Source organism: Alteriqipengyuania triglochinis (genome assembly GCF_054655655.1).
Genome location: NZ_BAAHNC010000006.1, coordinates 54,521 through 104,994, shown reverse-complemented (window position 1 = coordinate 104,994; position 50,474 = coordinate 54,521). Strand labels below are relative to the sequence as shown.

The following is a 50,474-nucleotide window of genomic DNA, read 5'->3' as shown; positions in this document are numbered from 1 at the left end:
TTTATGTCTAATAAAAACAGGCCGGGGGGGGGCGCGCCCCCCCCCGAGGCGGAGGGGGAGCTGGCCCTGCCGCGCGGGCGCATCAGCGCCGAAGGCCCCGCCGCCATTACCGAACGCGAACACGCGCACGAAGTCGAGATGGCCGAAACCTTCGAGGAGGGCGAGCGGCCTGCGAACGTGATCGAGGCCGCGGCGCAGGGCGCGCAGACGGGCGTCAAGCTGGCGGTCGCGGTCGGCGCGATGGTGCTGGCATTCGTGGCGCTGGTCGCGCTCGCCAACGGCCTGCTCGGCTGGGCGGGAAGCTGGTTCGGCTATGGCGACCTCTCGTTCCAGCAGCTGCTCGGCTTCGTCTTCGCACCGATCATGTTCCTCATCGGCGTGCCATGGGAAGATGCGGGCGTCGCGGGCGGACTGTTCGGGACCAAGATCGTGCTCAACGAATTCGTCGCCTTCATCGACCTCGGCCAGATCGGCGCCGCCGATATTTCGGAGCGGACCCGCGCGATCATCACCTTCGCGCTGTGCGGCTTCGCCAATTTCAGCTCGATCGCGATCCAGATGGCGGTGACCGGCGGACTGGCTCCCAACCAGCGCCCGGTGATCGCCAAGCTCGGCATCCGTGCGCTGCTGGCCGGATCGCTCGCCAACCTCATGAGCGCGGCGCTCGCCGGGCTCTTCCTTCCCGCCTGATTCTTTCCGCCTGACCCCAACCGCCTCACCAGAGTACCTGCCCATGTCCGATATCGCATCCGTCTCGCTCGACCGTCCGCTCGAAGACATTGCCCGCGATCTGGGGGAGAGCTTTGCCGAGTTCGGCTTCGGCATCGTGCGCGACCACGGCATTCCCGATGCGCTGGTCGCCCGCGCGCAGGCCGCGAGCGAGGCGTTCTTCGCACTGCCCGACGATGTGAAGCGGGCCTACAAGATCGAAGGGAACGCGGGTGCGCGCGGCTACACGCCGTTTGGCCAGGAACAGGCGAAGGACGCGGCCGTCTTCGACCTCAAGGAATTCTGGCACGTCGGACGCGATCTGGAGCAGGGCCATCCGCTGGCCGAGTTCATGGAGCCCAATATCTGGCCCGCCGAGGTGCCCGAATTCGAATCGAGCATGCGCGAGCTGTTCCTGGCTTTCGAGGCGAGCGGGCGGCGGATCCTGTCCGCCATCGCGATCCACCTGGGCGAGGACGCGCAGTTCTTCGATCCGACGATCGAGGATGGCAATTCGGTCCTGCGGCTGCTGCGCTATCCGCCGCTGCCCGAAGATGCACCCGATGGCGCGATCCGCGCTGCGCCCCACGGCGACATCAACGCCATCACCCTGCTGCTGGGCGCCGAAGAGGCGGGGCTGGAACTGCTGACGAAGAAGGGTGAGTGGCTTGCGGTCAGCCCGCCGCCGGGCGCGCTGGCGGTCAATATCGGCGACATGCTCGAACGACTGACCAATGGCCGGCTGCGGTCCACCACCCACCGCGTGGTCAATCCGCGCGGCGAAGCGGTGCGCCGCACCCGCTATTCGATGCCGTTCTTCCTCCACTTCCGGCCCGATTTCAAAATCGCCCCGCTGCCTTCGTGCATCGGCGAGGGAGAAGAGGCGAGCGCACCCGAGCCCATTCTGGCCCACGATTTCCTGATGCAGCGCCTGCGTGAGATCAAACTCGTCTAGGTTCCCGGATTTTTCGGAATGGATGCCGCGAAAGTGCGGTTTGCTCACCTATGTTGCACTGCGGCAACACCCTTTAGGCGCTGAATTCCGCCGATTTCGGATATCGTTGCAGTTTCTGCATCGCTGTATCGCATTTGCGTAATTTGCTTGTCACAAAACTGGCCTTAGTCGCGCTCGACCGGCCACGGAGTCGGCCCACTCGCATCACCATTTTCTCGCTAGAGCGTCTTCAAAGGGGTTTTCCATGAAGCTCAAGTATTTGCTGGCAGCCAGTGTCGCCAGCCTTCCCGCCGCCGTGATCCTGCCAGCCCCGCTGGCCGCTCAGCAGATTACCTCGTCCATCCAGGGCTCGGTCCAGGATGAAGCCGGGGTCCCTGTCGCGGGTGCGAACGTGGTCGTCACCGACACGCGTACCGGTGCGACCCGGTCCGTAACGACCGACAATTCCGGTACCTTCACGGCCACGAACCTCGTCGTCGGCGGACCTTACACCGTTTCGGCCGAAGCCGGCGGCTACGAAGGCCAGACCCTCAACGGCGTGAATATCTCGCTCCAGGGCGCGACCAACCTCACCTTCTCGCTCTCGTCGGGCGCGGGTGTGATCGTGGTCACCGGCTCGCGCGTCAAGCAGACGCAGCTTTCGGTCGGCCCGGGCACCAGCTTCGGCACCGAGGTGCTAGAAAGCGCCCCGACCTTCGACCGCGACATCCGCGACATCATCCGTATCGACCCGCGCGTCAGCCTCGACCGCGACGATTCCGGCTCGGGCGTCGATCGCATCTCGTGCCTCGGCGGCAACGACCGTTCGAACGCCTTCACCATCGACGGCATCAACCAAGGGGACGTTTACGGCCTGAACGACACCGGCTTCGCGTCGCGTAGCTCGGCGCCGATCCCGTACGACGCCATCCGCGAAACGCAGGTCGCCTTCGCGCCCTTCGACGTCGACTACGGCAACTTCACCGGCTGCGCGATCAACGCGGTGACCAAGTCGGGTACGAATGACTATCACTTCGGTGGCTTTTTCGAATATTCGGACCAGGACCTGCGCGGTGACGAGGTCGATGGCGTGGTTGCCGGCGATATCGAGCCGCTCAAGCGCTGGGGCGGGTACCTCAGCGGCCCTGTCATCAAGGACCGCCTGTTCATCTTCGGCGCCTACGAGCATCAGGAAGCCGGTTTCCCGCAGGAATACGGCCCCGCAGGTGGCGGTTTCGGTGACGAGATCGGCGCCGTTTCGGTCGAGCAGTTCAACGAAATCTCGGATGTCCTGAGCTCGGTCTACGGGATCGAAACCGGTCCGATCGTGCGCGTCCGTCCGTACGAAAACGATCGTTATTTCGTTCGCGGCGACCTCATCATCAGCGACAAGCATCGTCTCGAAGCCACTTACCAGCGGCTTGAGGAATCGACGCTCCAGGCGGACGATTTCAGCCAGTTCGGCAGCTTCCGCGGCGCAGTCGTCGGTGCCAACACCTTCAACGAGAGCGGCACGATCTCGGATTATTACTCGGGCCGCCTCTACTCGCAGTGGAGCGACAATTTCTCGACCGAACTGCGGTATTCGCGGTCGGAAATCCAGGATCTTCAGGGCCCCCTCGGCGGCGGTGAAGCGCAGGATGCAAATCCGATCCCGCGTATCGTGGTCGGGATCGACAACGGCGCCGCGGCCGGTGAAGACCGCTACGGCGCGGTGCAGGCCGGCCCGGGCTTCTCGCGTTCGGCCAACGACCTGCAGACCGACATCGACCAGTGGCGTGCAGCTGCGGTGATCGAAGCCGGCGCACACCGCTTCAAGCTGGGTGCCGAACTGAACCACGCCAACCTGTTCAACCTGTTCGTCCAGAACGCCACCGGACAGCTGGTCTTCACCGATATCGACGCCCTGCGTGAAGGTATCCTCTCGAACGGTTCGAGCAACTTCACCAGCCCCAGCAACGTCGCTCAGGGCAATGCTTACGGTGCCTACGGCAACTTCTCGTCCACTGGTGATGTGCGAGACGCCGCAGCAGCCTTCTCGCGCGATATCTACTCGGTCTTCGTGCAGGACGAGTGGATGGCGACCGATCGTCTCGACCTGACCCTGGGGGTCCGCGTCGACTGGTACGATGGTGACCGTCCGAAGCTGAACCCGAACTTCGTCGATCGCTACGGCTTCGGCAACAACACCGGGTTCTCCGCGCTCGATCCGATCGTGATGCCGCGTGCGTCGTTCTCCTACGACCTCGGCGATCTCGCCGTGTTCTCCCGTTCGGAACTGCGTGGCGGCGTGGGCGTCTTCTCCGGCGGTGACCCGCTGGTGTGGTTCGGCAATGCCTTCCAGAACGACGGCCGCGGCTATGCCGAAGGCAACACGGGTAGCTCGCTTTGCCCGACTGGCCCGATCGATGTGGTGGTTGACGGCACCTTCACCGGCGTCCCGACCTGCTTCCGTCAGGATGGCATCGATCGTGCGGCTGCCGGTCTTGGCGACACCGAGTCGATCGATCCCAACATCAAGGTCCCGAGCGTGCTCCGCGCGAACCTCGGCTTCTCGAGCGGGCTCGACTTCGCTCCCAGCGGCTTCTTCAGCAACTGGACGATCAATCTGGACTACATCTATTCGAAGTTCAGCAATCCCTACACCATCGTCGACCTTTCGCAGGTTCCCGACATCCGCGAAGGGCTTGACGGTTTTGCGATCGATGGCCGGCCGATCTATGCGGCAATCGATCCGACCAGGACCGGCTGCGATGCGACGCTGACCGATACCTATCCGCCGACCTACACCGGTGTTTCGGCCGCGTGCTTCGGCACGTCCCGCGACAACGAGCTGATGCTCACCAACTCGGACGGCTACGACAGCCACATCGCCTCGGCGATCCTGGCGAAGCGTTTCAACGGCGGTATCTTCACCGAAGGCGGTTCGGTCGACTTCAGCCTGGGTTACGCCTTCACCGGCGCCAGCGATCGTCGCAACATGTACAACTCGACTGCGGGTTCGAACTACGACCGTACGGCGGCCTTCGATCGCCAGGCCCCGGCCGAATCGCGCAGCTTCTTCGCCAGCCGTCACAACATCACCGTGCGCACCTCGTTCCGCGAGGAGTTCTTCGATGATCTGTCGACCCGCCTGAGCGCAACCTTCGTGGCGCGTTCGGGTCGGCCGTACTCGATCACCTTCACGGACGGTGGCGTGTTCAACGATTCGACGTCGGGTGAAGACAATGTGCTCGCTTACATCCCCAGCGGTATCGACGATCCGAACATTTCGCCGCTGTCGGACGGCGATGCGGTTGCGGCGTTCGCGAATTGGGCGGCCACGCAGGATTGCGTCGCGGATTATATCGGCCGGTCGATCGAGCGTAATACGTGCGATGTCGAATGGTATTACGACATGGATCTGTCGTTCAGCCAGGAAATCCCCGGACCGGGTCGGTTCTTCGGTCGCGACGATCGGATCAAGCTGTTCGCTTCGATGGACAACTTCCTGAACTTCCTCGACAGTAGCTGGAATGTGCAGCGTCGCCGCGACTACTCGGGTCTGCAGAACGTTGCCTACAGCGATGGCGTCGATGATCAGGGTCGTTACATCATCGAAAGCTTCCGAGGCGGGGACGCAATCGAGGGTGACTCCTTCGTCAACGTCAGCTCGTCGCTCTGGCGTCTGAAGGTTGGCATCAGCTACGATTTCTGATCCGACACACTGACCAAGGAAAAGCGGCGGTGCCCCATTGGGGTGCCGCCGTTTTCCGTTTTAGCCCGCCCGGAACCGAGGCTGTGCGCACCGGGTTTCCTACCCATGAGCGACGCGCGGGGATTTTCCGACGATACCACACGCCCCAGCATCCCGGTGCTGGCGGCCATCGCGGTGCTGCATGTTGCGCTGCTCTACGGCCTGATCCGCGCGCTCGCGCCCGATCTCACGATCATCGAGAGCGGCCCGTCCTTCGCCGCCTTCGAGGTCGGCAAGCCGAGCCCATCACCCACGCCGACCCCCGCCCCGACGCAGGCTCCGGCCCCCGGCCCGCCGGATAAGGAGGCAGGGGACGAAGGCGACCCCGGCAAGCGCGCCGTCGCCAGCGCGGTGACCGCGCCGCAGCCGCCGATCCCGCTCCCGAGCCGCGCGCCCGCACCGCGCGCCGCCTCGACCGGGACGGCCGACAGCTCGGGTGCGGCGGATGCGGGCGATGGGACCGGCGCCAGCGGGCAGGGCGACGGGACCGGTGCGGGCGGCGAGGGGCGCGGAATTGGCGGGGGCGGCGGAATCGCCGAGGGGCCCAGCCTCGCGCGCTCGATCACCAACGTCTCCGCCTTTCCCGTTCCGCCCGGTGGGCGGCAGGCGCGGGTCGGCAAGCGGACGCTGGTGATGCTCGACGTGTCCGCGCAAGGCCGCGTCACCGGCTGCCGGGTGACGCAGTCGAGCGGCTTCCCCGATACCGACGCAAAGGTGTGCGAGCTGGCCTACGACCAGATCCGGTTCGAACCGGCGCGCGATGATGCGGGCAACCCGGTGCCCTCGCGCTTCCACTACCAGCAGCGCTTCTTCGAATAGGGCGAAGCGCCGCCGGGGCCGGACGCCGTCAGCCGGGCTCGCCGGCTGTCAGCGCCTTGGCCAGATCGCTCTGGTCGTAAGGCTTCTTGAGGATCGCCCGCGCACCCAGCTCGTCGAACTTGACCTCCTTGGCGCTGTAGCCGGTCGCCAGCACGAAGGGCACGCCCATCCGCTTCAGCTCGCGCGCCACCGGCTCGCTCGATTCTTCGCCGAGATTGAAGTCGAGCACCGCGAAATCGGGCCGATCCTTCTCGATCGCGCGCAGCGCCTGGGTGACGCTGCCACTGACGAGGACTTCGTCGACGCCCAGTTCCTTGAGCATTTCCTCGGTATCGAGCGCGATGATCATGTTGTCTTCGATGAGCAGCACACGAGCCGGCAGCTGGTGGCCGTCGGCGTTTTCGGAGCCGGCATCGGCATCCTTGTGATCGACGTGGCTTGTCATCTCGTGATCATTCTCCGCTTCTTTGAGGAACCGGGCCGGCACGACGAAGCGTGCCTCCAGCCCGCCCAAGGCAAATTGGACATCCGCTTCGCCCTGCAATTCGTGCGGGATCGACTTCTCGATAATGGTCGTGCCGAAGCCCTGTCGCTTGGGCGCCTGCACCGGCGGGCCGCCCCGTTCCTTCCACCGCAGTTCCAGATCGCCGTTCTCGTGCCTGTCCAGCACGATCAGCAGATCGCCCGACTGGTCCGACAGGCTGCCGTACTTGGCCGAATTGGTGATCATTTCATGAAGGACCAGCGCCAGCACGGTGTAGGCCTGCGGAACGACGAGGACATCGTGCCCCTCGACCGAGAGGCGTGCCGTCTTGGAGCCGAGATAGGCTTCCGCCTCCTCGGCGATCAGCTTCTTGAGCGAGGTCGGCCCCCAGTTGTCGCGGGTGAGATTGTCGTGCGCTGCCGCCAGCGCGCCGATCCGTCCCCCGATCAGCTTGGTCAGCGTTGCCGTGTCGCCCGCCTCGTGGCGCGACTGGTTCACCAGTCCGCGGATCAGGTTGAGGATATTGCGCACCCGGTGGTTGAGCTCGGCGATCAGCAGGTCCTGCTGCTCGCTCGCGCGCTTGCGATCCTGCGCCGCGGCATCGGTCAGCCGCAGGATCACCTCCAGCAGCGTGATGCGCAGCGTTTCGGCCAGGTCGCGCTCGGCATGCGACCACTCCGCGCTGCGCCCCTCGACCGTCTGCTGCCAGGCGGCAAAGCTCTTGCGCGGGGTGATGCGCCCCTCATTCGCGTGGTCGACGGGCTTGTCGGGATTGCCGGCCCAGGTGATGACCTGCTTGAGCTCACGCCGCCAGAGGATGAAATAGTCGCGCGGCGAACGCGATACGGGGATGATCAGCGCCCCAGCAGCACGTGCGGTGAAGGCTGCCGCTGCGGGGACCTCGCGCGCCAGTTCTGCCGTCGCGAGAATCTTGCTCGCCGGCCCCGCCTGAAGGCCGGGCAGGATGGCGCGGAATTCGTCTTCGGAAGGTGCGTAGCCGGTGGCGACATAGTCGCCGTCGATGAAGATGCTTGCGCCGTCGTGCGGGATCGTATCGCCGATCAGGGCGCCGGTCTGGGTCAGCGTCTCGCGGACCGAGGCCCCCTCGGCGAGACGCGTCATCAGCCGTTCGTGCAGGTTCTGGCCGAGCACGCGGCGCGCGGTGTTCTGATCGTTCAGCGCGCGGTCGAGCGTGAGCGAGAACATCTGTGAGAAGACCTCGGCCGCGGTGCGGTTCGAAAAGGCCAGCGCGCGCGGGCGGTAGTGATGGCAGGCGAACAGCCCCCACAGCTTGCCGCGCACGATGATCGAGATCGAGAGCGAGGCGCGCACGCCCATGTTGCGCAGGTATTCGATATGGATCGGCGAGACCGAGCGCAGGGTCGAGAGGCTGAGATCGATCGGCTCGCCGCCGAACTGGTGCCCGGGCACCACCGGGACCGGCGTATCGCCGACATCGGCGATGATCCGCAGGCGGTTGCGCAGGTACAGCTCGCGCGCCTGGCTGGGAATGTCGCTCTTGGGGTAGCGCAGGCCCGAGAAGCTATCGACCTCGCGCTCGCGCGCCTCGGCGATGACCTCGCCCGAACCGTCCGGATGGAAGCGGTAGACCATCACCCGGTCGAACTCGAGCAGCGCCTTGAGCCGCTTGGCCGCCGCGCTGCACAGGTCCTCGACATTCTCGATCGTGTCGAGCCCTGCCATCATGGGGCGGATCGAGGCGACATGATTGCCGAAGCCTGCCGGATCGTGCTTTTCGAACTCCAGCACCAGCTGCCCGCCGCTGCGATGGATCGAGCAGTCGAAACGGGTCGCATCGCCGCGCGCAAGGTCGAGCCCGAAAAGCCGCTCCGTATCGTCGTCATCCGCCAGGCGGCTGGCGGCGAGCTGGACGGCACGCAAGGTTTCTTCCGGCAGGAAGTCGTTCAGACGGACGCCCTGCCCGATGCCTTCGATGCCGAGGAATTGGGAGGCATTCTCCGAGTAATGCGCGATGAAATTGTCCGTGGAGACGACCAGCATTGCACCGAAGGACTGGACATGGCCCAGCTGGTGGATCGGCTCGCGGTCGCAGCTCGACAGATCGACTTGGGTGGCGGGTTCGGTCATGCGGGTTGGGCTGCCAGCTGGCGGTCGGCTTCGCGCTGGAAATGCGCGAAGACCGCCGCTGCGATGCGTTCGGCGCCCGGATTGGGATCGGCTTGCGCAAGCAGCGGCCGGAGTGTCTTGAAGTAGGCGGGCATGGCATCGTCGCGCAGGAAGGCCATGGGCCAGCCGGCGGGTGCGCGGGCCGACAGCTCGCGCTCCATCATGCGGTTGCCGAGGGAGGAACCGGCCAGCACCCATGCTGCGCCGAGCCAGGCGACCGGGCCCTGATCCGCAAGATCGAAACCGGGCGCGTCCTCCAGCCCCGCTTTATCGCCCAGAGCGGACAGGTCGGCGGCCAGCAAGGCGGCCTGCGACGGCGGAAGCCATTTCGCCGGGCAGTAGCGGCCCAGCCAGGCCTCGACCCCGTGCCGGGCATTCGCCTGCACCTTCAGGAAGCGCGCGTAATCGCCCCGGTCGGCGAGATCGAGCCGTCCGAGCGTCGTATCGAGCCGCTGGTGTTGTTCGTGAGTGGCTGCGCGCAACCTGGCGCGAAGCTCGGGTGCATTGCCGCACCTGGCCATCATTCGCGCTACCCTCTCTGTTTCTCGATGAAGTTCGACCCCGCACAGCCATATGGCCGCACGCCTGAGGAAATCAACGCCCTCTATATTCGGCGGTTCCCCGATAAACCTTTATCAAGTCAGTCTTTCCCCGAGGGGTTCGTCTTGGGTGGAGGGGCGAGCAGCTTCGTGCCTTTATCCGCTACTGCCGCGGCGATCAGCGGCTTGAAGAAGGAAAGCATCGGCGGAAGGTCGAGTTCCACGATCACCTGCGTCTCCTCGATCGTGATCGTGGTCCGCACGGTCTGCCCCATCGCGCCGACCGCGACCTTCATGCAGTCCTCGTTCGGCCATTCGGTCTGCACCTCGGCAGCCCCGCCGGGCATGTGCGCGGGCAGTTCGGGCATGCGTTCGCGCAGGCGGCGGCGTACCTCTTCCTTGGTGAGGCTGTGCTGGATCGGAACGCGCATCAGCCCGGTGTCCCTTCTGCGGGGGTATCGGCGGCCGCGCCCTCGCCATAGCGGTAGCCGAGATAGCGGTGCTGCACCGCCAGATCGTCGAGCGCGCCGGCGGCCAGCTGGCGGTTGATCGAGTCGATCTCGCCGCTGATCTTGCCAAGCCCTTCGATCAGGCGGGAATCCGCGGTGGCCCCGGCATGCGCCTCGCCTCGCATCGAAGGGGGCACGCGGGTATAGCTTTCGACCATCTCGGGCAGGGTATCGCCCACCAGTTCGCGGATATCGCGGATCGCATCATGCCCCGCCGGTGCGGTTGCAAGCTGCTGGCCGAGGATGTCGAGCTTCACGCCCAGGTCGTCGACCAGCTGCACGGCAGGCGCGGGCAGGGCGGGGCGCTGGGCCTCCAGCCACAATTCGGTCCGCGCCACCATCTCCTTGGGCTCACCCCGGTTCAGCTCGCTGCGCTGCGGCGGCTTGGGTGTGGGGGCGAGCGCGAAGATGCCCAGCGCGACCACCGCAGCGAGCACCATCGCCATCAGGCCCCAGAAGCCGATCCCGCCAAGGATCAGCCCTGCCACGCCCGATGCGACGATGATCGCCACGATCGCCACGGCGAGCCAGGCGGCGCGCTTCATCCAGTGGCGCAGCTTGAGATCGGCCGAGCCCTTGCCGATCGATCGGGTCATGCGGTGCCGCCCGCCGCTGCGATTATCGTCGCGCAGCCGCCTGCCTTCGGCAATCAACCGGTCGCTGTCGCGGGTCAGATCGTTCACCTAGCCCTCCAGCTTCAGCAGCGCGCCTTCGGACGAATCGAGCTGTGCCTGCGCCTGCGCCTGGCTTTCGGCGCGGGCGATGTAGGTCTTCGACTTCTCCACCTCGCTCGAAAGCGTCGTCACGGTCTGCTTCATCGTGTCGAGCGCCTTGAGCTTGAAGGTGTCGACCTCGTCCATCGTCGCGTAGATGTTCTGGAACGCGTTCTGCAGCGTCTGCATCGGGATCGTGCTGGCGGCGGCCTGTTCATGGATCTTGCCGGTCTGTTCGCGCAGCAGCTTGCCGGTCGAATCGATGATGCCCGCCGTGGTGTCGTTGAGCGCGGTGATCTGCTTCAGGACCAGCCGCTGGTTGGTCATCGCCTCGGCCACGGTCACCGCCGTGCGCAGCGCGCTGACGGTGGTGGTGCTGGCACGATCGACGCCCTTCACCAGCTCGACATTGTTCTTCTTGACCAGATCGAGCGCGAGGTAGCCCTGCACCGAGACCGCCATCTGGGTCAGCAGGTCCTGCGTGCGCTGGCGGACGTAGAACAGCGCCGTCTCGCGGATCGCCTTGGCCTTTTCCGGGTTGGTCGCGTCGAGTTCGTTGGCCTTTTCCTCCAGCTTCGCGTCGAGCGTCTTGGAGATGTGGATCATCTGTTCGAGCTTGCCCATCGCTTCCCACAGGTGCTGGCGCTCGACATCGATCGCGGCATTGTCCTTCTGCAGTTCGGTGCGGCCCGAATGCAGCTTGTCGAGGATCGCCTGAATGTGGCTCTGCGCGCTCTGGTAGCTGCGGAAATAGCCTTTCAGGCTGTTGCCCCACGGCAGCTTGGACAAGATTCCGCTCTTGCCCCGGCGCGCCGGGTCCAGCTCTTCCACCGTCGTGCGCAGTTCGGCGAGGTTCGCGCCGACGCCCTGGTCGCGGTCCATCGCGCGCACGGGCCGGTCGAGGAAGCGGTTCGACATGTTGGAGGCCGCCGCGATTTCCTTGCGGCCCATGTTCGAGATTTCGTCGACCCGCTTGCTGAATTCGGGCGACTGCGTGTCCTGCGCCAGCAGGTCTGCAACGAAGCTGTCGACCTTGCTGTCCAGCTCGCTCTTCTTCCCCTCGTCGACGGGAACCAGGCCGACGGCCTTCTCTGCATCCACGACCGGAATCGGCTCGGGCGGAGTCAGGTTGAGCGCGGTCGCGGTGGCGGTTTCGGTCTGCGTGGCCATCGGGGCGGGTTTCCTCATATTCCGGCAACTACTGTATTAGTTGCACAAGACACGTGTTTCAAGCTTTGGCAGTCTGCACTTTCCGCGATAATACCGCACCATGCAAACCCCTTCGCAAGCGCCCACCGATAGCGGCGCGTCTTCTGAAATCACCGACACCGGCAAGAGCCGCCGCCCCGTCGGCATAAAATACGTACTGACTGCGCTGACCCGCTGGTGGACCATCGAGGTGTCTGGCACGGTCGATCAGGCGGCAGTGATCGAGAAGCGCCGTGCCGAGTGCGAACTGACCGCGCGCTACATCCTGATGGTGTGCATGTCCGCCGGGATCGCGATCCTCGGCATGCTGCTGTCATCGCCTGCGGTCGTGATCGGGGCCATGCTGATCGCCCCGCTGATGGATCCGATCATGGGCGTGGGCTTCGCGCTGGCGGTCGGCGATTTCTCGTGGCTGCGGCGCGCCGCACGCTCGCTGCTGCTGGGCATCGTGCTGGCGATCATCTTCTGCGCCGCGATTGTCGTCCTTTCGCCGATCCAGATCGTCACGCCCGAGATCGCATCGCGCACGCAGCCCAATCTGTTCGACCTGATGGTGGCAATCTTCTCCGCCATCGCCGGCGCCTATGCGGTGATCCGCGGGCGCGAAGGGACCATTGTGGGGGTGGCGATCGCCACGGCCCTGATGCCGCCGCTGGCCGCGGTGGGATATGGGCTCGCCACGCTGAACATGACGGTCTTTTCTGGCGCGTTGCTGCTGTTCGTCACCAACCTCACCGCCATCGCGCTCACCGCGACAGCGATGGCCCGCGGCTACGGCTTCAGCACCCGGCTGACCGAGAAGCAGAGCCAGGTACAGGCCTTCCTGATCTTCGCGGCCTTCGTTGCCCTGTCCGTGCCGCTGGGACTGTCGCTCTATCAGATCGGCTGGGAAGCGCAGGCCGAGCGCACGATCCGCGACAGCCTGGCCGACGTATTCGAGGGCAAGGCGCAGAGTGTGGAGCCCACGGTGAACTTCACCGACGACGCGATTACCGTGACGGCGGACGTCTACACCGATACGCTCTACAAGAGCGCGCAGGTGGAAGGGCGCGCGCGCGACGCGCTGGAGGAAGCCCTCGGCCGGCAGGTGAGTGTGCAAATATTCCAGTACGAAAGCGCCGATGCGGTAGAGGCCCAGCGGCTGCAACTGCGCGAGGCGAGCGAGCGCGAGCAGGATTCGCTGGCGCAGGCGCGCACGATCGCCGACCGCCTCTCGATCATCGCGGGAGTATCGAGCGAGGATGTGACGGTCGATCGCCAGCGCCGCCGTGCGCTCGTCACCGTCCGCCCGCTCGAAGGCGCGGGGCTTGCCACCTATGCGGATCTGGAACGCCGGATCGATGCCACCGAAGACGGCTGGGATATCCGCATCGTGCCCCCGCTCCGCGCGCTGCCCGACATTGCCGTTGCGCAGGATGACGAAGGCAACATTGCACCGACCGCAGAGGGGCGCCGCGCGCTGTCCCTGATCGTGTGGGCGCAGCGCAGGATAGGCATCCCGATCCGCGTGAGCGGCACGCAGGAGCAGCTGGCTGTGGTGCGAAAGCGCCTCGAAGACGCCGAGCTCGACTTCGAGGAGGATGAAGTTGCAGGCGACGCCGACACGATCGGCGTCGCCTGGATTATCCCTCAATAGGCCGGGTCAGGCAGCCAGGCTGTAGGGCTGGATTTCGCCGGACAGGTACAGGCGCTTGGCCTTGGCGCGGCTGAGCTTGCCCGACGAGGTGCGCGGCAGCGAACGCGGCGGCACCAGTTCGACGAGGCAGGCCATCCCGGTGACCGACTGGACCTTTTCCTTGATCCGCTCGCGCAGGACGCGGCGCTCTTCCGGGTCGGACACGCGGCAGTGGACCAGCACGGCAGGCGCTTCCTCGCCATCCTCACGCTCGACCGCGAAGGCCGCGATGTCGCCGTGGTTAAAGCCCGGCAGTTGCTCCACTGCCCATTCGATATCCTGCGGCCAGTGGTTCTTGCCGTTGATGATGATCATGTCCTTCGCGCGGCCGACGATGAACAGGTAGCCATCGGCCATGTAGCCCATGTCGCCGGTGTCGAGCCACGCGCTCCCGCCGTCGGTGCTCGGCAGAAGGCAATCGCGCGTCGCTTCCTCGTTGCGGAAGTAGGAATGCATGATGCTGGGGCCGCGGCACCAGACCTTGCCGATCTGGTGATCGCCCTTGATCGCATCGTCCTCGCCCCGGATCTCGACTTCCATCTGGGGCAGCGGCTTGCCGCAATTGACGATCGCGCGGTAGCGCGCCGGGCGGTTGAGGTTGGGGCGCGCGCCCGAAAGCCGCTCTTCCTCGACCAGTTCCACCCGGATGCCTTCGCCCGGCGGCATCACGGTCACCGCCAGCGTCGCTTCGGCGAGGCCGTAGCTCGGCGTGAAGGCGGACGCCTTGAAGCCCGCTTCGGCAAAGGCGTTGACGAAGTTCTGCATCACATCGGGCCGGATCATGTCCGCGCCGTTGCCCGCCGTGCGCCAGCGCGACAGGTCGAACCGGTCGGCGACGCTGCTCTGGCTGGAGATGCGCCGGGCGCAGATATCGTAGCCGAAGGTCGGCGAATAGGAGAGCGTCTGGCCCTTGTTGCGGCTGATCAGATCGAGCCAGGCGAGCGGGCGGCGCGCGAAATGTTCGGTCTTGAGGTAATCGACCGACACCTGGTTCGCGATCGGGCTGAGGAAACAGCCGACCAGGCCCATGTCGTGGTACCACGGCAGCCAGCTGACCACGCGATCGTCGGTGCCGAGGTCCATCGCCTGCGCGTGGCCGTAAAGATTGTGCAGCAGCGCTTTGTGGGTCACCGCCACGCCGGTGGGGAAGCGGGTCGAGCCGCTCGAATATTGCAGGTAGCTGATGTCTTCGGGCTTGGCAGTCGGCAGATCGGCCGGCGGCGCATCGCGGGTCGCGAACTCGTCCCAGTCCACCGACTTGCAGCCGACTCGCTGCGCCGCGGCCTGCGTCATCTCGGCGATTTCGGGCGGATAGATCAGCAGTGCAGGATCCGAGCTTTCAAGCTGGACCACCAGCTGGTCGATATAGCTGTCGCGCCCGCCGAAGGTGGTCGGCAGGGGCAGCGGCACGGGCCACGCGCCGGCATAGATGCAGGCGCAGAACAGCGCCGCGAATTCGGGGCTGGTCTCTGCGATCAGCGCCACGCGGTCCTGCGGGCCGATGCCCGCCGCGACGAGGCGCCGCGCCATCGCCAGCGCATCCTCGCGCATCTCGCGGTAGGAATAGGCGCGTTCCAGCGTCCCGCGCATGTCGTGAAAGTTGAGGCCCTTCTCGCTCAGCGCCGCATAATCGATCGCTTCGTTGAAGGTGGCGAAATCGGCCCGGCGTCGCGGCAGCGCGCAATCGTTGGGCGTCGGAAGAATGTTGCTGTCGTGCATAGAAGAAAGCGTAATCCTGTTATCGCTATCAGGCCTCGGCCCAGGGCATCACCAGAACAGGCATGGGCCGGGCGGGCATTTTATCGGTCGCAATCCTGTTTCCCGTCATCAGGGCGGTTCCAATCCTCAAGGAGTGTGGCATCATTATGTCCCATGGGCGAACCCCCGGACACTCCACGGCGTCGACGCAGCCGCCAAAAGCCGCTGGCCAAGCCGCTCGACGACACCGCATTGCGCGATCTCGCGCTCGGTTACGCGGGGCGCTACGCCACCACGGCGGCCAAGCTCAAGCATTATCTGCGCCGTAAACTCCGCGAACGTGGATGGTCGGGCGAGGATGAACCGCAGGTTGATGCGCTGATCGCCCGCTTCGTGGAGCTGGGCTATATCGACGACGGCGTCTATGCCGAGGTCCGCACGCGCGACCTGCTGCGCCGGGGATACGGCGCGCGCAGGGTGGCGCAGGCGCTGTACCATGCGGGCGTCGATACCGAGGCTCTCGAGGTGCCCGAGCCGGACGAGGCGGAGACGCGCGCCGCCGCACTGGCGCTTGCCCGGCGCCGCCGGATCGGCCCGTTCGGGGCCCAGCCGCCCGACGAGAAAACGCGCGAGAAGCAGCTTGCCGCGCTGGTGCGTGCGGGCCATGATTTCGAAGCGGCCCGCGCGATGGTCGACGCTGCGAGCGAGGAAGAGGCGGAACGATGGGCTTACGGCGACGCGGATTGAGAGGGATGGTGGCCCTTCTGGCGGGCACGCTCGCGCTGGCCGCATGCTCTCCGCAGGCGGCGAGCGAGAGGCGCGCGCAGGGCGGCGACCCCGGCGCCGCCGCTGCGGTGCATCCGGTCTCGGGGCTGGAGCTCGTCCCGGTCACCATCGCGAGCGGAGAGAGCGAGCACGAATTCGTCGCCGAGGTTGCCAGGTCTTCCGAAGAGCAGGCGCGCGGCCTGATGTTCCGCACCGAGCTGGGCCCGGACGAGGCGATGCTCTTCCCCCGCCAGGGCGATGTCGCGAGCTTCTGGATGAAGAACACGCCGCTGCCGCTCGACATCGTGTTCATCGGGCAGGACCGGCGAATCATTAATATCGCGCCCGAGACGACGCCCTATTCGCTCGACAGCGTGTCCGCCCTCGGGCCGACGTCGGCGGTGCTCGAAATTCCGGGCGGGCGGGCCGCGGAACTCGGCATCGGGCCGGGCGACCGGGTGGAATGGTAGCACGCGCAGGCTAAACCGGCTTGGCCCCGGGCCGGGCTTGCGCTAATCGCACCCTCGCAATGAGCATCTTCGGAAAAATCTTCACCTGGTGGAACGGTGCCACCATCGGTACCGCGATCTTCACCTCGCGCAGGGGCGAGCACGTCGGCACCGACGCGTTCGGCAACGAGTATTATCGCGCAAGGCCCAAGCGCGGGAAGACGCCGACTGCAGGCTCCTACACCGGGACAGAGCGGCGCTGGGTGATCTACGAAGGTGCCAATGATGCGAGCCGCGTGCCCGCCGAATGGCACGGCTGGCTGCACGGCGCGGGCGAGGATGTGCCCGAAAGCCACCTGCCGCCGCCGCGCATCTGGGAATCCGACTATTCCCCCAATTCGACCGGGTCGGCCAAGGCCTACCTTCCCAGCGGCGCGCTGGAGCGGGGCGGCCGCCGTGCGCGCGCAAGCGGCGATTACGAGGCCTGGACCCCGGGCGAATAATGGCCGTGCGCAAGCCCGTGGCCCTGCTGGTCGCCGCGCTCGCCGCGCTGGCCGCGTGCGACAATGACGCACCCGACCCGGCTCCGGTAGAGACGGAGGTGCCCGAAGAACTGGCGCAAGGCGGTTCGGTCGATCGCGGGGGCGAGGATACCAGCCAGATCGGTACGCCGATGGCAGAGCGGGTCGCGACGATCGGCCTGCTCAACAAGCGCAACAATGTCAGCCGCGACTTCGAGATGAAGCCCGGCGAGGCGACCCGCGCGGGCGATGTCGTGATCCGGCTGGAAGCGTGCGAGAAGACCGCGCCGTGGGAACTGCCGCAGGAGGAGGGCGCCTTCGTTCAGGTCTTCGTGCGCGAACGGCAGGACGCCGAGCGCGAGCGGAGCTGGAACAAGGTCTTTTCCGGCTGGCTGTTCCGCAATTCACCCAGCGTCAACGTGGTCGAGCACCCGATCTACGATGTGTGGATCAAGGAATGCGCGATGAGCTTCCCGGGCGAGGAAGACTGAGCGCGCGCTTCGGCTTCCACTTCGGCGATGGCTTGCGGCAGGGTGAGCCGCTGCGCGCCGCGCGCTTCGCCCAGCCGCTCCAGATAGTCGCTCTGGGGAATCGGGGTCGCCCCCAGCGATGCCAGATGGCCGGTCATGAACTGGCAATCGAACAGGACGCATCCGGCGCGCTGGAGCAGTGCCAGTAGCCAAGCCAGCGCCACCTTGGATCCGTCGCGGCGGCGGCTGAACATGCTCTCTCCGCAGAACACCCGGTCGAAGGCGACGCCGTAGACGCCGCCGACCAGCTCGCCATCCTGCCAGCATTCGATCGAATGGGCGTGCCCGACCTCGTGCAGCCGCTGGTAGCTCGCCGCGATTCGCCCGCTGATCCAGGTTTCGTCGGTATCGGCCCGCGGCGCAGCGCATTCCAGCACCGTTCCCGCAAAATCGCTGTCGACCCGGATGGTGAAAACCTCGCGCCGGATCGTGCGCGCGAGCGAGCGCGAACAGTGGAAGCCGCCGATCGGGATGATCGCGCGTTCGCGCGGCTCGACCCAGAAAATGTCCTGATCGCGCCGCGTCTCCGCCATCGGGAACAGGCCCTGACGATACGCGGACAGCAGAATGGGCGGGGGGACGATCGGCAGCATGCTGTTAGTAATCTAGCACGCCCGCGCGCGCGGGCGCCATCCTTGTCCGTGTTTTCCCAGCTGAGCCAGCCATGGGCCGGGCATGGGGTGCTGCGGCAAACCATCCTGGTGCATCGCGGATCAGTGCTTGCCAAGCGGCGCGGCCCGCCGTAGAGCGCGCTTCCGCCTGCAGGGGTGTAGCTCAGCTGGTAGAGCATCGGTCTCCAAAACCGAGGGCCACGGGTTCGAATCCTGTCACCCCTGCCATTTTTTCGCGGTCATCGCCCGTATTCGGGCTGGCCGGCCGACCAGCGGGAAGTTCAATCTTGGAATATCTCCACACCATGATCCGGGTCAGCGACCTGGACGAATCGCTTGACTTCTTCTGCAACAAGCTCGGACTGGTCGAAACCTCGCGCAAGGATGTGGAAGCGGGGCGCTTCACGCTCGTCTTCCTCGCCGCACCGGGCGATGCGGACCATGCGCGCGAGGCGCAGGCCCCGCTGGTCGAACTGACCTATAACTGGGATCCGGAAGAATATGCGGGCGGACGCAATTTCGGCCATCTCGCCTACCGGGTCGAAGATATCTACGAGACCTGCCAGCGGCTCCAGGATCGCGGCGTGACGATCAACCGCCCGCCGCGCGATGGCCACATGGCCTTCATCCGTTCGCCCGACGGCATCTCGATCGAGCTGCTCCAGAAGGGCGAATCGCTGCCTGCGCGCGAGCCGTGGGCGTCGATGGAAAATACCGGTACCTGGTAAGCCCTTCGGGGCCCTGCGCCCCGATTGCCACATCAGCGGAATTTTGCGCCCCGCCGGGAACTCCCGCGGTTTGCCTTGGCTTGCCCGCATTTTGCCGAGTCGACCAATTGTTCCCGGCAGCGGCGAGGGAACCGGACCTGCGACACGTGCATTTTTCAGGTCACACCGCACGCAAGTGCTGATTTCAGGAGTTGACCAATGTCGAGCATGCCTTTTCGTAGCAGCCGCCCGGACAGCTGGACCACCCCGCGTTCCTACAGCGACGCATCGCTGCGCATGATGAAGTACGGCAAGATCCAGCCCATGCACCAGCCAACCTTCTGGCAGCGTCTGTTCGGCGCCGTCTGAGGCCTACCCCATTCGAAATGAAAAGGGCCGGGGCGCACATCGCGCTCCGGCCCTTTTTCGTGGTCCGGTCGGACGTCCCGCGGATCAGACTTCCGCTTCGACCTCGGCGGGCGGGGCATCGGCCTCGTGCGTCGGGCCGGCGTCCTTCTCGCCGCGTGCCAGCTTGAACACCACGCCCGACAGCATGGCGAGGGCGAGGATGTTGGGCAGCAGCATCGTGGCGTTGGAGATGTCGCCGAGCCGCCAGACCAGCTCGCTAGGCTGCGCGGCGCCGATGAAGATCACCACGCACCACAGGATGCGCCACGCGATGTGGAGCTTCTTCTCGTTCGCACGGGTCGCGGACTTGCTGACCCGGTCGTAGATGAAGGTGATCGCGCGTTCGCCGTAATAGCTCCAGGTGAGCAGGGTGGTGAACACGAACAGGATCAGCACGATCGAGGCGACCAGCGTCCCGATCGGGATCGCGCCGATCATCGCCGGGAAGGCCGCGGCAAAGGCGCCGCTGGTCATTTCGAAACCGACGCGGTCCGATTGCCATGCATGCAGCACCGCCTGGCCTTCGTGCATGAAGTCGCCGCGCACGGTCAGGATGACCAGCGCGGTCATGGTGCAGATCACGATCGTGTCGATGAAGGTGCCCAGCATCGCCATGCGGCCCTGCACTTCGGGATCGTTGGTCTGCGCAACCGCGTGCGCGATCGGCGTCGAACCCTGGCCCGCCTCGTTCGAGAACAGCCCGCGTGCCACGCCTGCGCGGATCGCCATGATGATCGCCGCGCCGGTGAAGCCGCCGACTGCGCTCTGCGGGTTGAACGCACCGCTGAAGATCAGGCTGAAGGTTTCGGGCAGGTCGCCGAAATTGAGGATCAGCGCGATCACCGCCATCACGATATAGGCCAGCGCCATGAAGGGCACGACGCTCTCGGCCACGCGCCCGATCGATTTGATCCCGCCGATGATGACGACGAAGACGAGAATGGCGACGATCAGTCCGCCGAGCCATTCTTCCAGCCCGAAGAGTTCCTGCAACCCGTCGGCGACCGCATTGGCCTGGATCGAGTTGCCGGTGACCAGCGCGGAAAACAGCGTGCCGACGCAGAAGACCACGGCGAGCCACGTCCATTTCGGGCCGAGGCCCATGGTGATGTAGGTCATCGGACCGCCGCGATAGACGCCGTCGGGCGTCCTCTCGCGATAGCGGATGGCGAGCGAGCCCTCCGCAAAGGCCAGCGCCATGCCGAACAGGGCGGTGATCCACATCCAGAAGATCGCGCCCGGCCCGCCGAGCGCGATCGCCGTCGCGACACCTGCGAGGTTGCCGGTGCCGACCTGGCCCGAAAGCGCGGTGGAAAGTGCGGCGAAGGGCGAGATTTCGCCGCTGCCCACACCCTTGCGCCCCGGGAACAGACCCTTGATCGCGCTGCCCAGCTTCACGATCGGGTAGAAGCGCAACCCGATCATGAACCACAGGCCCACGCCCAGCAGGATCAGTGCGAGCGGCGGGAAGGGCAGGACCTCCACGCCGTTCCATTGTCCGCCCCAAATCAGGTCGGATACGTTGGTGACCGGTGCGACCATGCGATCGCCGAAAGACATCTGCGCTTGCGCAGCCATTTCCAAAATTCCCCCGAGTGCGTCCCTAAAGACGCGGAAGCTAGAGCCGGTCCCCTCGCAGCGCAACGGATTTCCCGGGGTGCTTGCGTTTGTATCCATCCGGGCCTAGATGCGGTCGGGTCTCAAGACATCGAAGCCGCAGACCCGCCCTCCGATCAGCCGATCGCGAAGGCGATCCCGGCTTCCCGAAGGAGACGCGACATTCTGGTACGACACTCATCAGGTGGATACGGCAAGCATGGCTGGAAATAGCAAGGCCGAAGACGGCAAGCGCAGGACATCGCCGGGCGAATTCGCCCGCCAGGTGCGCGCAGAGGCGAGCAAGGTCGTCTGGCCGACCCGGCAGGAGACGGTGCAGACCGCGATCTTCGTCAGCATCCTCGTGCTGATCCTGTCGGTCTTCTTCCTCGGCATCGATTCCCTGTTCGGGGCCGTCGTCCGCTTCCTTCTCACGCTCGCCTGAGCCTCCTTCCCGCAGGACTTCCCATGGCACGCTGGTACATTATTCACGCCTATTCCGGTTTCGAGAACAAGGTTCGCGACGCGATCATCGCCGAGGCGGAACGCCTCGGCCTGTCCGAAGGGGTCGAGGAGGTCGAAGTGCCGACCGAGACCGTGACCGAACTCAAGCGCGGCAAGAAGGTTCAGGTCGAACGCAAGTTCATGCCCGGCTACGTGCTGGCCAAGCTGAACATGACCGACGACATCTATCACCTCGTCAAGAACACGCCGAAGGTGACGGGCTTCCTCGGCGCCGGCGCGAAGCCGCAGGCGATTTCCGAGAAGGAAGCCGCACGCTATTTTGGCGGTGTCGAAGAAGCCAAGGCCGCGCCCAAGAAGGACATCAGCGTCGATTACGAAATCGGCGATCAGGTCAAGGTGCTCGACGGGCCCTTCGCCAGCTTCAACGGCGTCGTGGAAGAGCTCGATTTCGACAAGGCGAAGGTCAAGGTCTCGGTCTCGATCTTCGGCCGCGCGACCCCGGTCGAGCTCGACTTCGAGCAGGTCGAACTGGTCAAGTAAGGCGGCGACGGGCGGCGCAGCCCGCCCGCGCTATTCCAGCACGCCCATCTCGATCCTGAGCCACACCGGCTCGGGCCCGAAGCTGAATCCGTAGTCGATCTGGTCGCCGTTCCAGCGGCGGCGCATCACCCATTCGCCATCGACGAAGCGGCCTTCCTGCGCCTCGATAATCTCGCCCTGCTGCCCCGCGCCCACCTCGGCCAGCGCGATGCGCAGCTTCACGTTGCGCCCGCCGACCAGGAACACGTTGTCGGACAGTTGCGCGGTGACCAGCCCGCCGGTCGGCATATCGGCCAGCGGATGCGGATCGCGCTCGATCCAGGTCCAGTCGTCCTCGCCGAATGCCCAGCGGCCATATTGCGCGGTCAGCTGCCAGCGGCCCATGACATGCGTCTGGTCCGCTCCATCCTCGCTCCTCGCCGTGCCCCATAGCGGGCGATCGCGCGCGATCCGCGCCCATTCGCGCGGCATCTGCGCGAACAGGCGGTACGGCGCGGCAAACGCTTCCAGCGTGTCCTCGTCGAGCTCCTTCGCGCCGAGCGGATAGTTGGAATAGCCGGTGCCATCGATCCCGAAGGGGGAGAACAGCACCGCGCCGCGCCCCATCGCAGGCCAGATGAAGCGCGCATACTCGACCGCGTTGCCGATTTCGGGCACCATTAGCGGGCCGTAGTCGGCGTAGCGTTCCAGATAGGTCTCCACCGCCGCCGGATCGCGGGTGTAGATATCGGGCGCGAAGGCGGAAATGTGCGGCGCGGCGATCTGCCAGACAGGCAGCGCATTCCAGTTGGGCCCGCCCGAAGGACCGACATCGCCGCCTTCGTCGGTAAAGGCATCGCCGAGCGCGGCATTGACGAACATCGGCAGGTCCTTCTGCGCCTGCCCCGCCGCCGCGACCGTGTCGATATAGCGTGCGACGTACCAGCTGTTGAAGAATTGCGCCGCACGCGGGCCGAAGGCTTCGGACCAAGACCTGCGCGGCACCCCGAGCCCGCGCGCCAGCTCTGCCGGGATCGGGCCGTCGAACAGCGCCTGCGCCGCCGGGCTGCGATCGCGATCGAGCCCCCAGCTGCCGCTCTCGTTCTCGACCTGCACCATCACCACCGTATGCTGCGGATCGACCTTGGCGACGTGGCGCATCAGCGCGGCAAAGGCGCGCGCATCGGCCTGCATGGTCGCCTCGCCATGCGGGCTGAGCACGACATGCGCCGACCCGTCCGCCTTGCGCATGCGGGCGAAGCGCTGCGTGTCGCGCTTGACCCACGCCGGCACGTAGGACGGGCCGGTGTTCTTCCACGTCCCGTACCACAGCAGCACCAGCCGCATATCGCGTGCCCGCGCCCCGGCCAGCAGCGTGTCGACGAAGGCGAAGTCGAAGCGCCCCTCCGCAGGCTCGACCTGCTCCCACGCGACCGGCATCAGCAGCGTATTGGCGTCGATCCGCTCAACCGTCGGCCAGACTTCGTCCAGCATGGCGGCATAGTTCGACGAATTGTTGGGCTGCGCGCCGAGCATCAGGAACGGCGCGTCATCGACCAGCAGCGCGCCCTCTTCGAAGCGTGGCAAAGGCTGTGCGGCGGTGCCGCTCGCCCATGTCAACGCAGCGACCAGAGCGGCGAATGCAAACCGGATACTCATCATCTAACGCGCTCCCCTCTCGCGGTTTGGTTGCGCTATCATGCGCGGCTATCGGGGGAAAGTGACCAGCTTGCGAGCGTGGACCGCGAACCGCGCAGACCCCTTTTCCAAAGAGGGTGTCGGCCCCGCTCGCGATATTTTGCCACCCGCTACTGGGCCGATCGGTCGGACTGCAGTACAGGCTTTACCGCCGTGCGCACACGCCCCCGCATCTGCAACCGCAAGCAGCGCTACGCGACCCGCGAGGCCGCCGAACTCGCCGCGCGCGACGCGCCATTCAAACTGCGCGCCTATCGCTGCGAATTGTGTCGCCGCTTCCATCTCACCAGCCGCACCAAGGGGATGAAGACCCCCCGGCACGAACTCGATCGCGAGCTCTAGGAAATCCAGCCGAGGCTCTGCGCGTAGGCAAGGCTCAGCATGATCGTGTCGACCGCCGCGTGGGCGAGGATGCAGGCCCACAGGTTGCCGCGATTGGCGAAGCGCAGCCACGCGAGAAACAGGCCGATCGCCGCCGTCACCAGCACGCCGCCCCAGCCCTGATAGAGATGTGGCAGGCCGAACAGCGCGGCCTGGATGATCGCGGCGGGCCACTTGCGCCCGCGCATTCCGCGCAGCCGCATCAACCGATCGATCAGGAAGCCGCGATACAGCAGCTCTTCCCCGAACCCGGCCGCAAACCACGCGACCAGCACGACCCACAGGGCGAAGCTGAGCGGGCTCTGGGTGACGTAATCGAGCACCAGCGACACGTCGATCGGCGGCAGCCCGATGGCATCGATCACCACCGCACCGATCCCGAACAGCGCGATGATCGCGCCGGTCCCCAGCGCACCCAGCCCCAGCGTGCGAACCATGTTGAGCGGGGGGCGGATGCTCCACGCCTGCCTCACGCACCCGTCGGCGCCGAGCCACAGCCGCGCGACCAGCAGCGCGGCCACCATGCTCGCCACGATCGAGCCGAGGAAGCCTGCATTGGTCTCGCCGAAAATCAGGATCGGCGGGATGGTCGCCAGGAAATAGGCAAGCGCGACGGTCGCCAGCTGGATGGAGAACCGCAGCCAGCTCAATCGGCGCAGGCGGTTTCTGGCGAGGGAGCGCTGCTTCATCTAACCCTATACGTGTAGGATCGGCGGTGGTTTCGCAACCGACCGCTTGTAGGGGCGACCCGCCTCGGGACGGACCGTGGCGAGACCGGTGCCAGTCGATGAAGATGCGTCGCTTGTCCGCAGGCGGCGGGCGTGCAACGCACAGGTATTTGCTGGGCAGGGGAGAGGTTTCGATGCGACGCAGGGACTGGCTGAAGGGTGCCGCAGCGCTGCTGGCTTCCTCGCCGGGCACGCTTCGTGCGCAGGCGAGGCTTGCCCCCGGCCCGGTCGAGCCGACGATGGAGAGCTTGCGCGAACACTTCGTGGTGCCCGACTGGTACCGCGATGCGAAGCTTGGCCTATGGGCCCACTGGGGTCCGCAATGCGCGCCCGAAGCGGGCGACTGGTACGGGCGGCACCTCTATCTCGAAGGCGAAGAGCAGGCGCAGGTCCACCGCAGGCTCTACGGCCATCCGGCGGATCGCGGCTTCATCGACGTCATCGCCGGATGGCGCGCCGAAGAATGGGACCCGGATGCGGTCTTCGGCGCCTACAAGGCGGCGGGGGCGCGGTTCCTCGTCGGCATGGCGTGCCACCACGACAATTTCGATCTCTTCGCGAGCCCGCACCAATGGAACGCGACCCGTATCGGGCCGGGGCGTGATCTCGTCGCCGGATGGGCCGCTGCCGCGCGCCGCCTCGGCCTGCCATTCGGGGTGAGCAACCACGCGAGCCATGCTTGGCACTGGTGGCAGACCGCCTACGGCTACGACACGGTCGGCGCGCGTGCGGGCGAGCGATACGACGCCTGGCGGCTGACCGCTGCCGACGGGGCGGGGACCGCGTGGGAAGGGCTCGATCCGCAGGCGCTCTATACGGGGCCCCGCATGGTCCCGCCGGCCGGGCTGCAGAGCCCCGAGGCGATGCGGCGCTGGCATGACGAAACCTCTGGCCAGTGGAGCGAGGCCGCGCCGCCGGACGATCCCGGCTATGCCCTGCACTGGCTGGCGCGGCAGATGCAGCTGGTCGAACGGTACGAGCCCGACTTTATCTATCAGGACAGCCACTATCTTCCCTTCGGCCCGATCGGGCAGATGGCCGCCGCGCATTTCTACAACCGGGCGATCACACGGACCGGGGCCTTTACCGGGGTCATGAGCGCAGGCTTCCGCCAAGGCGAGGGGACGCTCCACAACTTCGAGCGCAAGGCGGCCGAGGAGATCCTGCCCGAACCCTGGCAGGCGGCGACCTGCATCGGCGACTGGCACTACAACCGCGCGCGGTTTCGCGGCCGGTCTTACGTCGGTGCGGCGGACGTGATCCGCCAGCTGGTCGACGTGGTGTCGAAGAACGGCACGCTGCTGCTTTCCGTCCCGGTGCGCGGCAACGGCACGCTCGACCCGCTGGAGCAGGCCATCCTCGCCGAACTGGGCCAATGGATGGGCCGCGAGGGCGAGGCGGCCATCTATGGGTCGCGCCCGTGGCGGGTGTTCGGGGAGGCGCAGGGCGGCGGTGTGCGATACACGCGCAAGGGTGGGACTCTGTTTGCGAGCCTGCTTGATCCGCAGGCGGGCGAGCTTGCGCTGGCCTCGCTCGGCACTGACAAATTGCGCGGTGCGCGTGTCGGGGCGGTTCGGCTGGTTGGCGGTGGCCCGGTTCCCTTCGATCAGCGGGGCGATGCCCTATCCGTGACGATCGATGCGCGAATGGCGGGCGGGACGGTACCGGTGCTGGCCATCGAAGGCGTGTCCGCCAGCTTTGTGGGCCTCCCCGCCTGACAGGCCGACGATTCCCCTTGGGGCCGGGGTTTCCTACTCCGGCCCGCGCAGCGATGATCGGTGCGCTCGTCCTGCGACGGACGCGAAAAAACGGGCCGAAAAGGCGCAATGTGTCACCCCCATGCAGGGTCTGACGAAGGAACATGAGGTATTTCAAAGTGTTGAGCCGGAGTTGTGCAGGGTGACACATGGGTGACACGTGTCACCCTGTCGCTCGACGATCGTGCCTGGTAAACCGGGTTGCGGCGGGCTCGCATCGCTCTCCTGCAGGGCGGCGAATCGCTTGCAATTGGCGGCAAAATCGCTATCTGCGCCGCTTCCCGAGCACAGCTTTGGAAAACCCGATGCGGAAGGCGATCATCGATCGCCGCTGACCGCTTACCATGAGCGTGGGCCGCAAGGCCCCACGCGACAGTGAGAAAAGGAGGCCTCTCATGGCCAAGAAGATCGAAGGTTACATCAACCTTCAGGTGCCCGCCGGCACCGCCAACCCCTCGCCGCCGATCGGCCCTGCGCTGGGTCAGCGCGGCGTGAACATCATGGAATTCTGCAAGGCGTTCAACGCCGCGACGCAGGACCTTGAAAAGGGCGCCCCGATCCCGACGAAGATCACGGTCTATGCCGACCGCAGCTTCACCTTCGTCACCAAGAGCCCGCCCGCCAGCTTCCTCATCAAGAAGGCGATGAAGATCAAGTCGGGCTCGAAGGAGCCGGGCAAGAACATCATCGGCTCGATCAAGACCAGCCAGCTGGCCGAGATCGCCGAGACCAAGATGAAGGATCTGAACGCGAACGACATCGATCAGGCGGTCAAGATCATCGCTGGTTCCGCCCGTTCGATGGGCATCGAAGTGGTGGAGGGCTGATCATGGCGACGCTTAGCAAGAAGCAGAAGACGCTGGCCGAAAAGCTCGACGCGGAACAGCTGTATACCTTCGACGAAGCGCTCGGCCTGCTGCGCGAGCACAAGGCGAAGTTCGACGAGACCGTCGAAGTCGCGATGAACCTCGGCGTCGATCCGCGCCACGCGGACCAGATGGTGCGCGGCATGGTCGCGCTGCCTTCGGGTACCGGCAAGGACGTGAAGGTCGCGGTGTTCGCCAAGGGCGACAATGCCGAGAAGGCTCTGGCCGCCGGTGCCGACAAGGTCGGCGCGGAAGACCTGATGGAAGACATGCAGGCCGGCAATCTCGATTACGACCGCGTGATCGCGACGCCCGACATGATGGGTGTCGTCGGCCGCCTCGGTAAGGTTCTGGGTCCCAAGGGCCTGATGCCGAACCCGAAGCTGGGCACCGTGACCCCGAACGTGGAACAGGCCGTGAAGGACGCCAAGGGCGGCCAGGTCGAATTCCGCGTGGAAAAGCAGGGCATCATCCACTCGGGCCTCGGCAAGCTGTCGTTCAAGGACGAAGACCTGAAGACCAACTTCAAGGCCTTCACCGACGCGATCGTCAAGGCGAAGCCCTCGGGCGCGAAGGGCAAGTACGTCAAGAAGGTCACGCTGACCTCCTCGATGGGCCCGGGCCTGAAGATCGACCTTGCGGAAGTCGAAGGCGCGTAAGCCTTTCACTTCATCCGAATTTTAAGGGCCGGGGGAGCGATCCTCCGGCCCTTTTCGTGCATGCTCTAGGTCGATCGCAGCAGGCGGCTGTAGACCCAGCCGATCCCGATCAGGCTGAAACCGAGCGCGAGGAAGCTCGCCACGCGGAGCAGCCCTTCGAGGCCCGCCGTGTCGATCAGGAACACCTTGGCCACCGCGAACAGCATCAGCACCAGCGAGCCCACCCGCCAGCGCTGCTGGCTGCTCCACCACCCCCAGGCCAGGAAGGTGAGCGCGATCAGGATGCCCAGCAGCGACCTGAGCAGATCCTCGGTCTCGCCCATCGGCACGGCGGTCAGGATCGATCCGGCAAAGGCCTGCCGCAACAGGCTGAGCCCCAGCACCAGCGCCAGTGCCATCAGCACCGCGTCGCCTGCCAAGCGTCCCCAATCGAAGCCCGCCCGCACGATCTCGCGCCCGGCGAGCCAAGCCGCGAGCGCGCCGACCGCATAGGAGGGGAGTAGCAGGTTCGCGACCGGCAGGGTCCCGACCGCCTGCCCATCCCACAGCGGGTTGTGCAGCACGAAGCCGAACCACGCGAAATGGGCGAGTGAGACGGCGACCAGCGCGCGGCCCGTCCAGCGAGCCCATCCCGCGGACTTCGCTTGGGCAAGGGCGAGCATCCCGTAGCCGGCCCCCAGCAGCAGCCCCTGCCAGATCGTCCGCTCGATCACGCCGCGCGCCACGAAGGCCTGCGGATCGTCAAAGGGAAACAGCTGGCGGAAGGCGATATGCGCGACCACGAGGCCGAGCGCGATCGCAATGGCTCCGGCGGCGATCCGCAGGCTCCGCCTCGCCGTGTCGAGACGCCAGCACACGAGCGCCGCGAGCAGGGCGACGGGCACGATCCGGTTGGCGACCGATGCGAGCGATGGCAGGTCGGTAGCAGGTGCCGGTGTGCCCGCCAGCGCGGGGGTCAGCGCCATCGACCAGTCCGAGATGGTCGGCAGCGCCCAGCCCGCCGCGATGCCCAGCAGCGCCAGGGCGGTGTGATGCCATTTCGGCAGCGCGAGCGTGATCGCACCCGCCACCAGCGCGAGTGCCCAGCCGACCGCGATGTTGGGCAGCAACGCGATCAGCGCGAGATAGATGATCAGCGCGATCGCACCGCCGTGGCCCCACACGAAGCGCTCGGCCGAGGCAATTCGTTCGAACGCCACCGTGGTACCGACTGCCAACCCGCCGAGTGCGACGATGCCGAAAGTCAGCAGCAACTGCGTGCTCTCGCCGGCATGGAAGTGCCCGGTGGCCAGCGCGGCGAGCGCTGGCGGGACGAGGATCGCCTGCCAGCGATCTGCCTCCCTTGGCTGGCCGAACCGGGCGAGCGCGGCGGGCACTGCTGCGCACAGCAGTGCCACCCCAGCGGCGATCAGCGCAAATTCGCGCGCCGGTGCGCCCCAGAAGGCAAGCATCAGCAAGGCGACTGCGGCGGCGAAACCGCCTCCCCGCCGGATAGCGGGCTCGCGCCAGCCGAGTACCGCCAGCGCGATGAGCAGCAGCAGGTACAGCCCCCAGGCTAGCAGGCTAAATTCGTCGATCGCCAGCAGCACCGCGAGCTGGATGCTCGCGAGCGCCGCCGCGGCGGTATAGCTCCACGAGCCCGATTGCGATCCGCGCAGCGCGACTGCCGGGACGGCGGTACCCAGAACGACCAGGTACAGGCCCGAGGCGAAAAGCTCGGCGGTGCCCGCCGGCATCGCGCCCAGCACCAGCGTGCCCCAGCCGAACCCGCCCAGCAGCGCGACCAGCCCCAACCAGGCAGCCCCCATCCGCTGCCCGGTATAGGCGATGCCAGCAGCAAGCAGCGCGAGGTAGAAGGTGAGCAGCGGCAGGTTGGGATCGTCGCTCGAAACCATCGCGGGGGTCGCGAAGCCCCCGACGAGGCCGAGCAGCGCGGTGGGTAGGCCGAAGCGGAAAGCGAGACCCAGCGCCAGTGCGGTCACCAGTGCGAGCCCGCCGAACGCGATGCCCGGCCCGATCAGCGCGTACACCGATCCGGCGAGGTAGAACGCGGCATAGAGCGTCGCCAGTCCGGCACCCGCGAGGGCCTGCCCGATACGCGGATCGGCCAGCCGCGCCGCGAACCTGTGCGCCATCTCCGCCGCGATCAGCAAGATGATGCCGAAGACGAAGCTGGCTGCGACGCGCACCAGCGGCGTCATCAGGCCGCTTTCGATCGCCAGCCGCACCAGGAAAATGCCGCCGATCGCAAGGGTGATCCCGCCCGCCCAGATCGGCAGGCGCCGCCCGAACATTTCCTCGAAATCGAGAGACTTGCCGCCGCTTTCCTCGGCGACGGGCTCAGGAACGTCTCGGGTTTCGCGTCCGCCCGGCGTTGCGGGTTCGGAGGTCTCGCGAATGGGCAGCGCTTCCGCCCGCGGTTCTCCGACGGCTTCGCCCGCCCCGACGGGTTGCGCTGCAGTCTTTTCGATCGGCCGGGTGCGAACGCGCTCCTCCTCGGCGCGCGGTTCGCCGATGCGCCATTCGAGCGCATGCATGCGTTCTTCCAGCTCGGCGTGGGAGGCGCGCAGCGCCTTGAGCTGGGACCACAAGGCGGCGATGACCGCGCCCAGCACCAAGAACAGCAGAAAATCCAACGGCGAGACCCCTCCAGATAAGGGGTGCTAGCCGGTTCGGAGCTTCGCGCAAACCGTCAGCTGCGCAACAGCTTCCTCGCCGATGAGAGCGCGCCGCTTCCCTGCGCCAGCGTCTTGGCCTGCGCAACGGCGGCGTCGAAGCCGTCGCGCGCGTGCAGCAGCGCGCGGTTCGCCAGCGTAGGCCGCAGGAGGATGAAGGAACAGCACGCGACGCTGTCGGTGCCGAACATCGCCTTATGTGCGCCTTCGCCCTCGGTGAAATCGAAATAGCGGAAACGCTGTTCGGCAAACAGCATTCTCAGCGCTTCCATCTGCAACACCGTGCCCGGTGACAGCGCGCCATGCGCCGGATCATATCCCAGATGCGCATAGACCAGTGTTTGCCCCATCACCGGCAGCGAAAGGTAGGCGACTGGCTCTCCGCCGAGGAACAGCAGGAAGCAGCGGACCATGTCCGCTGCCGCGTCTTCCAGCAGTGCGCGTCGCGCGGTGTCGCTATCGGGCAGGCCCGCATCGAGCAACCGCGCCTGATAGGTCTTTTCCGACAGGGGAAGTGCCAGATCGAGGAACCGGGCGACATCGGATGTGCTCGTATAGGCTCGAACGTCCAGCGAGCCGCCATCGGCCGCGGCGAACTTCTTCGCCTTGCGTCGTAGCGTGCTGCGCGTCTTGCTGGAAAAGCGCGCCAGGTAGTCGTCGAATCCGCCCTCCATCGCGATGTAGTGGCGCCGGAAATTCTCCCGCGCGCCTGCAATGTGGCCGGGGTGTTCGGCGACGATCGAAGCGGCCATGTCCTGCGGTGCCGACAGGACCCGGATACCGTCGGCGCCCGAATCCGGGCGGGACGGAAACGCCCCGGGCGGAGCGCCCGCGAGAATCTCCTGCAGCGAGAACGTCATCGGCTCCAGCCGCCGATCCACGGAGAACAGGCGCCGTGCGCCCAATGTAAAAGCGACCGGGATGCGTTCGGCCGCCATCACAGCGCGCCATACAGCGTGTTCGACACTGCCTGTTCCGCATACCGCATCCCGACCGCCAGCGTACTGGCAGGGGCGGGCTGGGGCATGTCGGAGCGCTGGAAGACGCGTAACGGCGGCGAATTCACATAATCGGCGGTCCAGATCCCGTGGGTTTTCTGGAGAGTCCTGCACAATCCTTCGAACCGGTTGCGAACCACCTTGTTGATCGCAAGGCTGCGCCGGTTGATCAGTTCGAAACTGTGCGAAACGAGCGTGAAACAGGTCATCCGGCCATCGCGGGCGTGATGCAGCGCGGCGCGCATTTCCCTGAGCGAGAGCGCGGTAACCTGCGCGTGACGCAGCGTGCCCCCCAGATCGCCGACGCAGGACACCGGCACCTCGATGATGCCTTCGTACAGCAAGGGCTGGTTATCGGTGCTCTGCAGGCCGAGGTCGCTGTCGCCGCCAGCGATGCCGGGCGTGTGGCTGCTGTCGTAATGCAGACCGATTTCGCGCAGGGCGCGCAGGGTGTTGCGATTGGCGCCGTAATTGCCGGCGCGAAAGGCCACCGGCGCGGGCGCGCCCGCCGAAACCAGCGTATCGCGGGCCCATGCGAGGATGCGGCATTGTTCCTCGAACGGGAAATCCTTGATGTTGCGGCCGCTCATCCCGGCAAAGGGGCCGTCGGGCTGGGCCTTGTCGAGCCATTCGGTGTGGCAGTGTAGCTGCACATCCTGCCCGGCCGCGAGGATCGGCGCGACGACATCCTCGATCGCGGCCACGCCCCATACCAGCGCGGGCATCGGATCGACGAAGAACACCGCGCGCTGATCGTACCGCACGAGCAGATCGAGCTTGTGGGTGATCCCTGCCGGGCCGTCGGGCGTGATGCAGGCGATCGAGCGCGCGAAGTTCTCGGCCCGATCGACCGGGCACGGGCCGTGTGGCAGCGCGCTGGAATATTCCGTGTCGATGGTGAGGTAGACGCTCGTCATGGCATGACGGGTGCTAGCAGGCTCTGGTTAAGAGCACGTTTGGCTCAGATCCCGCCCGCCACCGGGGGGTAGCCCGCCTCTGTCAGACGATCGCGAAGATCCTTCGCGCAATCCGCCAGAGCATCTGCATCGGTGGAGCGGATCACGAAATTCGCCCCCACCTTGCCTTCGCGGAAGAACGGGTAGCTACCGATCTGGCATTCGGGATTGCGCTTCACGACCTCGCGCAGCAGGCCCGCCACTTCGCTCTCGGCGGTCCAGCAGCCCATCGTCTCGCTCTTCAGCGGTGCGCCGCCCTCCAGCGTCCCGGTCAGCGCGTCGAGCATGCCGGCGGTGATGTGGGGGACCCCCGCCATCAGGTGGATATTGCCGACCTTGATCCCGGGCGCCCCCGACATGCGATTGGGGATCAGCTCCGCGCCTTCGGGCACGCGCGCCATGCGCAGCCGGTCTTCGGTCAGCCCGCCCGGCTTGTCTGCATAATAACGTTCGAGCGTAGCGCGCGCCTCCGGGTGGACGACCACGTCGACGCCCAGCGCCGCCGCGATCGCGTCCACCGTGATGTCGTCGTGCGTCGGCCCGATGCCGCCGGTGGTGAAGAGGTAGTCGTTCCTTTCCCGCAGCGTGTTCACCGCCTCGACGATGCGGTCCTGCTCGTCCGCCACCACGCGCACTTCGGCAAGACGAATGCCCTGCACCTGAAGCCATTGCGCCACCTGCGCGATGTTCTTGTCGTGTGTGCGGCCAGAGAGGATTTCGTCGCCGATGACGACGAGGGCGGCAGTCCAGATACGGTCGGTCATGGGGAGGTTACGCGATCTAGCCGGGGGTGCGGGCGGTGGTGGAGCGGGCGGGGGCGGCATCGTCTGCCGGGGCGTGCGGCAGGGCCTTGAAGTGGAGGATGCCGTCGTCGATCGGATCGGACTTCATCTGCTTGCGGTCGACCCGGTAATCCTGGTTGAGCCGCCACGGGAAGGCGACCGCGTTCCTGGGCATGATCGCTTTCGAACGCTGGATATAGCCCGACGAGAAATCGAAGATGTCGTCGTCCTCCAGCGCATCAGCCTGCTCCGGCGACAGCGCGGGCACCGCGATATCCGCGCCCTTGGCGTCCATCGTGTTGAGCACGTCGCACACATAGGCGGCGTTGAGGTCCGCCCGCAGCGTCCAGCTGGCGTTGAGATAGCCGAACACCACCGCGAGGTTGGGCAGGTTCGAGAACATGCAGCCCTTGTAGTAATACCGCTGGGCGAAATCGACCGGCTCGCCATCCACCGAGACCGCGATCTTGCCCGCGATGGCAAGCTTGAGCCCGGTCGCGGTGACGATGATGTCGGCGGGAATCTCGGTCCCGTCCTCCAGTATCACCGCCTGTTGCGCGAAGCGCGCGATCCGCCCGGTGACGACCTGCGCCTTGCCGCCCTTGATCGCTTCGAACAGGTCGGCATCGGGCACCAGGCAAAGGCGCTGGTCCCACGGGTCGTAAGGCGGGGTGAAGGCGGCCGCGTCGTAGGCATTTCCCAGATGCCCTTGCACCTTGCTGGTCAGGAATGCCTTGACCTTCTCCGGCCTGGACTGCGCGCGCTTGAAGCCGATGTCCTGCATCAGTACGTTCTTCCAGCGGGTTATCCGGTACGCTGTGCTCTCCGGCAGGACCTTGCGCAGGAAATTGGCGATGCCGTCACGGGCCGGGCGGCTGAACATCCAGGTCGGCGTGCGCTGGAGCATGGTAACATTGGCCGCCGTGCCCGCCATCGCGGGGACGATGGTGACGGCGGTCGCGCCCGATCCGATCACGACGACGTTCTTGCCTTCGTAAGCGAGATCGTCGGGCCAGAACTGCGGATGGACGACTTCGCCCTGGAACTCGCCCAGTTCGAATCCGGGATCGTACGGCTCGTCGTAGTCGTAATAGCCCGAGCCGAGATAGAGCCAGTTGGCGGTCAGCCGCTTGCGCTCGCCTTCTTCGGTGACGACGGTGACCACCCAGCGCGCGCTCGCGCTGTCGAAGTCGGCGGCCTCGACCCGCATGCCGAAGCGGATCTTCTCGCGGATGCCGCGCTCATCCACGATGCGGTCCAGATATTCGAGGATCGAGCGGCCGTCCGCAATGCTCTTCTCGTGCCGCCAGGGCTCGAACACGAAGCCGAGCGTGTGCATGTCGCTGTCAGAGCGGACCCCGGGATAGCGGAACAGGTCCCACGTACCGCCCAGGCGCTCCCGTCGTTCGAGGATGGCGTAGGTCTTGTCCGGACAGAGCTGTTCGAGGTGGGCGGCCATCCCGATGCCGGAGATGCCTGCGCCGACAATCAGCACATCGAAATCGTTGCCGGTGTTTTCCATCAGGTCCGCTTCCATCTCCGTTGTGCCCCGCAGCCTATCGCAAGCCCGCCGCGATGGCGAGAGGTGCCTTTGGTCCGTGGCTGACGGGCGGGGCGTCGCAGGCTAGGGCATCGCCATGAACCGCGCCCCCCTTCCTCTCGCCGCCCTTCCTCTCGCGACTCTCGCCGTACCCGCGATCGCACAGGAGGCGGGCGAGGACAGCCGCGAACCAGTGATTATCGTCACCGGCCAGGGTCTGCCCGATACGCCCGCGAGCCCGGCCTACGGCACGGTCGAGATCGACCGCGAGCGCGTTCTGACCGTGCCGTCTGGCAGGATCGAGGAGGCGCTGGCGGGCGTCGCGGGCTTTCAGCAGTTCCGCCGGTCGGACAGCCGCTCATCCAACCCGACCGCACAGGGGGTGACGCTGCGTGCGCTCGGCGGGAATGCCACCAGCCGCGCGTTGGTGACGCTCGACGGGGTGCCAGTGGCCGACCCATTCTTCGGCTACGTGCCCTTCGCGGCCCTGCTGCCCGAGCAGGTCGGGCGGATCGCGGTGACGCGCGGGGGCGGCTCGGGGCCCTTCGGTGCAGGGGCGCTGGCTGGGACGATCGCGATCGAAAGCCTTGCACCCGAAGCGCAGGCGCCGCTGGGAGCGAGCGTGCTGGTGAACGATCGCGGCGAAACAGAGGCTGCGGGCAGTTTCGCCGCTGCGCTCGGCCGTGGCTACGCGACCGGCGCGATCCGCTGGGACCGTGGGCCGGGGTTCTACACCGCGCCCGAAAGCCAGCGCGTGCCTGCCAGCGTGCCCGCGCGGTTCGACAGCGTCTCTGGCCAATTGCGCGCGCTCGCTCCGCTCTCGGACGATCTGGAACTGCAGGCACGGGTGCTCGCCTTCGACGACGCGCGCACGCTGCGCTTCGACGGGGCGGACAGTTCGGCAAGCGGGCAGGACGCCTCGCTGCGCGTGGTCGGCCGCGGGCGCTGGAAGGTCGATGCGCTGGCTTATGTGCAGGCCCGCAATTTCTCCAACCTCGTCATCAGTTCGAGCCGGTTCGTGCCCGTGCTCGACCAGCGGAAAACGCCCTCGACCGGGCTCGGGGGCAAGATCGAGGTGCGCCCGCCGGTCGGCCCGGCACACACGCTGCGTCTGGGCGTCGATTATCGCCGGGCCGAGGGCGAGCTGCAGGAGGAGCCGATCAGCTCCTTCACCGGCAATGTCACCGCGCGGCGGCGCGCGGGCGGCGTTACCAGCGATTTCGGCATCTTCGTAGAGGACGACTGGGAAGTAGGACAGCTGATCCTGACCGGCGGTTTGCGAGCGGATCGCACGGCGATCGCCGACGGCTTCTTCCGCGAGACCACATCAGACGGGGCGATGGTGCAAGATGATCGTTTCGCCGACCGCAGCGACTGGACCGTCACCTACCGGGCCGGTGCGCTTTTCCGCATGGGCTCTACGCTGGACCTGCGCGCGGCGGCCTATAGCGGGCTGCGGCTGCCCACCCTCAATGAGCTGTACCGTCCCTTCGTGGTCTTCCCCGTAGTGACGCAGGCCAATGCCGGTTTGCGCAACGAGGAGCTGCGCGGGTTCGAGGCGGGGATCGACTGGCGGCCCGTACAAGGCGTCGCATTCAGCCTCACCGCCTTCGACAACCGGCTGGACAGCGCGATCGCCAATGTCACGATCGAGCCGAACCTGCGCCAGCGCCGCAACCTGCCCGCGATCGAGACGCAAGGGGTCGAGATGGGGCTGCGGGCGGCGCGCGGCCCGATCCGCTTCGACGGCAGCGTGTCCTACTCCGATCCGCAGATCGAGGGGGAGGGTGCCTCGATCGCACTCGATGGGAATGCCCCGCCGCAAAGCCCGCGCTGGTTCGCGGCGGCGTCGCTGACGTATGAGCCGAAACCCGACACGCTCCTATCGCTCAGCCTGCGCCACGTCGGCGACCAGTTCGAGGATGACCAGGAAACCGACGTGCTGCGCGCGTTCACCACGCTGGGGGCTTATGCGCAGATGCCGCTTGTAGGACAGCTCGATCTCGTGCTCCGGGCCGAAAACCTGTTCGACGAGGAGATCGTCACGCGGGTTTCGGACGGCGACGTCGACCTCGGTGCGCCGCGCACGCTGTGGGCAGGCGTGCGCTACGGCTTCTGAAACGCGGGCGCAGGATCGCGGGCGTCGTCGACACCTTCGAGGATCGCGGGGTCGAGCTCCGGCCCGTGCAGCACCGAAATGTCGCCGGTGGTCTCCAGCACCACCGCGCGCACTTCGTCGAAGCTCGTGGTGTTCGATTCGCGCAGCTTGGCGATGATGTCGGACCGGGAAACGCGGGTCTGCGTCATGGCCTCGGTACAGAACTGGCCCTCGACCATCAGCAGTACCGGATCGTTCTGGATCGTTTCCTCGAACGTATCGGACTTCTTGCGGATCTTCGCGATGATCAGCTGCATCGCGAAGAGCGCGAACATCACCACGGCCGCTTGCACGAAGCCCTGCCAGTCGGTCGCGCGGCCCATGCCTGCAAGCACCGTGCCGCTGGCGACGGTGATGACGAAGTCGAAATTCGTCATCTTCGAAAAGCTGCGCAGGCCGACGATGCGGGTCAGCGCGATGACATACAGGATGCCGACAGCGGTCAGGATGAACCCGCGCGCGATCAGGTCGTAGGTTGTATCTTCGAAGAACATCGGTGTGCCTCCTGTGGTCTGCTGAGAGAGGACGTTCCCGGTGCGCCACAAGCTCACCGGGAACGGGAGGCGGATGAACTCCTAGGCTTCGACGACCTTCTGCTCGATTGCGCCGAAGATCGAATGGCCCTGTTCGTCTTCCATCCAGATCTTCACCGTGTCGCCCGGGTGCATGAAGCGCGTCTTGGCTTCGCCGTTGGCGATGGTTTCGATCATGCGGATTTCGGCGATGCAGGAATAGCCCTTGCCGCCTTCGCTGACCGGCTTGCCGGGGTCGCCATCGGGGCCCTGATTGGAGATCGTGCCCGAACCGATGATCGCACCCGCGCCCAGATTGCGCGTCTTGGCGGCATGGACGACCAGATCGGCGAGGCTGAAGGTCGCATCCTGACCCACGTCCGCGCGGCCGAAGGGATCGCCGTTATAGTCGACCATCAGCGCGTGCTGGATCACGCTGTCCTTCCACGCATCGCCCAGCTCGTCGGGCGTGATGGCGACGGGCGAGAATGCGGTGGCGGGCTTGGACTGGAAGAAGCCGAAGCCCTTGGCGAGTTCGCCCGGGATCAGGCCGCGGAGCGAAACGTCGTTGACCAGCATCAGCAGCTTGATGTGATCGGCGGCCTCGTCTGCGGAGACGCCCATCGGCACATCGTCGGTGATGCAGGCGACTTCGCCTTCCATGTCGCAGCCCCATTTGGTGTCGCCCAGCGGGATATCGGCACGCGGGGGCAGGAAGTCGTCGCTGCCGCCCTGGTACATCAGCGGATCGTGGTAGAAGCTTTCGGGCACCTCGGCGCCGCGCGCTTTGCGCACCAGCTCGACGTGGTTGATATAGGCGCTGCCATCGGCCCACTGGTACGCACGCGGTAGCGGCGAATGCGCCTCACGCTCGTGGAACCGCTCGCACGGGACGGCTTCGTTGTTCACATCGCGGTAGAGCGCTTCAAGCTTGGGCGCGATATTGGCCCAGTCGTCGAGCGCGTCCTGCATCGTTGCCGCAATATTGTCCGCCGCGCAGTAGCGGGTGATGTCTTTCGAGACGACCACCAGCTTGCCGTCGCGCGTTCCGTCATTGAGCGTGGCGAGTTTCATTGGGTCTTCTCTCCTTCGGGGGTGTCGTTCTGGTTGTCGGGGTGCGCCCGCTGCACTTCATCCAATGCGAGGCAGGCGGCTTCGATCCGGGTTGTGTGCGGCGCATCGGAGAAATCGTAGCCGAAGCGGCGCGCGTTGTAGATCTGCGGCATCAGCACGACTTCGAAGAAGCCGGGCTCGTCGAACAGGAAATCGCCGGTGTTCAGCTGCGCGAGCCGCTGCTCGATCGGCTGCAATGTGCGCGCGAGCCAGTGGCGATACCAGGCGTTCACGCCCTCCTGATCCTGTCCGTATTCGGTCTTCAGGTACTTGAGCACCGGCACGTTGAGCGGGGCGTGCAACTCGGTCGCGATGGCATAGGCGAGTTCGCGCGCGAGATAACGCTGTTCGATCTCGACAGGCAGCAGTGGCTTGTCGGGATACGCCTCGTCCAGCCATTCGATGATCGCCATCGACTGCACGCGGTCCTTGCCGTGCACTTCCAGCATGGGGACGGTCGCGAAGGGGTTGCGGCCGGCGAAGGCTTCGCCCTTCTGCTGGCCTTCGAGCAGGTTGATCGGGCAATTCTCGTATTCCAGCCCCTTGAGCTGCAGCGCGAGGCGCAGGCGATAGCTCGTGGAGCTGCGGAAGTAGCCGTAGAGTTTCATGTCATTTCCTCGTCATTGCGAGGGGCCGCGAGGCCCCGTGGCAATCCATGGGCCGCGGAGAGCAGGGGCCTGACACACCTGACACAGTGTCCAGAGGCGAAAAACCCGCCCCCCTTTCCGCGGCTTTGAAGAGGCGATCTGAGCGGGCGCGGCGAGGTGGATTCCTCGCTCTTCGCACGGCTTGCCCGAGTAGGACAGCGCCTCGTCATTGCGAGGAGCCGACAGGCTCCCTCCGGTCGCTCGCCATGACGAGGAATGCATCAGAACGCCGGAATACCCGTGATCGCGCGGCCCAGGATCAGCGCGTGGACATCGTGCGTGCCCTCGTAGGTGTTGACCGTTTCCAGGTTCACCATGTGGCGGATCACCTGATATTCCTCGCTGATGCCGTTGCCGCCGTGCATGTCGCGCGCGGCGCGGGCGATGTTCAGTGCCTTGCCGACATTGTTGCGTTTCACGATCGAGATCATGTCGGGCGACCAGTTGCCCTCGTCCATCAGGCGACCGACGCGCAGGCTCGCCTGAAGCCCGAGCGCGATCTCGGTCAGCATGTCGGCCAGCTTCAATTGATAAAGCTGCTTGGAGGCGAGCGGCACGCCGAACTGCTGCCGGTCGAGCCCGTATTGCTTCGCCGCGTTCATGCAGAACTCGGCCGCACCCATGCTGCCCCAGCTGATGCCGTAGCGGGCACGGTTGAGGCAGGAGAACGGCCCTTTCAGCCCCTGCACTTCGGGGAATATGGCGGATGCGGGCACGCGCACCTCGTCCATCATGATCATGCCGGTGGTGCTGGCGCGCAGCGAAATCTTGCCCTCGATCTTGGGTGCCGAAAGCCCCTCCATACCCTTTTCGAGCACGAAGCCGCGAATCGCGCCGCCGTGTTCCTCGCTCTTGGCCCAGACCACGAAAACATCGGCGAAGGGCGAGTTGGAAATCCACGTCTTGCTGCCCGAGATGACATAGTCGTCGCCGTCCTTCTTGGCATGGGTCTTCATGCCCGCCGGGTCGGAGCCTGCATCGGGCTCGGTCAGGCCGAAACAGCCGATCAGCTCGCCGCTGGCGAGGCCGGGAAGGTACTTCTTCTTCTGCTCTTCGGTGCCGAAGGCCTGGATCGGGTACATCACCAGGCTCGACTGGACGCTCGCCATCGAGCGGTAGCCGCTATCGACCCGCTCGATCTCGCGCGCGACGAGGCCGTAGGCGACGTAGCTGGCACCGACGCCGCCATATTCTTCGGGCGTGGTCACGCCCAGCATGCCGGCCTGGCCCATCAGCGGGAACAGCTCGGGTGCGCTCGCCTCTTCCCGGAAGGCGTCGATCACGCGCGGCTGGAGTTCGCTCTGCGCAAAGGCGTGGGCGGATTCGCGGATCATCCGCTCGTCCTCGGTCAGCTGATCGGCGAGGCGGAAGGGGTCGGTGGCGTCGAAGGGGATCATGATGGGCTCGCTTGTTTCGTTGCCCATGCCCATGGCAAATCGGGGGCTGTCCCGGCAAGCCCTGCCTTGGTCCGCGCAGCCGTGCTCGCTGGCTCAGGCGGTCTCGATATCCGGCACGGGCGCAGTCGCCGGCTCTTCGCGCTGGAGCGTCGCGTGCACCTTCGTGATGATGTCGCCCGGGGGGCAGGGCTTCGCCAGCGCAGGGGTGTCGGGGAACCGGTCGGCTACTTCGTCCAGCGGCAGGTGACCCGAATGGAAGATGATCGGCACGTCCTCTGCGAGAAGCTTCTCCGCAAAGGGGTAGACCACCGTGTCGTGCAGCCGGATGTCGAGGATGGCGAGATCGGGCCTGCGCTTCTGGAAGGCGAGCATCGCCGAATGCAGGTCGCTATGCGGCCCTTCGACCTCGTAACCGGCCTCGGTAATGGTGTCGCACAGGTCCATGCCCACGATCAGTTCGTCTTCGGCGACGAGGATGACTGGCTGTTCCATGGGCTCTCCCGATTTCGACCGCAATTTTTTCGAACGGTTCTTTCGAAAGATCGTTCCGCGACTCTTTATCCGTCAAGCGATTTCTTGGGCGCAGCCTGATCAGAGCTTGCCGAAACGCGCCTCATAGGCGGCGGTGTCGCCGCTTTCGAGCAGCTTTGCCTGCTCGATCCAGTTGTCGCGCCGGATGCGGCCCTGGAAGCGGCCGAGCTGGCCGTCGATGCGGTCGATATCGGCCTCGCTCCACGCCGCGATCTGCGCGAAGGAGGTGACGCCCAGCGTATGCAGCTGCGCAGCCAGCTTGGGGCCCACACCCTTGAGCCGGGTGAGATCGTCCGACCCTTCGTCCGCCGACGGAGCGTGCGCTGGCGTAGGCGATGGTGCGGGGCTGACCTGCGCTGGCTCGCTGTCGCTGGTGGTGTCCCGGCCGACGGCGGCACCCACGGCTGCACCTGCGCCTGCCAGCCCCGTGGGGGGCACGGTGGGCTCGTGCGCGGCGGGCTCCTGCGCCGGTTCGGGCGTGGGCGCGGGTCTCTCGGGTGCCGGTTCGGATGGGGATTCGGGCTTGGGCTCGGGTTGCGGCTCGGGGGCCGGCTCGGCGTCCTTTGCGGCCGCGGGCGGCGCATCGATCAGCGCCTGGTTGCGTTTCGTCCCGACCTCTTCGCCGGTCTCGTCGCGCCGGACCCTCGTCTTGCGCGATCCCGACAGGAGGAACCAGGCGATCACGAAGCCGACCAGCACGGCCAGCAGGATCAGCAGCCAGTTCGCCTCGATCAGTTCAATCATGGGGGCAGTGCCTCTCTAGTGGATTTCGTCTGCGCGTTTTCTTTCTGGCGCATTAACGCGAAAGCCACCCTTGCGCAAAGACCAAAGCCCGTGCGCGCCCGCGCCGAGCGCCAGCCCGAAGACGTATCCGGCCAGCGCGAGGACCATCAGTTCGATCGAAAGAGCCATTGGTCTCTCCTCGCTATCGTGCGGCAGGCGTGTCGATGGGGGTGGGCTTGGTGGTCTCGGTGGAGACGACCCGGAACTCGATCCGGCGGTTGGCCGGGTCCGCCGGGTCCAGACCGCGCACCGGGCGGGCCGAGCCATAGCCCGTCGCGCGCAGGTTCTGCGCGGGGATGCCGCGGTCGATCAGCTCGCGGCGGACAGTCTGCGCACGGTCCTTCGACAGGGCGAGGTTGATCTGCGGAGAGCCCGAGGTGTCGGTATGCCCCGAAATCCCGACGATCGCCCCGACGCAGGGGCGCATCGCGGTGGCGAGCTCGTCGAGCACCTCCTCGCTGCCGGGGATGAACTCGGCGGAGGATTCCTCGAACCGGATCGTGCGTTCGGCCAGCACGGTCAGCAGCTCGTTCTCGCAGCGGAGCGATTCGATGTCCGTATCGCCCGAGGCGAGCATCGTGCCGTCGGTCCAGTGGACCCCGCCAATGCCGGGAATATCGGCGATGGCCTGCGCGATGCGCGCGCGTTCCAGCTCCGACAGGTCGCGGTTGGGGGTCAGCATCGGATGGCGGGTCGGCCAGCCGCGCGCGTTGAGGAACAGCACGTCCACCGCCGGGTCGGCCCCCTGGCTGGGTAAGGCACTGACCTGCGCGGCGAGTTCGCGAGTGAACCGGCCTGTGTTCTGGGTGGCGAAGAACAGCGCGAGCACGCACACCAGAACGGCACCGGCAAGTACGACAAGGGCGGGGCGATTGCTCACCCCGCCCCGATAACCAGAGCGGACGCCAAAGGACAAGCGCCCTGACAGGTTGTTATTCCTGGTCGAGGCCCTCGGCTACGCCCACCAGCTTGCTGAATTCCTGGCGGTAGAAATCGCGCTGCGTACCGGCGAGGGTGCGGATCGCGCCGTAATCATAGTCGCTCAGCAGCGTGTCGCCGCGCAGCTTCTGGGCAAACGCCGCGACCGCGGTAGCGAAGGCGAAATCGCCGGTCGGCATCGGAGCCGTCGCCAGCCGGTCCGCCGAAAGGCTCTGCGTGATGAGCGTCGAGGTGTCGCCGTCGGGCTGCTTGTAGCGCAGCTTCACGAAGGCGGCTTCGGTCGCACGATCGCGGGCGGCCTGGGGAATCCGGTCCTGATAGCGGCGCTCGCCGATCCAGCCGTCCGCGCCGACTCCGACCACCTCGTAGATCGCGGTGACCTGGTGGCCCGATCCGATATCGCCCGCATCGACCGCGTCGTTATCGAAATCCTGTTCGCGCAGGATGCGGTTCTCGTACCCGATCAGACGGTACTGGCTGATGACGGCCGGGTTGAACTCGACCTGGATCTTCACGTCCTTGGCGATCGTATAGAGCGTCGCGCCGAGCTGTTCGCCGAGCACCTTGCGGGCCTCGATCGCGCTGTCGATGTAGCCGTAATTGCCGTTCCCCTTGTCGGCGATCTGCTCCATCAGCGCTTCGTTGATGTTGCCGCGGCCGAAGCCCAGCACGCTCATCGCGATGCCGTTGCGGCGCTTGTTTTCGACATAGTCGAGCAGGGCGTCATTGTCCGACATCCCGACGTTGAAATCGCCGTCGGTCGCGAGGATCACGCGGTTGATCCCATCGACCTTGCTACCCTCGGCCACCCGATAGGCCAGCTCCAGCCCTGCGCCACCGGCGGTCGAACCACCGGCGGACAGGCTGTCCAGCGCGGCGAGGATCTCGCGCGGGTCGCTGGTCGGTTCGAGGACGAGGCCCGCCGCGCCGGCATAGACGACGATCGAGACGCGATCTTGCGGGGTCAGGCGGCTGACCAGCGTCTTCATCGCGGTCTTGACCAGCGGCAGCTTGTCGGGCGAGCCCATCGATCCCGACACGTCGAGCAGGAAGACGAGGTTGGCCGCCGGGCGTTCTTCCTTCGGTGCGTCGTATCCGGCGAGCCCGATCCGCATGAGGCGGGTATCGGCATCCCACGGGGTGCGCGCCACATCCATGTTGACCGTGAAGGGCGCGGCGTCCGCGCTGGACGGGCGCGGATAGTCGTAGCGGAAGTAGTTTACGAACTCTTCGGTCCGCACCGCGCCCTTGGGCGGCATCTGGCCATCGGTCAGCATCCGGCGGGCGTTGGAATAGGAGCCCGTGTCGACATCGACCGAGAAGGTCGAGACCGGCTGTTCCATCGTCACCGCGACTTCGGAGACGTCCTTGCCATCATACCGCTCGCGGTCGGGCACGCGCGGCACGACGATCGAGGGGATGTAGCGCAGGTCGGGTGAGGTTGCCGGCTGGCCCTGCGGCGTCGAGGCCGCTTCGGCGCCCATCCTGGTTGCCGAGACCACGATCTGCTGGCTGGGCGATGCCATGGCCATCGCCGCAGGGGGCGGTGGGGGCGGTGCAGGTGGCGGAGGAGGCTGGGGAATCGAGGCGCTGTCGCTACGCGAGGCATTATTGCCGTCGGCAGTGGCGCATCCGCTCAGCGCCAGGCTGAAAATCGCCGCAACCGCGAGTGTCTTCGTTCCCATCGCCGGTCTGCCCATGGCCAGTCTCCCCATCGCTATTCCTGCCCGTATTGCCTGCCAAACTCGGGCGCGGCGCGTGAATACCTTCTGAATAGTGCCGGCCGCGCGCGCTCAGTCTTCCTCCGGCGCGAGGTTGCGGCGGAACAGCACGCGGTCCTCGGGCCGGAAGGCGACGAACCAGATGATCGTCCCGTAGGTCAGCAGGATCGCGGGAATGCCGACGACCAGCTCCAGCCATTCGGGCAGCAGCGTGGCAAGCCAGCCGACCAGCGCGGCAGGGATCGCGGCGGCGAACAGCCCCCAGCGGAAATTGTTCACCGTCGCGCCGAGGATGCGGCCGAGCATCACGCTCTTGACGATGCTGGCCCCGGCCAGCGAGATTGCCAGCGCCAGCGCGGCGGCGGGTGCGCGCAGGTTTTCTGACAGGCCCTGATCGGTGATCGCGACCATGAAGGCGATGGTCAGCACCGCCTGGAACAGGATCGTCGCGACCGAGACGACTAGGTTGCGCATCCGCGCGATGTAGATGAGCGCGCTTTCGGACACGACCGCGAGAGCGGCGACCACCTCCGCCACCAGCAGGATCGAGAGCGCGCTCGTCCCGCTGACGAAGTCTGGACCGAGCAGCCCCATCACCGCCTCGCCCGGGATCGCAAGCGCCAGCGCGATGCCCGCCTGCACCGCGACGATCCAGAAGCCGACCTGGCACACCTGCTTGGCGATGGCCGAGCGGTCGCCGACCTTGAGCGCGGCGGTGATGACGGGGCCGAGGATGGGATCGAAGCTGGTCTTCAGCTTCTGCGGCAGCGTGGCGACCTGCTGCACCGCGTAATAGACGCCCACCTGCGACGGGTTTGCGAATTGTGCGAGGATGAAAAGGTCGAGCTTGCGCGTGCCCCATTCGATCGCGTCGGCGCCGGCCAGCGGCAGGTTGCGCATCGCCAGCCGGAACACGCGCGCCGGATGGGGCAGCCAGCCACGCGGGAGGCCGTAGTGCCGGATCACCGGCATGAATGCGGCAACGCATGCCGCGATGATCGATACGACATAGGCCAGTTCGAGCCCGCTGTCGGGCACCACGAGGAACAGTGCGCCTGCCGCGATCGAGATCGTCCAGGGTTCCACGATCGCGCGGCTGCGCACGGTTGCGCCGATGTCGAACCGATAGGCGCACGCCGCCAGCGCGACCTCGGTCAGCGCGAAGGGCAGGATGGTGAAGACCAGCAGCCACGACAGCTCGCCATTCGCGCCGTTGGGAAACATCGGCTGCGGAAAGATCAGCAGCAGGCCGGTGAAGATCAGCGATGTGATCAGGCTGAGCGTCATCGCATCGGCCACGGTGTGCGACGGGTCGCGGGTCTCGTTTTCGCTCAACTGCTGGGCGAGCCCGCGCTTCTGGCCGAGTACCGCCACCTGGCTGGCCAGTTCGATCAGCACCAGCGCGGCGGCGAAACGGCCGAGCATCTCGTCGCCATAGAGCCTCCCTGCGATGAACAGGAACGGGATGCGCGCCGCGAGGCGGATCAGGAAGCCGAAGAAATTGGTCCGTCCGCCGCGCGCAAGCGCAGCCATATCGTCGCGCGGAGGTCCCTCGGCGGGTGCCTCTTTGCGTGGATTTCCGGTCGTGTCGTTCGCGCTCAAGCGGAGCGGCTTTCGGTGGTCAGCGGGCGGGCCAGCAACGCGTCGGCGACATCGGCGGCGCGTTGCCCGTCGAGCAGCGCGACCACCGCATCGACGATCGGCATGTCGATGCCTTCCGCGTGGGCGAGCCGCTGCAGCACCGGCGCGGTATGCGCGCCTTCGGCCACGGTCTGGCGGTTGGCCATCAGGTCGGCGGCGCTCCGGCCTTCGCCGATCGCCTTGCCGAGCGAGAAGTTGCGGCTGGAGGTGGACGAGCAGGTCAGCACCAGATCGCCGAGCCCGCACAGACCCGCCATCGTGTCGAAGCTGGCCCCGCGCGAGGCACCGAACCGCGCCATCTCGGCGAAGCCGCGCGTGATCAGCGCGTTGCGCGCATTCTGGCCGAGCGCGAGCCCGTCGACCACGCCGCAGGCAATGGCGAGCACGTTCTTCACCGCACCGCCGATCTCCGCGCCGATCAGGTCGGCGCTGTAATAGGGACGGAAGGTGGCGCGCGCGATCACGGGGGAGAGCCGCTCCCACTGCTCTTCGCCACCTTCGCAGGCGAGGGTGACTGCAGCGGGCAGCCCGGCGGCAACTTCGTGCGCGAAGGTCGGGCCGGAAAGCGCGGCGAGACTCGCCTTGGGGCAGGTCTCGTGCGCCATGTCGCTCATCAGAGCGCCGGTCGATTGCTCGATGCCCTTGGCGCAGATGACGAGATCGCCGGAGAATGCGGGCATCTCGCCCAGCACCTTGCGCAGATGCTGCGCAGGGGCGACCGCGAGAACGGTCTGCGCATCGGCGATATCGGCCAGATCGCCGGTGGCGCGGATATTCGGGGCAAGCTGTGCATCGGGCAGGAAGGGCGTGTTGCGATGGTCGGCGTTGATTTCCGCCACCACCTCTGGCTCCAGCGCCCACAGCATCACGTCACGCCCGTCGCTGGCGAGCATCTGCGCGAGCGCGGTTCCCCACGCTCCGCCACCAAGCACTGCTACATCTGCCATCAGGCCTTCACTCCCGCTCCGCGTGCTGGTTCTGCCTCGGGGTCGAGCGGCCAGCGCGGACGGGCTTTGTAGTCGAGCGGATCGTTCTGGCCCAGCCTTTCGCAGCCGGCCCATGCGATCATCGCGGCATTATCCGTGCACAGCTTGGGCGGAGGCGCGACGAAGCGCATTGCGTGGCGCTCTGCCAGCGCTTCCAGAGCGGCGCGCACGCTGGCATTGGCGGCCACCCCGCCCGCGACGACCAGCGCGGGGGCAGGGCCGGTGGTCGCGATCGCGCGTTCCAGCCGGTCGGTCAGGCAGTCGATCGCGGCCTGCTGGAAGCTCGCGGCGATATCGGCGGTTTCGTACTGGCCGCTTTCATGCGCGCGCAGCACCGCGCTCTTGAGCCCGGCGAAGGAGAAATGCGGTTCCTTGCCGCCGACCAGCGGGCGGGGCAGGGGGACGGCCTTCGGATCGCCTTCGCGCGCCAGCTTCTCGACCGCGGGCCCACCGGGGAAGCCTAGCCGCAAGATCTTGGCGGTCTTGTCGAACGCCTCGCCCACGGCATCGTCGATCGTGGTGGCGAGGCGGCGATACTGCCCCACGCCCTCGCACCGCAGGATCTGGCAATGCCCGCCCGAGACGAGCAGCAGCAGGTAGGGAAATTCGAGTTCGGAATCGACCAGCCGGGGGCTGAGCGCATGGCCTTCGAGATGGTTGATCGCAATCAGCGGCACGTCGCTCGCCATCGCGAGCGCCTTTGCGCTGACCAGCCCGACCATCACCCCGCCGATCAGGCCGGGGCCGGCAGTGGCGGCGATGGCGGAGAGGTCGGCCAGCTCCATGCCGGATTCTTCCATCACCTCCGCGACCATCGGCGCGATCCGCTCTGCATGCGCGCGCGCGGCGATTTCGGGCACCACGCCGCCATAGGGGCGATGCGCTTCGTCCTGCGACGCGACGCGCTGTGCGATGATCCGCCGGTCGGTGCCCACCAGCGCCACCGCGGTCTCGTCGCAGCTGGATTCGATCCCGAGTACCGTTTGCATGGTGCTTTCCCTTAAAGCAGCAGGGGGCTAGGGCAAGCAAAGCCTATGTCGAACGCACCAATACTCCGCCTCGGAACCCGCCGTTCTCCGCTTGCCATGGCGCAGGCCCACGAAACCCGCGCGCGCCTGTGCGCCGCCCACGGGTGGGACGAGAACGCGGTCGAGCTCGTCCCCGTCGTCGCCGGGGGCGACAAGGTGCAGGACCGTCCGCTCGCCGATGTCGGCGGCAAGGCGCTGTGGACGCGCGAGCTCGATGGCTGGCTGGCCGAAGGGAAGATCGACGCCGCGGTCCATTCGCTCAAGGATGTCGAGACGATCCGGCCCGAGTGGATTGCCCTTGCCGCAATCCTCCCCAGGGCCGACCGGCGCGACGTGCTGCTGGGGGCACCTTCGGTCGAGGTGATCCCGCGCGGCGCACGGCTAGGGACGAGCGCGCCGCGCCGCGCCGCGCAGATGAAGAACCTGCGCCCCGATATCGAGACCGTGCTGTTTCGAGGCAATGTCGCCACCCGGATGGCCAAGCTGCAGGCGCGCGAGGCGGATGTGACGCTGCTCGCCGCCGCCGGGCTGGAACGGCTGGGCGAACAGGGGGTCGGCACCCCGCTCGACTATCCCGGCTGGCTGCCTGCCCCCTCGCAGGGCGCGATCGGGATCGAATGCCGTGCCGACGATGCGCGCACGCGCGACGCGCTTGCCGTAATCGACGATGCTTCGACCCGCGCCGAGGTGAGCGTGGAGCGTGCCCTGCTCGAGGCGCTGGGTGGCTCGTGCCATAGCCCGGTCGGCATGCTCGCGCTGGAGGAGGGAGACGCAATCCGCCTCACCGCCGCGCTGTTCAGCGCCGACGGGGCCGAGCGGATCGACGGGACCTGCGATATCTCCCCGGGCGATGACGCGGCGATCCGCGCCTTCGCCGCCGACCTGCTGGGCCGCGCGACACCCGGGATCGTGACGCTCTTCACCGGCGCCAGCTGAGGTTGACGGATGGCGCGCGCCGTCTTCGTCCTGCGCCCCGAACCGGGCCTTGCCGCCACCATGAAACGCGGGTGCGCGATGGGCTTGCCGATGGAGGCAATGCCGCTGAGTCATGCCGAATCCGTGGCGTGGCGCAGACCCGCAGGTGCTTTCGACGGCATCCTGCTGGGCAGCGCCAACGGGCTGCGCCTTGCGGGCGACAGCTTGCAGGGCCTGGCCGACCTGCCGGTCTATGCCGTGGGGCAGGCGACCGCCGACACTGCACAGGCGCTAGGCTTCACAGTCGCGAAAGTGGGCGCAGGCGGGTTGCAGCGGCTGGTCGAAAGCCTGCCGGAAGACAGGCCGCTCAGATTGCTGCGGCTGGCGGGGGATGAGCATCTCCCGCTCGCCGCGCCCGACCACATCGCGATCGAAACCGCCGTCACCTATGCGATCGTTCACCGTCCGCTGGGGGATGCGGATGCCGCGCGGCTGGCGCGCGGCGGAGTCGTGCTGCTCCATTCGGGGGCCTCGGCGCAGCACTTTGCCGACGAGTGCGGGCGGATCGGTCTGGACCGCGCAAATTTGTCGCTCGCCGCGCTGGCGCCAAGGATCGGCACAAGTGTTCCGGAAGGCTGGAAAAGCCTTCGCGTGGCGGCTACGCCTGACGATGCGGCCCTGCTTTCCCTTGCCGCCGACATGTGACATTAACCAGTTACCGCTATGCTCCGCTGCGGGATCTCGGGGCGACACGGGAATGGAATTGTAATGGATTTCGATGACGCCCGGCAGGATCGTACGCCGCTTTCGCGTACCTTGCTGGGCATTGGCCTGGTGGTAGTGCTGCTGGTCGCGGCGGGGGCGTTGTTCCTCGTCTGGCGTCCTGAGACCTATACCCAGACCGTTGCCGCGCTGACCGACACGTCCGGCGATGCGAACGAGCCGATGGTGCGCGCGGGCGCAACGCCCGTCTCGACGCAGAACAAGGGCCTGGGGGCCGAAGCGGGGGCCGTGCCCACCCCGCGCCCCAAAGCCGCGCCGAGCACCGCCGCGACCGATACGAGCGTGGAGCGGGTGGTGCAGCAGCAGGGCGGCCTCGAACAGCGGCTGGCCGCGGCGGAGCAGCGGCTCGCGCGGCTCGACCTCCAGGCACAGGCGGCGGCGGGCAATGCCGCGCGGGCCGAGGGGCTGCTAATCTCTTTCGCGACCCGCCGCTCGATCGAACGGGGCGAGGAACTGGGCTATCTCGCCGACCAGCTGCGCCTGCGCTTCGGCGACGCGCTGCCCAACGCGGTCCGCACGTTGACCGACATGAGCCGC

Annotated in this window: 48 protein-coding genes and 1 tRNA gene (1 of these 49 cut by a window edge); 22 read left to right on the top strand and 27 right to left on the bottom strand. The window is 66.5% G+C overall.

Features of this window, described 5'->3' with window-relative positions:
- The 4 genes from ACYQ0L_RS14505 to ACYQ0L_RS14490 all read left to right on the top strand — a co-directional run.
- On the top strand, positions 1 to 690 hold a 690-nt coding region (locus tag ACYQ0L_RS14505), incomplete at its 5' end, for a nucleoside transporter C-terminal domain-containing protein (RefSeq protein WP_459790071.1).
- 43 nt (positions 691 to 733) lie between these two features.
- The gene (locus tag ACYQ0L_RS14500) at positions 734 to 1,663 is read left to right on the top strand and encodes an isopenicillin N synthase family dioxygenase (RefSeq protein WP_459790070.1); all 930 of its coding nucleotides are present in this window, start codon (positions 734 to 736) and stop codon (positions 1,661 to 1,663) included.
- Positions 1,664 to 1,907: 244 nt separating this feature from the next.
- Positions 1,908 to 5,339, top strand: coding sequence for a TonB-dependent receptor (locus ACYQ0L_RS14495; RefSeq protein ID WP_459790069.1), 3,432 nt, complete (start codon positions 1,908 to 1,910; stop codon positions 5,337 to 5,339).
- Positions 5,340 to 5,444: 105 nt separating this feature from the next.
- A complete protein-coding gene (locus ACYQ0L_RS14490; RefSeq protein WP_459790068.1) occupies positions 5,445 to 6,197 on the top strand; it encodes an energy transducer TonB in 753 nt (250 codons plus the stop codon).
- 28 nt (positions 6,198 to 6,225) lie between these two features.
- Here the strand turns inward: ACYQ0L_RS14490 and ACYQ0L_RS14485 are convergent, their stop codons facing one another.
- The 5 genes from ACYQ0L_RS14485 to ACYQ0L_RS14465 all read right to left on the bottom strand — a co-directional run bounded on the left by ACYQ0L_RS14485 (position 6,226) and on the right by ACYQ0L_RS14465 (position 11,760).
- Complete coding sequence (locus tag ACYQ0L_RS14485; protein WP_459790067.1) at positions 6,226 to 8,790, bottom strand: HWE histidine kinase domain-containing protein; 2,565 nt, start codon at positions 8,788 to 8,790, stop codon at positions 6,226 to 6,228.
- Positions 8,787 to 9,353: a biliverdin-producing heme oxygenase gene (locus ACYQ0L_RS14480; RefSeq protein ID WP_459790066.1), complete on the bottom strand. Its 567-nt coding sequence runs from the start codon at positions 9,351 to 9,353 to the stop codon at positions 8,787 to 8,789. The genes ACYQ0L_RS14485 and ACYQ0L_RS14480 overlap by 4 nt, the downstream gene beginning before the upstream one ends.
- Positions 9,354 to 9,469: 116 nt before the next feature.
- Positions 9,470 to 9,799, bottom strand: a complete 330-nt coding sequence (locus ACYQ0L_RS14475; protein WP_459790065.1) for a polyhydroxyalkanoic acid system family protein — start codon at positions 9,797 to 9,799, stop codon at positions 9,470 to 9,472.
- The gene (locus tag ACYQ0L_RS14470) at positions 9,799 to 10,560 is read right to left on the bottom strand and encodes a hypothetical protein (RefSeq protein WP_459790064.1); all 762 of its coding nucleotides are present in this window, start codon (positions 10,558 to 10,560) and stop codon (positions 9,799 to 9,801) included. Before ACYQ0L_RS14470 ends, ACYQ0L_RS14475 begins: the two co-directional genes overlap by 1 nt.
- Positions 10,561 to 11,760, bottom strand: a complete 1,200-nt coding sequence (locus ACYQ0L_RS14465) for a toxic anion resistance protein (RefSeq protein WP_459790063.1) — start codon at positions 11,758 to 11,760, stop codon at positions 10,561 to 10,563.
- Between the two features lie 100 nt (positions 11,761 to 11,860).
- On the opposite strand from ACYQ0L_RS14465, the gene ACYQ0L_RS14460 reads away from it, so the two are divergent.
- Positions 11,861 to 13,435: a TIGR00341 family protein gene (locus ACYQ0L_RS14460; RefSeq protein ID WP_459790062.1), complete on the top strand. Its 1,575-nt coding sequence runs from the start codon at positions 11,861 to 11,863 to the stop codon at positions 13,433 to 13,435.
- 6 nt (positions 13,436 to 13,441) lie between these two features.
- Here ACYQ0L_RS14460 and ACYQ0L_RS14455 read toward each other — a convergent pair whose 3' ends face one another.
- Positions 13,442 to 15,193 carry a fatty acyl-AMP ligase gene (locus tag ACYQ0L_RS14455; protein ID WP_459790060.1) on the bottom strand — a complete coding sequence of 584 codons (1,752 nt, stop codon included), beginning with the start codon at positions 15,191 to 15,193 and terminating at the stop codon, positions 13,442 to 13,444.
- Positions 15,194 to 15,346: 153 nt separating this feature from the next.
- Between ACYQ0L_RS14455 and ACYQ0L_RS14450 the strand changes: the two genes are divergently transcribed.
- Genes ACYQ0L_RS14450 through ACYQ0L_RS14435 form a run of 4 tightly spaced genes read left to right on the top strand, consistent with a single transcriptional unit; the run spans position 15,347 to position 17,398 of the window.
- A complete protein-coding gene (locus ACYQ0L_RS14450) occupies positions 15,347 to 15,919 on the top strand; it encodes a regulatory protein RecX (protein ID WP_459790059.1) in 573 nt (190 codons plus the stop codon).
- A 5-nt stretch (positions 15,920 to 15,924) separates the two neighbouring features.
- Positions 15,925 to 16,407 carry a DUF192 domain-containing protein gene (locus ACYQ0L_RS14445; protein WP_459790058.1) on the top strand — a complete coding sequence of 161 codons (483 nt, stop codon included), beginning with the start codon at positions 15,925 to 15,927 and terminating at the stop codon, positions 16,405 to 16,407.
- Between the two features lie 59 nt (positions 16,408 to 16,466).
- A complete protein-coding gene (locus ACYQ0L_RS14440) occupies positions 16,467 to 16,889 on the top strand; it encodes an NADH:ubiquinone oxidoreductase subunit NDUFA12 (protein ID WP_459790056.1) in 423 nt (140 codons plus the stop codon).
- Complete coding sequence (locus tag ACYQ0L_RS14435; RefSeq protein ID WP_459790055.1) at positions 16,889 to 17,398, top strand: DUF2155 domain-containing protein; 510 nt, start codon at positions 16,889 to 16,891, stop codon at positions 17,396 to 17,398. Before ACYQ0L_RS14440 ends, ACYQ0L_RS14435 begins: the two co-directional genes overlap by 1 nt.
- Here ACYQ0L_RS14435 and aat read toward each other — a convergent pair.
- Entirely contained in the window at positions 17,344 to 18,030 is a 687-nt protein-coding gene (gene aat / locus ACYQ0L_RS14430) for a leucyl/phenylalanyl-tRNA--protein transferase (protein ID WP_459790054.1), read from the bottom strand. The two genes, ACYQ0L_RS14435 and aat, sit on opposite strands and share 55 nt — an antisense overlap.
- Positions 18,031 to 18,200: 170 nt before the next feature.
- On the opposite strand from aat, the gene ACYQ0L_RS14425 reads away from it, so the two are divergent.
- The 3 genes from ACYQ0L_RS14425 (at position 18,201) to ACYQ0L_RS14415 (ending at position 19,124) form a co-directional block, all read left to right on the top strand.
- A tRNA-Trp gene (locus ACYQ0L_RS14425) sits at positions 18,201 to 18,276 on the top strand.
- Positions 18,277 to 18,335: 59 nt separating this feature from the next.
- Entirely contained in the window at positions 18,336 to 18,776 is a 441-nt protein-coding gene (locus ACYQ0L_RS14420; RefSeq protein WP_459790052.1) for a VOC family protein, read from the top strand.
- A gap of 198 nt (positions 18,777 to 18,974) precedes the next feature.
- Complete coding sequence (locus ACYQ0L_RS14415) at positions 18,975 to 19,124, top strand: hypothetical protein (RefSeq protein WP_459790051.1); 150 nt, start codon at positions 18,975 to 18,977, stop codon at positions 19,122 to 19,124.
- A gap of 84 nt (positions 19,125 to 19,208) precedes the next feature.
- Here the strand turns inward: ACYQ0L_RS14415 and ACYQ0L_RS14410 are convergent, their stop codons facing one another.
- Entirely contained in the window at positions 19,209 to 20,741 is a 1,533-nt protein-coding gene (locus tag ACYQ0L_RS14410) for an alanine/glycine:cation symporter family protein (protein ID WP_459790050.1), read from the bottom strand.
- Positions 20,742 to 20,979: 238 nt separating this feature from the next.
- On the opposite strand from ACYQ0L_RS14410, the gene secE reads away from it, so the two are divergent.
- Both secE and nusG read left to right on the top strand, forming a co-directional pair.
- Entirely contained in the window at positions 20,980 to 21,204 is a 225-nt protein-coding gene (gene secE / locus ACYQ0L_RS14405) for a preprotein translocase subunit SecE (protein WP_459790049.1), read from the top strand.
- A gap of 23 nt (positions 21,205 to 21,227) precedes the next feature.
- The gene (nusG, locus tag ACYQ0L_RS14400; RefSeq protein ID WP_459790048.1) at positions 21,228 to 21,764 is read left to right on the top strand and encodes a transcription termination/antitermination protein NusG; all 537 of its coding nucleotides are present in this window, start codon (positions 21,228 to 21,230) and stop codon (positions 21,762 to 21,764) included.
- 30 nt (positions 21,765 to 21,794) lie between these two features.
- On the opposite strand, the gene ACYQ0L_RS14395 is transcribed toward nusG, so the two are convergent.
- The gene (locus ACYQ0L_RS14395; RefSeq protein WP_459790047.1) at positions 21,795 to 23,405 is read right to left on the bottom strand and encodes a DUF5597 domain-containing protein; all 1,611 of its coding nucleotides are present in this window, start codon (positions 23,403 to 23,405) and stop codon (positions 21,795 to 21,797) included.
- Positions 23,406 to 23,594: 189 nt separating this feature from the next.
- Between ACYQ0L_RS14395 and ACYQ0L_RS14390 the strand changes: the two genes are divergently transcribed.
- Entirely contained in the window at positions 23,595 to 23,783 is a 189-nt protein-coding gene (locus tag ACYQ0L_RS14390) for a hypothetical protein (RefSeq protein WP_459790046.1), read from the top strand.
- Here ACYQ0L_RS14390 and ACYQ0L_RS14385 read toward each other — a convergent pair.
- Positions 23,780 to 24,511 (bottom strand): CPBP family intramembrane glutamic endopeptidase, encoded by a 732-nt coding sequence (locus tag ACYQ0L_RS14385; RefSeq protein WP_459790045.1) that lies wholly within the window; start codon positions 24,509 to 24,511, stop codon positions 23,780 to 23,782. The genes ACYQ0L_RS14390 and ACYQ0L_RS14385 overlap by 4 nt on opposite strands.
- Positions 24,512 to 24,684: 173 nt before the next feature.
- Here ACYQ0L_RS14385 and ACYQ0L_RS14380 point away from each other — a divergent pair, with 173 nt between their 5' ends.
- The 3 genes from ACYQ0L_RS14380 (at position 24,685) to rplA (ending at position 27,832) form a co-directional block, all read left to right on the top strand.
- The gene (locus ACYQ0L_RS14380; RefSeq protein ID WP_459790044.1) at positions 24,685 to 26,268 is read left to right on the top strand and encodes an alpha-L-fucosidase; all 1,584 of its coding nucleotides are present in this window, start codon (positions 24,685 to 24,687) and stop codon (positions 26,266 to 26,268) included.
- 434 nt (positions 26,269 to 26,702) lie between these two features.
- A complete protein-coding gene (rplK, locus tag ACYQ0L_RS14375; RefSeq protein WP_010234086.1) occupies positions 26,703 to 27,134 on the top strand; it encodes a 50S ribosomal protein L11 in 432 nt (143 codons plus the stop codon).
- A gap of 2 nt (positions 27,135 to 27,136) precedes the next feature.
- Complete coding sequence (rplA, locus tag ACYQ0L_RS14370; protein WP_459790043.1) at positions 27,137 to 27,832, top strand: 50S ribosomal protein L1; 696 nt, start codon at positions 27,137 to 27,139, stop codon at positions 27,830 to 27,832.
- Positions 27,833 to 27,897: 65 nt separating this feature from the next.
- Here the strand turns inward: rplA and ACYQ0L_RS14365 are convergent, their stop codons facing one another.
- The 5 genes from ACYQ0L_RS14365 to ACYQ0L_RS14345 are packed head-to-tail and all read right to left on the bottom strand — an operon-like array spanning position 27,898 to position 34,765.
- Complete coding sequence (locus ACYQ0L_RS14365) at positions 27,898 to 30,468, bottom strand: DUF2339 domain-containing protein (protein ID WP_459790042.1); 2,571 nt, start codon at positions 30,466 to 30,468, stop codon at positions 27,898 to 27,900.
- A 56-nt stretch (positions 30,469 to 30,524) separates the two neighbouring features.
- Complete coding sequence (locus ACYQ0L_RS14360; protein WP_459790041.1) at positions 30,525 to 31,445, bottom strand: GNAT family N-acetyltransferase; 921 nt, start codon at positions 31,443 to 31,445, stop codon at positions 30,525 to 30,527.
- The gene (locus tag ACYQ0L_RS14355; RefSeq protein ID WP_459790040.1) at positions 31,445 to 32,422 is read right to left on the bottom strand and encodes a polysaccharide deacetylase family protein; all 978 of its coding nucleotides are present in this window, start codon (positions 32,420 to 32,422) and stop codon (positions 31,445 to 31,447) included. The genes ACYQ0L_RS14360 and ACYQ0L_RS14355 overlap by 1 nt, the downstream gene beginning before the upstream one ends.
- Before the next feature lie 44 nt (positions 32,423 to 32,466).
- Positions 32,467 to 33,225 (bottom strand): competence/damage-inducible protein A, encoded by a 759-nt coding sequence (locus ACYQ0L_RS14350; protein ID WP_459790039.1) that lies wholly within the window; start codon positions 33,223 to 33,225, stop codon positions 32,467 to 32,469.
- 16 nt (positions 33,226 to 33,241) lie between these two features.
- Complete coding sequence (locus ACYQ0L_RS14345; protein WP_459790038.1) at positions 33,242 to 34,765, bottom strand: flavin-containing monooxygenase; 1,524 nt, start codon at positions 34,763 to 34,765, stop codon at positions 33,242 to 33,244.
- Positions 34,766 to 34,880: 115 nt separating this feature from the next.
- Here ACYQ0L_RS14345 and ACYQ0L_RS14340 point away from each other — a divergent pair, with 115 nt between their 5' ends.
- On the top strand, positions 34,881 to 36,902 hold the full coding sequence (locus tag ACYQ0L_RS14340; protein ID WP_459790037.1) for a TonB-dependent receptor: 2,022 nt from the start codon (positions 34,881 to 34,883) through the stop codon (positions 36,900 to 36,902).
- Here the strand turns inward: ACYQ0L_RS14340 and ACYQ0L_RS14335 are convergent.
- The 12 genes from ACYQ0L_RS14335 to tsaD form a co-directional block, all read right to left on the bottom strand.
- A complete protein-coding gene (locus tag ACYQ0L_RS14335) occupies positions 36,890 to 37,435 on the bottom strand; it encodes a DUF421 domain-containing protein (protein ID WP_459790036.1) in 546 nt (181 codons plus the stop codon). The two genes, ACYQ0L_RS14340 and ACYQ0L_RS14335, sit on opposite strands and share 13 nt — an antisense overlap.
- A gap of 81 nt (positions 37,436 to 37,516) precedes the next feature.
- Positions 37,517 to 38,527: a fumarylacetoacetate hydrolase family protein gene (locus tag ACYQ0L_RS14330; protein WP_459790035.1), complete on the bottom strand. Its 1,011-nt coding sequence runs from the start codon at positions 38,525 to 38,527 to the stop codon at positions 37,517 to 37,519.
- On the bottom strand, positions 38,524 to 39,174 hold the full coding sequence (maiA, locus tag ACYQ0L_RS14325) for a maleylacetoacetate isomerase (protein WP_459790034.1): 651 nt from the start codon (positions 39,172 to 39,174) through the stop codon (positions 38,524 to 38,526). The genes ACYQ0L_RS14330 and maiA overlap by 4 nt, the downstream gene beginning before the upstream one ends.
- 260 nt (positions 39,175 to 39,434) lie before the next feature.
- Positions 39,435 to 40,610 carry an acyl-CoA dehydrogenase gene (locus ACYQ0L_RS14320; RefSeq protein ID WP_459790033.1) on the bottom strand — a complete coding sequence of 392 codons (1,176 nt, stop codon included), beginning with the start codon at positions 40,608 to 40,610 and terminating at the stop codon, positions 39,435 to 39,437.
- A gap of 93 nt (positions 40,611 to 40,703) precedes the next feature.
- A complete protein-coding gene (locus ACYQ0L_RS14315; RefSeq protein WP_459790032.1) occupies positions 40,704 to 41,102 on the bottom strand; it encodes a response regulator in 399 nt (132 codons plus the stop codon).
- A 99-nt stretch (positions 41,103 to 41,201) separates the two neighbouring features.
- Entirely contained in the window at positions 41,202 to 41,885 is a 684-nt protein-coding gene (locus ACYQ0L_RS14310; RefSeq protein ID WP_459790031.1) for a hypothetical protein, read from the bottom strand.
- A gap of 15 nt (positions 41,886 to 41,900) precedes the next feature.
- Complete coding sequence (locus ACYQ0L_RS14305) at positions 41,901 to 42,053, bottom strand: hypothetical protein (protein WP_459790030.1); 153 nt, start codon at positions 42,051 to 42,053, stop codon at positions 41,901 to 41,903.
- 13 nt (positions 42,054 to 42,066) lie between these two features.
- Positions 42,067 to 42,804, bottom strand: a complete 738-nt coding sequence (locus ACYQ0L_RS14300) for an OmpA family protein (RefSeq protein WP_459790029.1) — start codon at positions 42,802 to 42,804, stop codon at positions 42,067 to 42,069.
- A 52-nt stretch (positions 42,805 to 42,856) separates the two neighbouring features.
- Positions 42,857 to 44,548, bottom strand: coding sequence for a vWA domain-containing protein (locus tag ACYQ0L_RS14295; protein WP_459790028.1), 1,692 nt, complete (start codon positions 44,546 to 44,548; stop codon positions 42,857 to 42,859).
- A 108-nt stretch (positions 44,549 to 44,656) separates the two neighbouring features.
- Positions 44,657 to 46,186 (bottom strand): lipopolysaccharide biosynthesis protein, encoded by a 1,530-nt coding sequence (locus ACYQ0L_RS14290; RefSeq protein ID WP_459790027.1) that lies wholly within the window; start codon positions 46,184 to 46,186, stop codon positions 44,657 to 44,659.
- Positions 46,183 to 47,172 (bottom strand): NAD(P)H-dependent glycerol-3-phosphate dehydrogenase, encoded by a 990-nt coding sequence (locus tag ACYQ0L_RS14285; RefSeq protein WP_459790026.1) that lies wholly within the window; start codon positions 47,170 to 47,172, stop codon positions 46,183 to 46,185. The genes ACYQ0L_RS14290 and ACYQ0L_RS14285 overlap by 4 nt, the downstream gene beginning before the upstream one ends.
- The gene (tsaD, locus tag ACYQ0L_RS14280) at positions 47,172 to 48,200 is read right to left on the bottom strand and encodes a tRNA (adenosine(37)-N6)-threonylcarbamoyltransferase complex transferase subunit TsaD (RefSeq protein ID WP_459790025.1); all 1,029 of its coding nucleotides are present in this window, start codon (positions 48,198 to 48,200) and stop codon (positions 47,172 to 47,174) included. The genes ACYQ0L_RS14285 and tsaD overlap by 1 nt, the downstream gene beginning before the upstream one ends.
- Positions 48,201 to 48,245: 45 nt before the next feature.
- Between tsaD and hemC the strand changes: the two genes are divergently transcribed.
- From hemC to ACYQ0L_RS14265, 3 genes are all read left to right on the top strand, one after another.
- On the top strand, positions 48,246 to 49,175 hold the full coding sequence (hemC, locus tag ACYQ0L_RS14275; RefSeq protein ID WP_459790024.1) for a hydroxymethylbilane synthase: 930 nt from the start codon (positions 48,246 to 48,248) through the stop codon (positions 49,173 to 49,175).
- A 9-nt stretch (positions 49,176 to 49,184) separates the two neighbouring features.
- Positions 49,185 to 49,859 (top strand): uroporphyrinogen-III synthase, encoded by a 675-nt coding sequence (locus tag ACYQ0L_RS14270; RefSeq protein WP_459790022.1) that lies wholly within the window; start codon positions 49,185 to 49,187, stop codon positions 49,857 to 49,859.
- A 63-nt stretch (positions 49,860 to 49,922) separates the two neighbouring features.
- On the top strand, positions 49,923 to 50,474 hold the 5' portion of the coding sequence (locus ACYQ0L_RS14265) for a hypothetical protein (protein WP_459790021.1). 408 nt of this gene lie beyond the right edge of the window; the window shows 552 of its 960 coding nt (coding positions 1-552); the start codon lies at positions 49,923 to 49,925; its stop codon lies beyond the right edge, outside the window.

What these genes read in the sequence shown, in the direction of transcription:
- ACYQ0L_RS14500 (WP_459790070.1), top strand. Translation starts at nt 734, where the DNA reads ATGTCCGATATCGCATCCGTCTCGCTCGACCGTCCGCTCGAAGACATT.
- ACYQ0L_RS14495 (WP_459790069.1), top strand. Translation starts at nt 1,908, where the DNA reads ATGAAGCTCAAGTATTTGCTGGCAGCCAGTGTCGCCAGCCTTCCCGCC.
- ACYQ0L_RS14490 (WP_459790068.1), top strand. Translation starts at nt 5,445, where the DNA reads ATGAGCGACGCGCGGGGATTTTCCGACGATACCACACGCCCCAGCATC.
- ACYQ0L_RS14485 (WP_459790067.1), bottom strand. Translation starts at nt 8,790, where the DNA reads ATGACCGAACCCGCCACCCAAGTCGATCTGTCGAGCTGCGACCGCGAG.
- ACYQ0L_RS14480 (WP_459790066.1), bottom strand. Translation starts at nt 9,353, where the DNA reads ATGATGGCCAGGTGCGGCAATGCACCCGAGCTTCGCGCCAGGTTGCGC.
- ACYQ0L_RS14475 (WP_459790065.1), bottom strand. Translation starts at nt 9,799, where the DNA reads ATGCGCGTTCCGATCCAGCACAGCCTCACCAAGGAAGAGGTACGCCGC.
- ACYQ0L_RS14465 (WP_459790063.1), bottom strand. Translation starts at nt 11,760, where the DNA reads ATGGCCACGCAGACCGAAACCGCCACCGCGACCGCGCTCAACCTGACT.
- ACYQ0L_RS14460 (WP_459790062.1), top strand. Translation starts at nt 11,861, where the DNA reads ATGCAAACCCCTTCGCAAGCGCCCACCGATAGCGGCGCGTCTTCTGAA.
- ACYQ0L_RS14455 (WP_459790060.1), bottom strand. Translation starts at nt 15,193, where the DNA reads ATGCACGACAGCAACATTCTTCCGACGCCCAACGATTGCGCGCTGCCG.
- ACYQ0L_RS14450 (WP_459790059.1), top strand. Translation starts at nt 15,347, where the DNA reads ATGGGCGAACCCCCGGACACTCCACGGCGTCGACGCAGCCGCCAAAAG.
- ACYQ0L_RS14445 (WP_459790058.1), top strand. Translation starts at nt 15,925, where the DNA reads ATGGTGGCCCTTCTGGCGGGCACGCTCGCGCTGGCCGCATGCTCTCCG.
- ACYQ0L_RS14440 (WP_459790056.1), top strand. Translation starts at nt 16,467, where the DNA reads ATGAGCATCTTCGGAAAAATCTTCACCTGGTGGAACGGTGCCACCATC.
- ACYQ0L_RS14435 (WP_459790055.1), top strand. Translation starts at nt 16,889, where the DNA reads ATGGCCGTGCGCAAGCCCGTGGCCCTGCTGGTCGCCGCGCTCGCCGCG.
- aat (WP_459790054.1), bottom strand. Translation starts at nt 18,030, where the DNA reads ATGCTGCCGATCGTCCCCCCGCCCATTCTGCTGTCCGCGTATCGTCAG.
- ACYQ0L_RS14415 (WP_459790051.1), top strand. Translation starts at nt 18,975, where the DNA reads ATGTCGAGCATGCCTTTTCGTAGCAGCCGCCCGGACAGCTGGACCACC.
- ACYQ0L_RS14410 (WP_459790050.1), bottom strand. Translation starts at nt 20,741, where the DNA reads ATGGCTGCGCAAGCGCAGATGTCTTTCGGCGATCGCATGGTCGCACCG.
- secE (WP_459790049.1), top strand. Translation starts at nt 20,980, where the DNA reads ATGGCTGGAAATAGCAAGGCCGAAGACGGCAAGCGCAGGACATCGCCG.
- nusG (WP_459790048.1), top strand. Translation starts at nt 21,228, where the DNA reads ATGGCACGCTGGTACATTATTCACGCCTATTCCGGTTTCGAGAACAAG.
- ACYQ0L_RS14395 (WP_459790047.1), bottom strand. Translation starts at nt 23,405, where the DNA reads ATGATGAGTATCCGGTTTGCATTCGCCGCTCTGGTCGCTGCGTTGACA.
- ACYQ0L_RS14385 (WP_459790045.1), bottom strand. Translation starts at nt 24,511, where the DNA reads ATGAAGCAGCGCTCCCTCGCCAGAAACCGCCTGCGCCGATTGAGCTGG.
- ACYQ0L_RS14380 (WP_459790044.1), top strand. Translation starts at nt 24,685, where the DNA reads ATGCGACGCAGGGACTGGCTGAAGGGTGCCGCAGCGCTGCTGGCTTCC.
- rplK (WP_010234086.1), top strand. Translation starts at nt 26,703, where the DNA reads ATGGCCAAGAAGATCGAAGGTTACATCAACCTTCAGGTGCCCGCCGGC.
- rplA (WP_459790043.1), top strand. Translation starts at nt 27,137, where the DNA reads ATGGCGACGCTTAGCAAGAAGCAGAAGACGCTGGCCGAAAAGCTCGAC.
- ACYQ0L_RS14360 (WP_459790041.1), bottom strand. Translation starts at nt 31,445, where the DNA reads ATGGCGGCCGAACGCATCCCGGTCGCTTTTACATTGGGCGCACGGCGC.
- ACYQ0L_RS14355 (WP_459790040.1), bottom strand. Translation starts at nt 32,422, where the DNA reads ATGACGAGCGTCTACCTCACCATCGACACGGAATATTCCAGCGCGCTG.
- ACYQ0L_RS14350 (WP_459790039.1), bottom strand. Translation starts at nt 33,225, where the DNA reads ATGACCGACCGTATCTGGACTGCCGCCCTCGTCGTCATCGGCGACGAA.
- ACYQ0L_RS14345 (WP_459790038.1), bottom strand. Translation starts at nt 34,765, where the DNA reads ATGGAAAACACCGGCAACGATTTCGATGTGCTGATTGTCGGCGCAGGC.
- ACYQ0L_RS14340 (WP_459790037.1), top strand. Translation starts at nt 34,881, where the DNA reads ATGAACCGCGCCCCCCTTCCTCTCGCCGCCCTTCCTCTCGCGACTCTC.
- ACYQ0L_RS14335 (WP_459790036.1), bottom strand. Translation starts at nt 37,435, where the DNA reads ATGTTCTTCGAAGATACAACCTACGACCTGATCGCGCGCGGGTTCATC.
- ACYQ0L_RS14330 (WP_459790035.1), bottom strand. Translation starts at nt 38,527, where the DNA reads ATGAAACTCGCCACGCTCAATGACGGAACGCGCGACGGCAAGCTGGTG.
- maiA (WP_459790034.1), bottom strand. Translation starts at nt 39,174, where the DNA reads ATGAAACTCTACGGCTACTTCCGCAGCTCCACGAGCTATCGCCTGCGC.
- ACYQ0L_RS14320 (WP_459790033.1), bottom strand. Translation starts at nt 40,610, where the DNA reads ATGATCCCCTTCGACGCCACCGACCCCTTCCGCCTCGCCGATCAGCTG.
- ACYQ0L_RS14315 (WP_459790032.1), bottom strand. Translation starts at nt 41,102, where the DNA reads ATGGAACAGCCAGTCATCCTCGTCGCCGAAGACGAACTGATCGTGGGC.
- ACYQ0L_RS14310 (WP_459790031.1), bottom strand. Translation starts at nt 41,885, where the DNA reads ATGATTGAACTGATCGAGGCGAACTGGCTGCTGATCCTGCTGGCCGTG.
- ACYQ0L_RS14305 (WP_459790030.1), bottom strand. Translation starts at nt 42,053, where the DNA reads ATGGCTCTTTCGATCGAACTGATGGTCCTCGCGCTGGCCGGATACGTC.
- ACYQ0L_RS14295 (WP_459790028.1), bottom strand. Translation starts at nt 44,548, where the DNA reads ATGGGAACGAAGACACTCGCGGTTGCGGCGATTTTCAGCCTGGCGCTG.
- ACYQ0L_RS14285 (WP_459790026.1), bottom strand. Translation starts at nt 47,172, where the DNA reads ATGGCAGATGTAGCAGTGCTTGGTGGCGGAGCGTGGGGAACCGCGCTC.
- tsaD (WP_459790025.1), bottom strand. Translation starts at nt 48,200, where the DNA reads ATGCAAACGGTACTCGGGATCGAATCCAGCTGCGACGAGACCGCGGTG.
- hemC (WP_459790024.1), top strand. Translation starts at nt 48,246, where the DNA reads ATGTCGAACGCACCAATACTCCGCCTCGGAACCCGCCGTTCTCCGCTT.
- ACYQ0L_RS14270 (WP_459790022.1), top strand. Translation starts at nt 49,185, where the DNA reads ATGGCGCGCGCCGTCTTCGTCCTGCGCCCCGAACCGGGCCTTGCCGCC.